Source organism: Streptomyces sp. NPDC002994 (genome assembly GCF_040611155.1).
In the GTDB taxonomy this organism is placed as follows: domain Bacteria; phylum Actinomycetota; class Actinomycetes; order Streptomycetales; family Streptomycetaceae; genus Streptomyces.
The window spans coordinates 1-57,671 of the sequence record NZ_JBEXNQ010000012.1 but is presented as its reverse complement, the minus strand read 5'-3'; the positions used below and the strand labels follow the sequence as shown (position 1 = coordinate 57,671).

46 protein-coding genes and 2 pseudogenes (1 of these 48 running past the window's edge) are annotated in these 57,671 nt (G+C 67.3%); 32 read left to right on the top strand and 16 right to left on the bottom strand.

The window, feature by feature from the left end:
- On the bottom strand, positions 1-1,220 hold the 5' portion of the coding sequence (locus ABZX79_RS17775; RefSeq protein WP_355257837.1) for an ABC transporter substrate-binding protein. Its footprint begins 628 nt before the window's first position; only the first 1,220 of its 1,848 coding nucleotides appear in the window; it begins with the start codon at positions 1,218-1,220; its stop codon lies beyond the left edge, outside the window.
- A gap of 312 nt (positions 1,221-1,532) precedes the next feature.
- Here ABZX79_RS17775 and ABZX79_RS17770 point away from each other — a divergent pair, with 312 nt between their 5' ends.
- Positions 1,533-2,147, top strand: coding sequence for a hypothetical protein (locus ABZX79_RS17770; protein ID WP_355257834.1), 615 nt, complete (start codon positions 1,533-1,535; stop codon positions 2,145-2,147).
- Between the two features lie 86 nt (positions 2,148-2,233).
- Here the strand turns inward: ABZX79_RS17770 and ABZX79_RS17765 are convergent, their stop codons facing one another.
- The 4 genes from ABZX79_RS17765 to eccE form a co-directional block, all read right to left on the bottom strand.
- Positions 2,234-2,467: a DUF397 domain-containing protein gene (locus ABZX79_RS17765; RefSeq protein ID WP_214968497.1), complete on the bottom strand. Its 234-nt coding sequence runs from the start codon at positions 2,465-2,467 to the stop codon at positions 2,234-2,236.
- Between the two features lie 134 nt (positions 2,468-2,601).
- Positions 2,602-5,385 (bottom strand): SCO5717 family growth-regulating ATPase, encoded by a 2,784-nt coding sequence (locus ABZX79_RS17760; protein ID WP_355257829.1) that lies wholly within the window; start codon positions 5,383-5,385, stop codon positions 2,602-2,604.
- 292 nt (positions 5,386-5,677) lie between these two features.
- The gene (locus ABZX79_RS17755) at positions 5,678-6,517 is read right to left on the bottom strand and encodes a hypothetical protein (RefSeq protein ID WP_355257826.1); all 840 of its coding nucleotides are present in this window, start codon (positions 6,515-6,517) and stop codon (positions 5,678-5,680) included.
- Positions 6,517-7,851 (bottom strand): type VII secretion protein EccE, encoded by a 1,335-nt coding sequence (gene eccE, locus ABZX79_RS17750; protein WP_355257824.1) that lies wholly within the window; start codon positions 7,849-7,851, stop codon positions 6,517-6,519. Before eccE ends, ABZX79_RS17755 begins: the two co-directional genes overlap by 1 nt.
- A gap of 298 nt (positions 7,852-8,149) precedes the next feature.
- Between eccE and eccB the strand changes: the two genes are divergently transcribed.
- The 10 genes from eccB (at position 8,150) to ABZX79_RS17700 (ending at position 17,696) form a co-directional block, all read left to right on the top strand.
- On the top strand, positions 8,150-9,736 hold the full coding sequence (eccB, locus tag ABZX79_RS17745) for a type VII secretion protein EccB (protein ID WP_355257821.1): 1,587 nt from the start codon (positions 8,150-8,152) through the stop codon (positions 9,734-9,736).
- A gap of 205 nt (positions 9,737-9,941) precedes the next feature.
- Positions 9,942-10,253 (top strand): WXG100 family type VII secretion target, encoded by a 312-nt coding sequence (locus ABZX79_RS17740; RefSeq protein ID WP_214968486.1) that lies wholly within the window; start codon positions 9,942-9,944, stop codon positions 10,251-10,253.
- A 46-nt stretch (positions 10,254-10,299) separates the two neighbouring features.
- On the top strand, positions 10,300-10,584 hold the full coding sequence (locus tag ABZX79_RS17735) for a WXG100 family type VII secretion target (RefSeq protein ID WP_214968483.1): 285 nt from the start codon (positions 10,300-10,302) through the stop codon (positions 10,582-10,584).
- A gap of 221 nt (positions 10,585-10,805) precedes the next feature.
- On the top strand, positions 10,806-11,996 hold the full coding sequence (gene mycP / locus ABZX79_RS17730) for a type VII secretion-associated serine protease mycosin (protein ID WP_355257813.1): 1,191 nt from the start codon (positions 10,806-10,808) through the stop codon (positions 11,994-11,996).
- Positions 11,997-12,036: 40 nt separating this feature from the next.
- The gene (locus tag ABZX79_RS17725; RefSeq protein ID WP_355257810.1) at positions 12,037-12,414 is read left to right on the top strand and encodes a hypothetical protein; all 378 of its coding nucleotides are present in this window, start codon (positions 12,037-12,039) and stop codon (positions 12,412-12,414) included.
- A 41-nt stretch (positions 12,415-12,455) separates the two neighbouring features.
- Complete coding sequence (locus tag ABZX79_RS17720) at positions 12,456-14,099, top strand: hypothetical protein (protein WP_355257807.1); 1,644 nt, start codon at positions 12,456-12,458, stop codon at positions 14,097-14,099.
- 87 nt (positions 14,100-14,186) lie between these two features.
- The gene (gene mycP / locus ABZX79_RS17715; protein WP_355257804.1) at positions 14,187-15,497 is read left to right on the top strand and encodes a type VII secretion-associated serine protease mycosin; all 1,311 of its coding nucleotides are present in this window, start codon (positions 14,187-14,189) and stop codon (positions 15,495-15,497) included.
- Between the two features lie 265 nt (positions 15,498-15,762).
- Positions 15,763-16,173 carry a hypothetical protein gene (locus tag ABZX79_RS17710; RefSeq protein WP_355257801.1) on the top strand — a complete coding sequence of 137 codons (411 nt, stop codon included), beginning with the start codon at positions 15,763-15,765 and terminating at the stop codon, positions 16,171-16,173.
- Between the two features lie 134 nt (positions 16,174-16,307).
- Entirely contained in the window at positions 16,308-17,408 is a 1,101-nt protein-coding gene (locus ABZX79_RS17705) for a hypothetical protein (RefSeq protein ID WP_355257798.1), read from the top strand.
- 15 nt (positions 17,409-17,423) lie between these two features.
- Positions 17,424-17,696 carry a hypothetical protein gene (locus tag ABZX79_RS17700; RefSeq protein WP_355257795.1) on the top strand — a complete coding sequence of 91 codons (273 nt, stop codon included), beginning with the start codon at positions 17,424-17,426 and terminating at the stop codon, positions 17,694-17,696.
- Between the two features lie 164 nt (positions 17,697-17,860).
- On the opposite strand, the pseudogene ABZX79_RS17695 reads toward ABZX79_RS17700, so the two are convergent.
- Positions 17,861-18,305 (bottom strand): annotated as a pseudogene (locus ABZX79_RS17695) (hypothetical protein).
- 772 nt (positions 18,306-19,077) lie between these two features.
- On the opposite strand from ABZX79_RS17695, the gene ABZX79_RS17690 reads away from it, so the two are divergent.
- From ABZX79_RS17690 to ABZX79_RS17635, 12 genes and pseudogenes are all read left to right on the top strand, one after another.
- Complete coding sequence (locus tag ABZX79_RS17690; protein ID WP_355257792.1) at positions 19,078-19,689, top strand: hypothetical protein; 612 nt, start codon at positions 19,078-19,080, stop codon at positions 19,687-19,689.
- Positions 19,689-20,837, top strand: a complete 1,149-nt coding sequence (locus ABZX79_RS17685) for a S8 family serine peptidase (protein ID WP_355257789.1) — start codon at positions 19,689-19,691, stop codon at positions 20,835-20,837. Before ABZX79_RS17690 ends, ABZX79_RS17685 begins: the two co-directional genes overlap by 1 nt.
- A 483-nt stretch (positions 20,838-21,320) precedes the next feature.
- Positions 21,321-21,860, top strand: a complete 540-nt coding sequence (locus tag ABZX79_RS17680) for a hypothetical protein (protein WP_355257786.1) — start codon at positions 21,321-21,323, stop codon at positions 21,858-21,860.
- 59 nt (positions 21,861-21,919) lie between these two features.
- Positions 21,920-22,461, top strand: a pseudogene (locus ABZX79_RS17675) (transposase family protein); the annotation flags it as partial.
- Positions 22,462-22,736: 275 nt separating this feature from the next.
- A complete protein-coding gene (locus ABZX79_RS17670; RefSeq protein WP_355257784.1) occupies positions 22,737-23,075 on the top strand; it encodes a hypothetical protein in 339 nt (112 codons plus the stop codon).
- Entirely contained in the window at positions 23,072-24,199 is a 1,128-nt protein-coding gene (locus tag ABZX79_RS17665) for a WXG100 family type VII secretion target (protein WP_355257782.1), read from the top strand. Before ABZX79_RS17670 ends, ABZX79_RS17665 begins: the two co-directional genes overlap by 4 nt.
- Positions 24,196-24,609, top strand: coding sequence for a hypothetical protein (locus tag ABZX79_RS17660; RefSeq protein ID WP_355257779.1), 414 nt, complete (start codon positions 24,196-24,198; stop codon positions 24,607-24,609). Before ABZX79_RS17665 ends, ABZX79_RS17660 begins: the two co-directional genes overlap by 4 nt.
- Before the next feature lie 702 nt (positions 24,610-25,311).
- Positions 25,312-25,638, top strand: coding sequence for a hypothetical protein (locus tag ABZX79_RS17655; protein ID WP_355257776.1), 327 nt, complete (start codon positions 25,312-25,314; stop codon positions 25,636-25,638).
- A complete protein-coding gene (locus tag ABZX79_RS17650) occupies positions 25,638-26,918 on the top strand; it encodes a putative T7SS-secreted protein (protein ID WP_355257773.1) in 1,281 nt (426 codons plus the stop codon). The genes ABZX79_RS17655 and ABZX79_RS17650 overlap by 1 nt, the downstream gene beginning before the upstream one ends.
- Before the next feature lie 37 nt (positions 26,919-26,955).
- The gene (locus ABZX79_RS17645; protein WP_355257770.1) at positions 26,956-27,663 is read left to right on the top strand and encodes a hypothetical protein; all 708 of its coding nucleotides are present in this window, start codon (positions 26,956-26,958) and stop codon (positions 27,661-27,663) included.
- Between the two features lie 38 nt (positions 27,664-27,701).
- Positions 27,702-28,367: a hypothetical protein gene (locus tag ABZX79_RS17640; protein WP_355257767.1), complete on the top strand. Its 666-nt coding sequence runs from the start codon at positions 27,702-27,704 to the stop codon at positions 28,365-28,367.
- 109 nt (positions 28,368-28,476) lie between these two features.
- Positions 28,477-28,905, top strand: a complete 429-nt coding sequence (locus tag ABZX79_RS17635) for a hypothetical protein (protein WP_355257764.1) — start codon at positions 28,477-28,479, stop codon at positions 28,903-28,905.
- 387 nt (positions 28,906-29,292) lie between these two features.
- Here the strand turns inward: ABZX79_RS17635 and ABZX79_RS17630 are convergent, their stop codons facing one another.
- From ABZX79_RS17630 to eccCa, 8 genes are all read right to left on the bottom strand, one after another.
- A complete protein-coding gene (locus ABZX79_RS17630) occupies positions 29,293-30,177 on the bottom strand; it encodes a hypothetical protein (RefSeq protein WP_355257762.1) in 885 nt (294 codons plus the stop codon).
- Positions 30,174-30,536, bottom strand: a complete 363-nt coding sequence (locus tag ABZX79_RS17625) for a hypothetical protein (RefSeq protein ID WP_355257760.1) — start codon at positions 30,534-30,536, stop codon at positions 30,174-30,176. Before ABZX79_RS17625 ends, ABZX79_RS17630 begins: the two co-directional genes overlap by 4 nt.
- Before the next feature lie 15 nt (positions 30,537-30,551).
- The gene (locus ABZX79_RS17620) at positions 30,552-31,877 is read right to left on the bottom strand and encodes an SUKH-4 family immunity protein (RefSeq protein WP_355257758.1); all 1,326 of its coding nucleotides are present in this window, start codon (positions 31,875-31,877) and stop codon (positions 30,552-30,554) included.
- A gap of 46 nt (positions 31,878-31,923) precedes the next feature.
- Positions 31,924-33,630, bottom strand: coding sequence for an ATP-binding protein (locus tag ABZX79_RS17615; RefSeq protein ID WP_355257755.1), 1,707 nt, complete (start codon positions 33,628-33,630; stop codon positions 31,924-31,926).
- 245 nt (positions 33,631-33,875) lie between these two features.
- A complete protein-coding gene (locus ABZX79_RS17610; RefSeq protein ID WP_355257752.1) occupies positions 33,876-36,047 on the bottom strand; it encodes an SUKH-4 family immunity protein in 2,172 nt (723 codons plus the stop codon).
- Positions 36,048-36,054: 7 nt separating this feature from the next.
- A complete protein-coding gene (locus ABZX79_RS17605) occupies positions 36,055-40,527 on the bottom strand; it encodes a toxin glutamine deamidase domain-containing protein (protein ID WP_355258281.1) in 4,473 nt (1,490 codons plus the stop codon).
- 257 nt (positions 40,528-40,784) lie between these two features.
- A complete protein-coding gene (locus ABZX79_RS17600) occupies positions 40,785-41,156 on the bottom strand; it encodes a hypothetical protein (RefSeq protein WP_355257750.1) in 372 nt (123 codons plus the stop codon).
- Between the two features lie 170 nt (positions 41,157-41,326).
- Positions 41,327-45,271 (bottom strand): type VII secretion protein EccCa, encoded by a 3,945-nt coding sequence (gene eccCa, locus ABZX79_RS17595; protein WP_355257747.1) that lies wholly within the window; start codon positions 45,269-45,271, stop codon positions 41,327-41,329.
- A gap of 255 nt (positions 45,272-45,526) precedes the next feature.
- Here eccCa and eccD point away from each other — a divergent pair, with 255 nt between their 5' ends.
- The 6 genes from eccD to ABZX79_RS17565 all read left to right on the top strand — a co-directional run bounded on the left by eccD (position 45,527) and on the right by ABZX79_RS17565 (position 52,611).
- Positions 45,527-46,984, top strand: a complete 1,458-nt coding sequence (gene eccD / locus ABZX79_RS17590; RefSeq protein WP_355257744.1) for a type VII secretion integral membrane protein EccD — start codon at positions 45,527-45,529, stop codon at positions 46,982-46,984.
- Positions 46,985-47,192: 208 nt separating this feature from the next.
- Complete coding sequence (gene rpsO / locus ABZX79_RS17585; RefSeq protein ID WP_215133174.1) at positions 47,193-47,483, top strand: 30S ribosomal protein S15; 291 nt, start codon at positions 47,193-47,195, stop codon at positions 47,481-47,483.
- A 285-nt stretch (positions 47,484-47,768) separates the two neighbouring features.
- Positions 47,769-49,991: a polyribonucleotide nucleotidyltransferase gene (locus tag ABZX79_RS17580; RefSeq protein ID WP_355257741.1), complete on the top strand. Its 2,223-nt coding sequence runs from the start codon at positions 47,769-47,771 to the stop codon at positions 49,989-49,991.
- Positions 49,988-51,367, top strand: a complete 1,380-nt coding sequence (locus ABZX79_RS17575) for a pitrilysin family protein (protein ID WP_355257739.1) — start codon at positions 49,988-49,990, stop codon at positions 51,365-51,367. The genes ABZX79_RS17580 and ABZX79_RS17575 overlap by 4 nt, the downstream gene beginning before the upstream one ends.
- Positions 51,368-51,401: 34 nt before the next feature.
- Positions 51,402-52,154, top strand: coding sequence for a 4-hydroxy-tetrahydrodipicolinate reductase (gene dapB, locus ABZX79_RS17570; protein ID WP_355257736.1), 753 nt, complete (start codon positions 51,402-51,404; stop codon positions 52,152-52,154).
- Positions 52,155-52,170: 16 nt separating this feature from the next.
- Positions 52,171-52,611: a hypothetical protein gene (locus tag ABZX79_RS17565; protein WP_214974703.1), complete on the top strand. Its 441-nt coding sequence runs from the start codon at positions 52,171-52,173 to the stop codon at positions 52,609-52,611.
- Between the two features lie 57 nt (positions 52,612-52,668).
- Here the strand turns inward: ABZX79_RS17565 and ABZX79_RS17560 are convergent, their stop codons facing one another.
- Together ABZX79_RS17560 and ABZX79_RS17555 are read right to left on the bottom strand one after the other, a co-directional pair.
- Positions 52,669-53,226 carry a hypothetical protein gene (locus tag ABZX79_RS17560; protein ID WP_355257732.1) on the bottom strand — a complete coding sequence of 186 codons (558 nt, stop codon included), beginning with the start codon at positions 53,224-53,226 and terminating at the stop codon, positions 52,669-52,671.
- A 95-nt stretch (positions 53,227-53,321) separates the two neighbouring features.
- On the bottom strand, positions 53,322-53,561 hold the full coding sequence (locus ABZX79_RS17555; RefSeq protein WP_355257729.1) for a hypothetical protein: 240 nt from the start codon (positions 53,559-53,561) through the stop codon (positions 53,322-53,324).
- Between the two features lie 194 nt (positions 53,562-53,755).
- Here ABZX79_RS17555 and thyX point away from each other — a divergent pair, with 194 nt between their 5' ends.
- The 3 genes from thyX to ABZX79_RS17540 all read left to right on the top strand — a co-directional run bounded on the left by thyX (position 53,756) and on the right by ABZX79_RS17540 (position 57,418).
- The gene (gene thyX, locus ABZX79_RS17550) at positions 53,756-54,508 is read left to right on the top strand and encodes an FAD-dependent thymidylate synthase (RefSeq protein WP_355257726.1); all 753 of its coding nucleotides are present in this window, start codon (positions 53,756-53,758) and stop codon (positions 54,506-54,508) included.
- A 207-nt stretch (positions 54,509-54,715) separates the two neighbouring features.
- Complete coding sequence (dapA, locus tag ABZX79_RS17545) at positions 54,716-55,615, top strand: 4-hydroxy-tetrahydrodipicolinate synthase (RefSeq protein ID WP_355257723.1); 900 nt, start codon at positions 54,716-54,718, stop codon at positions 55,613-55,615.
- A 117-nt stretch (positions 55,616-55,732) separates the two neighbouring features.
- The gene (locus ABZX79_RS17540; RefSeq protein WP_355257720.1) at positions 55,733-57,418 is read left to right on the top strand and encodes a ribonuclease J; all 1,686 of its coding nucleotides are present in this window, start codon (positions 55,733-55,735) and stop codon (positions 57,416-57,418) included.
- Positions 57,419-57,671: the final 253 nt, after the last annotated feature.

Here is a 57,671-nt window from a genome sequence, read left to right as displayed (position 1 = left end):
GCGTGGCACAGGATGCGGAAGTCGAGCGGCTTGCCGTCCTTGCCGACGCGCTTGCCCGCCTTGTTCTTCTTGTAGCCGGCCTCGTCGAGGAGCGTGGCCGCCTTGGCCGGGTCGTACGCGATCTTCTGATCGGCCGTCGGCTTCCAGTGGTACGCCGAGAAGCGCGGCGGGATGTAACCCTCGCCCTCTACGGCGTGGCCCTGGAACACCTTGTCGATGATGGTCTTGCGGTCGGTGGCGGCGAAGAGGGCCTGGCGCACCTTCGGGTTCAGCAGCGCGGGGTGGCCGTCACCGAACTTCTTGCCGTCCTTGGAGCGGGCGCCGGGGTTGGTGGCGAGCGCGTAGAAGCGGCGACCCGGGGCGTCGTTGACCTTGATGTTCTTGGCCTTCGCGAGGGACGCGGCCTGCGCGGGCGTGAGGTTGGACGCGAAGGACACCTCGCCCTTCTGGAGCGCGGCGACGGCCGCGTCACCGTCCTTGTAGTATTTCAGGACCAGTTCGTCGAACTTCGGGGCGCCGCGCCAGAACTTCTCGTTCGGCTTGAACTTGACGTACCGGTCGACCTTGTAGTCCGTGAGGATGAACGGGCCGTTGCCGACGATGGGGAACTTCTTGTCGTTGTTGAACTTCGAGAAGTCGCCGACCTTCTCCCACTCGTGCCTTGGGAGGATCGGCACGTCGAGCGCGGCCATGGTGGCCTGCGGCTTCTTCAGCTCGATGACCAGCTGGGTGGGACTGGGGGCGGTGACCTTCTTGAAGTTGGCGACGAAGCTGCCGTTGGCGGTGGCCGCGCCCTCGTCCTTCATCATCGTGTTGAACGTCCAGGCGGCGTCCTCGGCGGTGGCCTGTTTACCGTCGGACCAGTTCGAGTCCTCGCGGATGGTGTACGTCCACGTCAGCTTGTCCGGGGACGGCTCCCACTTGGTGGCGAGGCCCGGGATCGCGTGGTTGTCCTTGGGGGAGTAGTTCGTCAGGTTCTCGTAGATCAGCCGGTGGACGGTGGTGGAGACCAGGCGCTGAGCCAGGAACGGACTGAGGGAGTCGACGCTCTGCGAGACCGCCACAGTCAGCGTCCGCGAGCCGTCTGCTCGCGCCTCTTGTGGTGCGGGATTCAGCGGGGTCGCGGCTCCGGCGGTCAGGGCCAGGGCGGTGGCTCCGACGGCAAGCAGCGTTCGGATGGGGGTGGAGGGCCGGGTACTGCGCGGAACTCTGGTGTCCATGGGACTTGACCTCGCGTCATCACTCGCTCGGAGAAGGCGTGTTGATCACTGATGTCCTGCTGGTGAAGCGAAGGTCTACCAGCGCCGGTCCGGCCGCGTCAACGATGTCCGAAACCCCGTGTGTACTGCGGGAATGCCTGAGCGAACGTCACAAGGCGTGTCCCGTGTAGGTGGTATGCGCCCTCATTGGTCTATACCCTTGTTGCCCTGCTGGTGAGGATCTGGCGGAGGTTGAGATCGTCCGTAGGGGCGTGGGTGATCCGGTTTGGTAATTTGAGCGAATTCACCATCTGTTTCTCGGGGGACCCCTTCATGAGCCAGCCCTGGCAGCCGCAGTACAACCCGGGCAACCAGCCGCCCGTACCCCCACAGCCGCCGGCGCCCCCGCAGGGGTTCGGCGCCCCGCCGCCGGCCCCCGGGCAGTTCCCGATGCAGCCCGGGTACCCCTATCAGGCGCCAAACGGACAGCAGCCGCGCTCCGGCAACCCGGTCGGCGCGTTCTTCCTCGGGCTGCTCGTCTCGATCGTCGTCGCGGCGCTCTACAGCCTCGTCATCTACGGCACGTACGAAGACCTGACGAGGACCACGGCGATGACCCTGGACGTGGTCCACGCCCTGCTGAACGGAGCAGCCGTCGGTGCCGTGGTCGGCCTCGTGGGCCGCAGCAGGGTCGGTGCCCACATCAGCGGGGTCATTGTGGCCATGCTGGGAACCTTCTTCGGCTACACCAACGGCATCGTGCTCATCACCGCCGACAGCGGTGGGTTCTTCGCCTTCAAAGCCATGATGCGGGACGCGCCCTTCTTTCCCGCCGAGGCGTGGTGGGGCAGCGCGAACAACAGCGAATGGCACTCCCTGCTCGGCCTCCTGGCCGCCGCGGCCGCCGCCTGGGGTCTGGCTTTCCTCATCGGCAGAAGTCGCCGCTGACACCGCGGCTCGCAACGACTTCGCCCCGCCGGATTCATCCGGCGGGGCGAAGCGCTGTCACGGCAGGTCACGGCACGGCGCTCAGGTCAGGTCAGGTCGAACTCACCGTCGCGTGCCCCGAGTACGAACGCCCGCCACTCGGCTTCGGTGTACCGCAGCACGGTCTCCGGGTCCATGGACGACCTCATCGCGACGGCCCCGCCGGGCAGGTACGCGATCTCGACCCGCTCCTCGTTCTCGCTCGTGCCGGGGGCGCTGTGCCACTCGATGCCTGAGATATCGAGGGCGTACAGCTCTTCCTTCTCCTGTGCGCTCCCCATCAGTCAATCTCCCTCTTCGTAACGGCCGGACGACGACGCTTCGGGCATCTTAGGCCGACTCAATATGCCGTGCGTATAAGCACCTTGAAGGAACTCACCCATACGGGGGATGGACGACCAAGCCCAGGCGCTACTTACTGCTGCGTCCAGCCGGGGCCGGGCTGTTGCGGGTTCTGCGGCTGAGCAGGCGGCTGCTGCTGCCAGCCCTGGCCCTGCGGAGGCTGTTGCTGCGGGGCCGGCTGCTGCCAGCCCTGCCCCGGCGGGGGCGCGGCGCCGGGGTGCTGCTGCGGCGCGTACCCCTGCGGGGGCTGCTGGTGCGGCACCTGCTGCTGCGGGGGCTGCTGTTGCTGGGCGGCGAAGCCCTGGCCCTGCTGGGTGCGGGCGATGTCCTCGGCGACGAGGGCCGCGATGTGGAAGTACGCCTCGCGGGTCTTGGGTCGCATCATGTTCAGATCGACCTCGGCGCCGGCCGCGAGGTGTTCGTCGAAGGGTACGACCACGACGCCGCGGCAGCGGGTCTCGAAGTGCGCGACGATGTCGTCAACCTTGATCATCTTGCCGGTCTCGCGAACCCCGGAGATCACGGTGAGCGACCGCTGGACGAGGTCGGCGAAGCCGTTCGCCGAGAGCCAGTCGAGGGTCGTCGAGGCGCTGCTCGCGCCGTCCACGGACGGGGTCGAGATGATGATCAGCTGGTCGGCGAGGTCGAGGACTCCGCGCATCGCGCTGTAGAGCAGTCCGGTGCCCGAGTCGGTGAGGATGATCGGGTACTGCCTGCCCAGGACTTCGAGCGCGCTGCGGTAGTCCTGGTCGTTGAAGGTCGTGGAGACCGCCGGGTCCACGTCGTTGGCGATGATCTCAAGACCGGACGGGGCCTGCGAGGTGAAGCGGCGGATGTCCATGTAGCTGTTCAGCTGCGGGATCGCCTGCACCAGGTCGCGGATGGTCGCGCCGGTCTCGCGCCGTACGCGTCGGCCGAGGGTGCCGGCGTCCGGGTTGGCGTCGATCGCGAGGATCTTGTCCTGACGCTCGGACGCGAGCGTGGCGCCGAGCGACATGGTCGTCGTGGTCTTGCCGACGCCGCCCTTGAGGCTGATCACCGCGATCCGGTAGCACGACATCACCGGCGTACGGATCAGCGCCAGCTTGCGCTGCCGCTCTTCCTCTTCCTTCTTGGCGCCGAGCTTGAAGCGGGACGGACCCGAGTTGTTCTTACGGGCCTTGGGCTGGTTGCGCAGCAGCCGGTCGGAGGAGAGCTCGACGGCGGCGTTGTAACCGAGCGGCGTGCCGGGCGCGGCCTGCTGCTGCGGGGCACCGGCCTGCGGTCCTGCCGGGGCGGTCCAGCCCTGGTTGCCGTAGGTCGGCTGTGCGGTGGGTTGCTGCTGGGGCGCCTGTTGCGGTGCCTGCTGCTGCGGGGGCTGCTGGTACTGGGGCTGTTGGGGCTGCGGCTGCTGCTGCGGCGGCTGTGCCTGTTGCTGAGGCTGAGGCTGAGCGGCCTGCGGGTAGCCGTAACCAGCCTGCTGCGGCGGGTAGTTGTAGCCGGGCTGCTGCTGCGGCTGCTGCTGCGCGGCCTGCGGATGTACGGGCTGCTGCGGCTGCTGCATGGGCTGCGGCTGCGCGGCCTGCGGTGCCTGCTGTTGGGGCTGCTGGGGCTGCTGGGGGTAGCCGGGCGCGGGGTAGCCGGGGTGCTGCTGCGGGGCAGGCTGCTGCTGCGTCGGCGGCAGCGGCTGGGCCGCGCCGAACGTGCCCTGCGGAGGGGCCTGGTACTGCTGCGGCTGTGGCTGGGCGAAGGGCTGCGGGTATCCGTATCCGGCGGCCTGTTCGGCCGCGGCCTGCGGGTCCGGGTGTCCGGCCTGCTGCGGCGCACTCTGCACGGGCTGCTGCACGGGCGGCTGTGCGGGCTGGTAACCCTGCGGCAGCGGGGGAAGCTCCTGGGAAGCCTGCTGCGGGTGCTCACTCTGCGGCGGCTGAACCTGCGCGGCCGGCTGGGGTTCGGGTGCGCTGGGCGCTACTGCTGCGGCCGCGGCACCGGCTGCGCCGTCGCCATTGGTCTCAGCCTCAGCCTCCGCATCTGCCTGGGCCCCGGCATCCGTCGCCGAGTCGGAGTCGGAGCCGGCGTCGCCTTCGGTGCTGGACGCGGCCTCGGAGTCACCCGTCGCCGCCTCGTCGGTGTGCTCCTCCGCCGACTCGTCGTCATCGGAGCTGCCGAACAGCGCTGCCGCTTCGGCGTCGGCGGCGGCGTAGTTGGGCTCGGGGACCGCCGGCGCGGGGGCCTGCTGCTCGGGGACGTTCGCCTCCGGTGCGGCAGCCTGGGGCGCGTCGGTCTGCGCGCCGTCGTCGACCGGACGCAGTACGGGGAAACCGGGCGCCGGAGCCGGAGCCTGGGGCGCCGGAGCCTGGGGCGCCGCGGCCGGAGCCGGGGGCTGCTGGGCCGGCGTCTGCTGCTGCGGGTACCCGTAACCGCCGGACGTGTCCTGCGCCTGCTGGGGCGCGGCTGGCGCGGGCTGCTGGGGATAGCCGTAACCGCCCGGCGCCGCCTGCTGCGGATACCCGTACCCACCGGCCCCCTGAGGCGCGGCCTGCTGAGGCGCGCCGGGCCCCTGCTGCTGCGGAAACCCGTAACCCTGCGGAGCGCCCTGAGCGTACGGCTGCGCCTGTGCGGGGATCTGAGGTGCGTGCGGCGCCTGCGGAGCGGGTCCACCCTGCCCCAGCGGCGGTCCGGTCGGCGGCGGAGGAGGCGCGTACCCGGAGTCGCCCTGTCCGCCCTGTCCGCTCTGCGCGGCGCCACCCCGCGTGCTCTGGTCGTACCAGGCAGGAGGCTCGTAGACGATTTCGAACTCGCCGGTGAGATCCAGCTCGCGGTCGTCCCCGTCCGAGGACTGGCCGCCGCCGTCGTACTCGGACCGATCCCTGTTCACTGCTTTGCCTCCTGGTCAGCCACTGCTGCTGGCGTCGTCGCGGTCGGGCGGATGGGGTGGCGCGTTCCTACGCGGCTGCGACGTTCACCGCATCACCAGAAGACTAATCTTTCGCCCCACGGTACGGAAAAGCGCCCTTGCGTGCGGACCGGTCCCACTGTTCCCCCGGACCCGGCCCGCCCCCAGCCCGCGACGCTCGGCGCGGGACGCCAGGTCCTGTCGTCAAACTCCCGCCTGCCTCACGACGCCATACCCGCCCTCCAGGCGGACGACGGGAGTTTGACGACCGGACCTAGTCCAGGCGGCGGGCCATACCGAGCAGGCCCGTCTCCGCGTCCGTGGCCTCGGTCATGACGTACTTGCGATGCTTGCGTGTGCACCACAGCGCGACGTTGTCGGAGAGCGTCGGCAGCATCTCCAGGTGCTCCGCCGGGATGCCGAGGATCTCCCGTACGACCTCGGTCTCCTGCGGCGAGATGCGCTGGATCCCGACCAACTGCGCCTGCGCCAGCCAGCGCGGCGCGTGCTCGCCCACGAAGGGCAGCACGGTCACCACGGCCTGCCACGGCAGGGACGTCACGCGCCCACGCGGTGGACGTACGCCGCAGTCGCGGATCAGCACCACCGGGCTGGAGACGGAAGGACCCTGCGCGGGAACCCGCCCCACCGGATAGACCGTCATGCACTGCTGACCGCCGCCCGCCGCCTGGGCCAGCTGCTGCCAGGCCTGCGGGCGACCGGTCTCGACGGCCACGCGCGCGCCCGTCGCGGCCGAGCGCAGCGCCAGCACCTGGGCCATCCACAGGCCGCCCACGACGACGACGTCGAAGGCGGTGGGACGGGCCAGGCCGAGCACCGCCGGCTGAGAGGCGGTGTCGGTGCCGATGATCACGCCGTCGTCGCCGATGGGCATGCTGATCGCCGCGATTTCCTCGGCGGTGACGACATGACGGTTACGGCGCGGTCCGCGCAGGCCGAACCCCGGGCTGAAGATGCGCCGTTGCTGCGCAGCCGTTTCCGGCCGGATGATCGGGATCAGACCGGTGTCGGTGGGCGAGGCCACATGCGCGGGTGTGCGGGCGGGCTCCTGGCCGCGCTGCCCCGGGTTCATGGTCGGTGTGGGGTAGGACATCAGTAGGTACCTCCGAGCGGCAGGGTGGCGAGTGCTCCGGGGACCTGTTCCCGGTCGAGACGCACCAGGCCGACCTTGGACGCGCTCGCGGCGCGCTCCAAGTCCCGCCGTACCTGGCCGAGTTCGTTCTCGCCGCGCCCGGTGATGCGCACATGTCCGGTGACGGAGACGCCCCGGTTGCCGGCCTTGCTCAGGGTCATGCTGAACGTCGTCGCGAGGACGGGCAGCGAGGTGAACTGCGTGATGAGCCGCGGCAGCGCGACGCCGTTGTCCCCCAATTGCGGCCAGCGGGAGATCCAGTAGGTGGAGTGCCACCGGTCGTCGACGCGCCAGCTGCGCACCGATTCGACCGTACGCCGCTGAGCCGGGCGGCCGTCCTGACCGCGCTGCGCGTTGTTGGCCCGCGGGTTGAGGCAGCTCGACGTCGCCAGCGCCTGTACGAGTTCGTTCTCGTCGAGGATCGTCGCCTCGAAACCCGCTCCGGCCAGCCGGCTCGCCAGCTGGTCCGCCACGCGCAGCAGCGCGCGCTGGGTGCCGGGGACGCCGTCGCCGCGCGCCTCCACCGCTTCGGGGCACAGTTCCGGGTCGAGCTTGAGGGCGACCCAGGTGAGGCGGAGCGCGGGAGAGCCGGCCTGGGCCTGGAGAGGTCCGTACGACCGTGCTGCGACGGACTGCTGGGGCAGATGGGGCGCGGGCGCCGGCTGGGTGTGCTGTACGACCTGCGCGGAGGCGAGCTTGATGCCGTCGACCTCGAGGGCGTCCTGGATCAGCTGGAGCGGCAGTTGGCGCCCGGCGACTCCGGGGCGCAGCGGCTCGTCGCCCGGCTGCACGAACAGCACGGCGGTCAGGAAGGACCCGTCGCCGATCATGCCGATCGAGCGGTCGTCACGGGACACGAAGGTGTACGTCCGCAGGGCGGAGTCGCACTCCACGGTGGGGGCCAGCAGCGGGTCCGTACCGGGCGGGACGGGCAGCTTGGCCTCGCGCTGGCGGCGCTTGAGGGCGCGGGCCGTCTCGTACCACTCGGGCAGCGGCCGGTGATGCCGGCGCAGAACCGCGAGAAGCAGCAGGAGTGCGGCCACGGCGCCGGCCGGGGCGAGCAGCCAGCGCTCGGAGGTGACCCAGGCGGCCAGCATGATGGCCGCCGCGAGCTCCACCAGGATGAGCTGCTGCAGCCGCAACGGGCCCATGCCGCCGGGATGCGGAAGCGTGCGCGGCGCCGCGGAGGCGGTGGTCGTGGCGGCGGCGGGAGCCGGGGGCGGCGCGGCTCTGCGGCCACGGCCCGGTTGCTGCTGTGCGCGGCGTCCGCGCCGAGTGCTCGTAGCGCTGGTCATCCCCCGGGACATCCCTTTCGCGAAGTGGTGGCCGTCGTCGGTGCGGAACCCTCTGCCGGATCCCAGCGACGGGGCCTGGGGCCACAATTGCCCACGTCAGTTGTGCGAGTGGTCACGGTACCCGTTGATGAACACGGGGCGACACAGATGCCGGGGTACGAAATGGCACAGGCCTGTGAAGATGCGGCGGGGACCGCGCACCTGGTGGATCACGGTCGTGCGGCGCAGTGCATAGTAGGTGGCCTGTTCGGCCGCTGAAGCAGCCTTTACGCACGACCAAAACGGGAGAGCCAGGACCATGGCAACGCGTCGGGATGAGCTCGCCGCCTATACGTTCGCTCGCAAGCGCACTGTCGCAGCGTTCCTGGCACCGTCGCCGGGAGGCTCGGACGAAGGCGCGCCGCGTCCCATTCGCACTGTGATGCCCAGCTTGGCGGTGGGCGTTGTACTGGTGATCGGCTTCATCGCCTGGGGTGTGATCAAGCCGTCGGCGCCGAAGGGCTGGGACACTCCTGGCCAACACATCATCGTCGACAGCGATTCCACGACGCGCTACGTAGTGATCAACGACGAGGGCGAGGGCGACAAGAAGATTCCGACACTGCACCCCGTCCTCAACTACGCCTCCGCCAAACTCCTCCTGGACAAGGGCAAGGGCACCGTCATCGAGGTCCCCGGCAAGGACATCGACAAGAGCGGCATCCCGCACGGCGCGACGCTCGGCATCCCGTACGCCCCCGACCGGCTGCCCACCAAGGAGGACGCCGAGAAGGCGAAGACCTGGGCGGTCTGCGAGCGGCCGACCCGCGGCACGAACGCCTCCATCGACCGCGCCGTCTTCGTCCTCGACAGCGACGACGCGAAGTCGGTCAAGGACGCGGGCAAGGTCGACGCGCAGGAGGCGCTGTACGTCGTCGACAGCAAGACGAAGCTGCAATACCTGATCGACGGCAAGGGCAACGCCTTCCTGCTGGGCGGCACATCGGGTCTTGACGACACCGAGATGGAGCAGCTGAAGGCCGCGGTCATCGGCACGCCGAACGAGCCACAGCCGGTGAGCACGGAGTGGCTGCGGACCCTCGAACTGCGCGGCGCCATCGCGTTCCCGACCGTGCCGGACCTCGGGACGCAGACCACGGTCCAAGGGCTTCCCGAGGCGGCGGGGACGGTGGGCCGGGTGCTCAAGGCGCAGGAGGCGCAGGGGGATCGGTACTACGTCGTACTGAAGGACAAGGTCGCGGCCGTCTCGCCGTTCGTCGCCAACCTGCTCACGCACTCGCCGTCCGCCGAGGTGGCGTACGGAGAGGCCGATCCCGCCTACATCAAGGCCAGCACCTCGGACATCATCGCCGCCAACGGTGGCAAGGCGAGCGACTTCTACGGGGACAAGGGCTGGCCGCTGACCGTCCCGAAGCAGGCCAACCCGGTGGCGACGGCGGCCAGTGCGGCCCGGAACACCTCGTGCAGCGTCTACAGCGGCACCCTGGGGGCGGACATGAAGCCGAAGCTCGCCGCCTGGGCAGGGACGACGTACCCCAAGAAGGTCATCGCCGACTCGCTGAACGCCTACGTCTCTTCGGGCTCGGGGCTGCTCTTCCAGGAGGTCACCGGCACGGCGCAGGGCGGTGGCGCGACGTACCTGCTGACGGACACGGGCCTTCGCTACTCGCTGCCGTCGAACAACGACAGCGCGGCGGACAAGAAGGGCGCCGGCTCCTCGTCGGAGGGCTCGCAGGACGAGGCGAGCGAGACCGACAAGGCGCGCACACGACTGGGATACGAGAAGGTCGCCAACCCGGCGGTCGTGCCCCAGTCGTGGGCGGAGTTCATCCCGAAGGGGCCCACGCTCGACACCGGCAGCGCGGCGCAGCCGCAGGCCCAGTGACGCCAACAGGCTTGGTTGCGGCGAGACTTGGTGTTTTCGATCACATGATCGTCGCGCATGTGTGTGAACTCTGTAACTGATAACCGTCACATGTGGATGTGTGACGGACGGGCGATAGAGTGCTTGCAGCGCTCATTGATATGACGCTTATCCGGGGAGTGGCACAGGCTTCCCGGACCAACAACGACATGGGGGAAGGTTCACCATGGCCGGGCAGTTTCGGGTAACAGAAGATGAGCTGACCAGGCTCTCGGGCCAGATCACCACGGTGAATGGTCAGATCCAGGGCGAGATCCGCCGTCTCAGCGGAGTGATCGACCAGGTCGCGGGTGGCTGGCAGGGCCAGGCGGCCAAGTCGTACCACGAGCTCCAGAACCGGTGGAACGAGGACGCCAAGAAGATGAGCGACATCCTCAACGACATCAAGGAAGCCGTGGACTCCACGCGGAGCAACTACACCGCGTCGGAAGAGCAGCAGAACGCTGAAGTCAGCAAGATCATGTCTGACTTCGGCTGATCCGCTCTCACACTTCCCACATTCCTCTTCCTGAAAGGAAGCGACGATGTCGATTCTCGTCAATTACGCCACCATCACCAACGCGTCCACGGACGTGAAGAACACCGCCGGCCGCATCAAGCAGCAGCTCGACGACGTCGAGGCCGCTGTCCGGCGCGTCGCCACCACCTGGGAAGGTGAGGCGCAGGAGGGTTACCAGCGCAAGCAGCGCGACTGGGACAAGACCGCGGCCGCCCTGCACGCGACTCTGATGAAGATCGCTGCGGCGCTGCAGAACTCGGCCGAGAACTACCAGGCCACTGAGAAGAGCAACGCCAACACCTGGGGCTGAACCAACCCGAGGTGAAGACGAGATGGGCCGGCCCGGCCGACGCCATGGCGTCCGCTGGGCCGACCCACTTCCGTACAACAGCTAGAGCAGCTAAAGCTTCATCATCGAAGCAAGGAAGCCTGGGGAGCCTGAACATGGGGGTCCTGACACCCCGTCCGCGTACGCGCACGAGTGGAACCCGCGCACTGCAGCGGGCATTTGGCGTTCTCGCGGTCACCGGGGTGTGTCTCACGACCGCCCCGCCGACGGCCGCCGCTGCCACTCCGACGCGCCTCGCCGGCTCCGACACTCCGTCCTTCGGACTGTCCTCGAGCTCCGAGTGCACGTTCGGCGGCGATATCATAAAGTCCACGCCTTGGTCGCTCCAGCGCGTACTCCTGGACCAACTGCGCGCACAGGCGAAGGGCAAGAACGTCACGGTCGCCGTGATCGACACCGGCGTAGACGACTCGAATCCCCAACTGCGCGGCGCGATGGCCCCGGGCGGCAAGAACTACGTCGGCAAGGGCGACGGCACGGACGACCTCGAGGGCCACGGCACCCGGGTCGCGGGCATCATCGCGGCCCGCGTGATCCCGGACACCGGCTTCGCGGGCATAGCCCCGGAAGCCAAGATCCTTTCTCTGCGCTACACGGGCGGGGAGGAGAAGCAGGGCAACTCGAGGACCATGTCAGCGGCGATCCGTGACGCGGTCGCCAAGGGCGCGGACATCATCAACATCTCCTCGGACACGGCGAAGAAGCAGGACAACCCGGAGCTGCGAAACGCTGTGGCGTCGGCCGTGGAGAAGGGCGCCCTGATCGTCGCGGCATCCGGCAACGACGGCGCCAACGGCAAGTCCGCGAACACGTACCCGGCGTCGTACCCCGGGGTCCTGGCGGTGGCGGCCTCGGACCGTAACGACGAGCGCGCCTTCTTCTCACAAGCAGGCGACTTCGTGGACGTGGCGGCCCCCGGCGTCGGCATGGTCTCGACCGTTCCGAAGGGCGGCCAGTGCGCGGCGGACGGTACGAGCTTCGCGGCGCCGTACGTGGCGGGCGTAGCGGCGCTGCTGAAGGAAAAGCACCCGGACTGGTCGGCGGCCCAGATCACCACCCGCATCCAGGAATCCGCCAACCGCCCCGGCCGCGGCCCGAACCGCTACCTGGGCTGGGGCGTAGTAGACCCAGTAGCCGCCCTCTCGGACGACTCCACCCCCGGCACCCGCCCCCAACCGGACCCAAAGGTGGCAGCGGGCTCGGGCGCGGTCATCCCCATGGCGGTAACGATGGGCGAGACAGAAGCGGAACAGGAACGCCGGGTCGCTATGTACGTGGTGGGCGCAGGGCTGCTGCTGGTACTTCTGGCGAGCGGGAGCGGTGTAGCGGTACGGGACTGGCGGCGTAAGCAGTCGGCCGCAAGCCCGCAGTAGAGAACTTAAGCAACAGGAAACAGGGGAGAGGAACGGGGACATGGCCGACAGCAACGGGCTTCGGGTCGATCTGAGTGCTCTGGATGAGGTCATCGCGAAGCTGCGGCAGCTCATCACGGACATGGACAAGACGGGGGAGAAGGCCAAGTACAGCACGTCGATCCCATTGAGCGCTTTCGGCATGGCCGGCGGGACCGATGCCGATACGGGGGACGCTATTGACTTCGCAGAGGCCCGAGAGCTGCACAACGCTCACGAGGACATGAAGCTGAACCTGGAGCGGATCATCAAGAAGCTGAACTCCCTTATCGACAAGTTCGGGACCGATACCTCCAAGGTCAGGAACAAGTACGCAGATCAGGAGCACGCCGTTAAGCAGCACATGGGGGGCGGTTCCGGCAAGGGCGACATGGCCTAGGCGGAATACGTAGCGGTCACTGACGGGAGGAGAAATTCAGCATGGGCAGCGAAGCAGACGGCAAGGTTAACTACGAGGGTGGAACTGAAAAGGTTGAGTACAAAGGTGGTGAGAACCCGCATGTGGGCGACAACTGGTACTCGAGCGAAGACGAGGTGTTCATCTGGGGCGGTACGGACAAAGATGAACACGATCGCACCGTAGACGAGGACCACAAACCCCTTCTGAAGGGGGGGACGAATGAGGAGTCGGATCGACGTCCCAATGAGAGCGATCTGAAGAAATCCGACTTCATGAAGTACTCGATCAACGGCCTCAAGAAGATGGTCCAGGACGCAGACCCAGGGAAGATCGAAGAGGTTAGCCTCCATTGGCTGCAGGTCTACGAAATGCTCTCCGGCGGTGATGGCGACGGTGCGGCAAAGGGCGTAGACGCGATCTCCAGCAAGGACAGCATCGCCGGGATGCTGAAGACTGCGGTAGACAACGCTTGCGAGCACTGGGAAGGGCAGGCGGCAGCCGCATTCAGGCTGAAGGCCTCTGAAATCGCTGCGAGCATCCAGAACGGGGCTGCGCATGCCAAGCTGACTGCGGATCAGCTCATGCTGGTCAAGAAGGACTTGGCCGATGTAAAGAACCAAATCGCGGATATCGAACCGCCCGGGAAGATCAGTTCAGGCATAGACGTCATCTCGGATGGGTTTGAGCAGAACGACGAACAGGCCATGAAGGACCTCAAGAGCGGGGTCCGGGCCGATGTCGTAGCGAAGGCGAACGAGGGCTCTCTCTCAGCTGGCATGGAAGAGAAGCTGAAGGCGGTTGCTCTCATGGAGCAGCTGGGAATGAACTACGGGACTTACGCGAGGAACCTGAAGAGCAACGCCGGCAGCCGCAATGATAAGGAGGGAGTCGACAAGCCGAGTGGCAATGTCGAGGTCCCTCCCCCCATCTCTATGCCGTCTCCCTCCGGGAGCGGCCCGGGTGCGGCGGGTGCCGTTCCTAAGCCGTGGAGCGCTGGCGGAACCAGCAAGATTGGCACAGCTCCTCAGATCCCTCGCGCCAAGGGAATCACGGGAGGCTCGCAACTCCCGCCCACGACCGGAACGAATATTGACAGCATCAAGCCCGGACTGACAGGACCGGGCCTCGGCCCGGGGCCGATCAGCGGCGGTGGCGGCGGTGGCGGCGGCGGAGGAGCCACGCCCCCTGGCCTCATGGTCCCCGGCGGCTCCGGAGGAGGTCCTCGCCCGGCCGGTGCTCGCGGCGGAATCAGTCCCGTTCGTGGCGGTAGCGGGCGAGTCGGCGGCCCGACTGTCGCCGGAGGTACGGGCCGTAGCGCCGGAGGCCGCCCCGGCATGGGCGGCATGGGTGGTGGCGCCGGAGCTGGCGCGGCTGGCCGAGCTGGCGCCGGTACCGGTGGCCGTGGACCCCTCGCCAAGGCTCGCGGCGGCGTAGTCGGTGCGGCCAAGGGCATCACCGGCAAGGGAGCCGGCGGCGGCGCGGGCCTGCACGGCAGCCGCGGCGGCATGGCGGGTGGCATGGCTGGAGGCATGGGCGGTCGCAACGGCCGTCGCTCCGGAGAAGAGAATGAGGGGGGCGAACGTCCCGACTACCTTGTCGAGGACGAAGAGACCTGGATCTCGGAAGAGGACCGCAACCGGAACGTGCCGCGCAACATCGAGTAGGCACACGAGCGAGCCGCGCGGAGCCTCCGCGCGGCTCGCGTGTATGAAGGCTGGCGCAGTCAGTCGTAGTTGAGTGAGGAGCAAGGAATGGGTGTCAAGCGAGTCTGGTCCGCGACAGGAGTCGTGGCGCTAACAGGAGCCTTGCTCCTCACTTCAGCTCCTACCGCGTCGGCGGATTACATCCGAGACAAGCAGTGGGCGTTGGTCGGATTCGACGCTGAAACTGTCTGGGCTGAGTCACAGGGGGCGGGAGTCACTGTCGCCGTGGTCGACACAGGCGTAAACGGCAGCCACCCCGACCTGACCGGACAGGTGCTGAACGGGAAGGACTTCAGCAACGGTGGCACAGACCCCCAGCTCGATGCGACAGGGCACGGCACTCATGTGGCGAGCCTGATCGCAGGGCACGGGCATGGGGCCGACGGCTCCGCCGGCGTGATCGGCTTGGCACCGAAAGCAAAGATCCTGCCGGTACGAGCTGCTCATTCCGGCGACAACGGATACGAGGAAGAGCGCTGGGCCCGCGGAATTCGCTATGCAGTAGACCATGGCGCGAAGGTGATCAACCTCTCCTTCGGGACTTCTTCATCCCCAAGCTCTGATACTGCAAAGGCTGTCTCCTACGCGCAGGGTAAGGATGTTGTTGTCGTTGCAAGTGCAGGAAACGATGGCGTGGAGGACATCGAGTATCCAGCACGACTTCCAGGTGTGGTGGCTGTCGGCGCAATTGATGAATCCCGGAAGCGTTGGGAGGACTCAAACTATGGTCCCGGGCTCACCCTGATGGCTCCGGGAGCCAATATCGTTGGCGCAGACCACACCATTCCTAGCGGGTATTCAAATGGTTCTGGAACTTCAGATGCAACAGCTTATGTGTCCGCAGCAGCTGCCCTAGTCCGTTCCAAGTTCCCCGACCTGACAGCTGGGCAAGTAATCAACCGCTTGGTCAAGTCGGCCACCTTCCTTGACCATAAGGCCAAGAAAGGGGTTCCTGACGAGGAGTACGGGTACGGCATCATCCGCCCCAACAAGGCGCTGAGGATGGACATCCCGGCCGGTCCCAAGGCAGGCCCGCTTCCTCAAGCGCCATCCTCAACCTCGTCCTCAAGCTCCGACGGTGCCCCCAAGGGCAACGACGAGAAGTCAGAGTCACCGTCGGAAGAAGGCACCTCCTCCGGCACACTGATCACCATCGGCGCAGGCGTAGCAGCCGTAGTCGTCCTCGGCATCGTCATCGCAGTAATCCTCAACCGCCGCAACCGAGGTGGTGGCGGTCCGACCGGAAGCCCGGGCAGCGTCTCCAGCGGCCTCCCAACCCAGAACCCCAGCTACTCGCCGTATTCCCCCGCCCCAACACCGCACAATCCAGGTAACGCCAACCCTTACCAGCAACCGTAGAGGCCCCCGGCAACCAAATTGTGAAGTGGGCGCGGCTATGGATGGCAAGGCGCTGCGCACGTGTCCTGCAAAGGCCGCTGGAGCACCTGGAAACTGGAAACGGTGAGACGGGCTCAAGGATGGCCAAGGCACGCCGTCAGCTTCTCTCACGTTAACTGCACTTGCAGCCGCGCGAGCTGGAGTGGTCTTGCAATATCGATACATTACCGCAGCCGTGGCGTGTGGTGGAGCCGGCGCCGTTTCCCTGAGATAGAAGGAGAGTCCAATGAGCAGTGGGCAGCGTCAGGGAATGGACGAATCAGAGCTGTTGCAAATAGCCGGAGACGATCCGGCGCGGGCGCGCATTCTACGCAAATCACTTGAGCAACTCTCCAAGAGCGATTCTCAAGGTGCGCTCAAGGAAATGGCTCAGGAGGTGCTGTCAGGGCGCATTGGCCTCAGGCAAGCAACAACTATCGCGGCCTACGCGGAACCCATGATCGAAAAGATCCATGGATTTCGCAGGGATTGGGACTCCATGTCCGAGGAGGAGCGAGCCTCGCATAGTCGTGAGGGGGATCGGATTATCGAGGAGTATCGCGACGAGATCGACGAAGAGCGTCGTGGCCGACAGCGCGAACCAGGCCGCAGCAGTTCATCTGCGCGCCATGATGGTAAGGGCTGGTCTCTCTACTAGGAAATGTAACCAAAGTTATGTAGAGCTGACGCCATGCGGACACCGGGGGCATTATGAATTTCAAGGTTAGTCCAGGAGATCTTAAGGGTTTTTCTGGGCTCGTTCGGCGAGCATCCGATGACACTCGGGAGGCGGTGTCCTTCCTGAGCAACAAAGCTAATGCCGAAGCGATTGAATTTTCGGGCGGACTGTTTGGTGAACTATGGAACGATGCCTTCGGAAACCATGTCGACAGGGTCGAGGACGCCCGGGAAATCCTCGGGAAGATCGCAGCAATCCTGGAAGCCTCGAGCAAGGAACTAGCAAACTCCTCTCGTTATTACCAGACTGCCGATCACGGCGAGGCGGCGAAGCTCGATTCGACTTATCCCCAATCGAAAAGGCGCACACCAGAAGGCACTGAGTGGGACATGCCGGAGGAGAGGGGGGACTTCAAGGACATTGAGGATGCCCGAAGTGAACTCAAGATAATGGACGGCGATCCTGGTGCCTTCGATGTTGTTGGAAAAGTAAAGGATTACGGCGGGGGGCACGCGGACGAGTTTTCCTTCAATCCGGCATTTAAGGTGATGGGTACCGGCATGGACCTGATTAGCCCATCCGCCTTGGTTACCGAAGGCCTGAAGCTAGCATTCGATTTTGATCCTTTCAGTCAGGTCGGGGCGATGGTAGGCGGTAACTGGGAGGGCTATCTAAAGTATTCCGAAGTGTGGGCGAATCTCAATAAATTCTGCACGGCGGTTGCTGCTAATGTCTCGAGTGGTAATTATTCAATCAGGTATTCCTGGGAAGGTAATGCTGCAGACGCAGCGCAAGTGTATTTTGAAGAACTGTGCACACTCCTGACTGCGGCAGCCGAGACTTTTGAGTCCTTCCGTGCGAATTATGAGATGATTGCGCACTCGGTATTCGCCCTTACGGATACCGTCAAGTCTCTATTGATGTTTCTTTCGGACCTGGCTCTTGAGGCAATCATCATCTGGGCGGCCTCGACTTCGATGGCAACCACGGGGGTGGGGTTTCTCGGAACGCTTGCCGGTTACGCTCTCGTGGCTAAACGTATCCTCGATATGGTTGATCAGTATAAGATACTGATCAAAGCAATCGATGTTACGATTTTCACGGCAAGGGGCCTTTATGGTGCAGCGGCCGCAAGTGGCGCGAATACTTCTTCAAACGTGAAGAAATTTCCGACACCGGGGAGCGGGTATGATAATGCGGTGGTAGGAAACTAGCGGGGCTGGGGTGCGATGATGGTAGATGATAGTTCCCGACGTAACGAAGCTGTCGGTAAATGGCGGCTGCCCGTCTTGGCTTTTGGGGCGAGCTGGACCGCTTTCCTCATCATGCTCCTTATTACTCTCGTCGGTGGGTGGGATAACCCAAGGCATGTAGGGCTGGCGGGCATGTTTTTGGCGACCGCGGCAGTCTTCATCGTTGCTTGGCGAAAGCAGAGCATCAAAATTGCTTTTCTGGCGATTCCTGTTTTTCTTCTAGTTGCCCTGGTGCGCAGCTTGTTGTAATTCATGCGGTCCGTTGCGGGGAAATTGGCTCAAGGTGACCGGCTGCGGGTGCCGTCGGTTGCTATGCACGAACTTGCCCACCTGGCCGGGCTGGCCGCTGCCTGGACGCCGTCATCAGCGTCAGCGGCCCTCGAAATGACCGAAGAGTAGAGCGCCGGTAGTTTTCATTTGGTGAGTCGGCGTCGGCAGACGAGGCTGAGGTCCATGGCGACGAAGGCGCGTAGGTGCTCGGGCTTGCATCCGTAGCGGCGGTGCAGGCGTCGGCAGATCGTCAGACAGGGCACGGTCCTCTCGACCACTCAGCGGAGGCGCTCCAGCCAGGTGGACGACTCGATGCCCTTGCCTTCGATGTGGTGGGGGTTTCCACACTGGCGGAGCCATCGGCGCAGGCCGGTAGACGGCGGGCTAGACAGGGCGGGAACACTGGTGGCAGTTGCCACCAAGGTGCAGCTGGCGTAGCCACGAAGATGAGCTCGGCCAGGGCCTCGCGCTCAGCTGCCCGCCGCCGACCCCCGCCATGTAGGCGCTGCACCTTTGTAAGCGGCACCACCGCCGGAACAGGACCCACAACCCGTCCGGCACCAGCCGCTCCACCGGATGTGCAACCAGCGGTCAAATTCGTGGTGTTGCGCAGACGCGCCGTGGCGCGGTGTGCCAACCCGGCACGGGCGTCAGGGCGTCGCCCGCTTCCCGGTGCTGTTTTACCGCGGTCCGGTCCATGGCCTGGTTGGAGTTCTTGGCTGTCTGCGGCAAGTTCGCGAACGAGCCGGCCAAGGAGGCCTGCAAATGCCAAGTCCGCCCGACTACTGCGGCGCATGGACGACGACACAGGGCGGATGGCAGCTCGTCAAAGTGACTCTATATGATCGACGTTCGCCTGCACGGGGGCATGTGTCGGCTCAGTACTGCCGCTTTCCGCCTTGCATCGCTGTCTTTGCGCCTCCGTGCCTCGCGTCCGCTCACTTGACGCCAAATGATGAGGAGAGGGGCAATGTCCTACCCCAGGCCGCCCCAGAATCCAGGCAGTGCCGGAGCCTACGGGCAGCAGCCCCACCAGGCGCCATGGCCTCCCGGTCAGGTGCAACAGCCGGGCATGGCGCCGCAACCGGCCGTGCCGCCCCTGTCGCCACCGCCGCCCCAGGCCGCGCCGGGGTGGTACGGGGCGCCAGCCCCTGGCGGCGGTCCGGTGCCGCCGTACGGCAGCATGCCCGCACCGCAGCCTCCTGCCCCGGCCCCAGGGAGGAGCTTGGGGCGCGGCTGCCTCGCCGCCTTCCTCGGTGCCGTCGGTGCCCTCGCTCTGTTGGGAGGCGGGCTCCTGACAAACCACGCGTATTCGAACCACAGTCAGCGCATCCCCAACCGCGACGCCTACGGCCCGACCATGTGGCGCAATGAGCCGGTGGACAAGCTCTTCCCCGAAGGCTTGGCGCCGCGGTTGAACACCCAGTCGGAGTCCACCGACCCCTCGCGGGCAGCCTGGCACCGCGTCGGGATATCCGACGGCACCGACTGTGCGAAGGGGCTGAACGACGTCACCGCTGCCGCGGTGGAGAAGCTCGGCTGCGAGGCGGTGTTGCGCGCCACGTACGTGGACCCGACGGGCAACACCGTCGCGACGGTCGCGCTGGTGGTCCTGCCCAAGGGTGAGTCGGCGAAGACAAAGATGACTGAGTTCTTCGACGAGGACACGGACAAGCTCGACCCTGAGGTGGGCGCGAAGGCGTACGGCGTACCCGACACCATCGCGGCTGACTGGCGCGACGCGAGTAGTAACGGCGGAGCGGGAATCACGGTCACCGAACCGTCCCTGCCCTACGTCCTCATCGCCTCCACCGGCGCGGTCGACGGCCGGAAGGCGGGCAACCTGCCCGGCGAATGGGGCAGCCACAGCTGGGACGCGGGGGACGACCGCGCGCCGTGGCGCGGTGCGGCGAAAGGTCTCTGCGACGACATGAACCTCCACCTGACCGACCTGCTGCTGGAAGGATCCTGATGAGCGTGCGGCGCATCACCGTGGCCGTGACGGCGGCCCTGCTCGGCCTCGCGGTCCAGGGCACAGCGGTGGCGGTGCCCTTCGCGGCCGTAACCGTCCCGCAGAGCTGGGAGTACCAAGCGATGGGCCTGGGCGAGGCCCAGCAGACGGCGCAGGGCGAGGGCATCAAGGTCGCGGTCCTGGACAGCGGCGTCGAGGCGGACCACCCCGCGCTCCGCGGCAGGGTGACCACGGGCCCCGACTACCTGCAGGACGGCCTCCAAGCCGGCGACCCGGAATGGGGCGGCCACGGCACCGCCATGGCCTCGGACGTCCTCAAGGTCGCTCCGAAGGCCGAGATCCTCTCAGTCCGCGTGACCAACGACGATGAAGAGAAAATGGAGTTCGTCAAGGGCAGTCCGATCGCCCGGGGCATCGACTACGCGGTCGACCACGGCGCCGACGTGATCTCCATGTCGATCGGCGACGAACTCCTGGGCAGCAGCTACAACGGAGACGAGGCCGCCGCCCTGGCCCGCGCGGCGCAGAAGGGAGTTCCGGTCCTCGCCTCGGCGGGCAACGACGGCGATATGTTCAACGACGCTCAGTACCCAGCGGCGTACCCGGGGGTGATCGCGGTCGCTGCTCTCCAGCAGAACGGCAGCCGCGCCGATTTCTCCACTGTGCGTACCTACAACGCGGTGGCCGCGCCGGGCGTGGCCATCATGAGCGCGAAGAACACCGGCGGTTACGCGACGATCGACGGCACCTCGCCCGCGACGGCGCTCACCGCCGGCGTCGTGGCGCTGATGCTCTCCCACAACGACGAGGTGACTCCCGCACAGGTGCGGACGATCCTGACCAGCACGGCACGTCACCCGTCCGGAGGTCGCAACGCCCTGGTCGGATACGGGACGGTGGACGCGGCCGCCGCTGTTCGAGGCGCCGCGAAACCGCCCGCCGACGAAACCGCGCCTGTCGCGTATAAGGGGAAGCAGTTCCTCGCCACACCGGACGGCACCCCGAAGACCAAGAACGCCCCGCTGGACACGACCATGGTGGGGATAGGTCTCGGCGCGGCGGCCGTTGGGCTGCTCATGGTGATCGGTGGCGTGCTGATCAGCCGTGTGGGCCGCCGCCCCGCGAACGCGGTCGGTAGCTCCGGCTGAGTCTCATCCGGCCGCCACGCGGTGCCCGCCCACCTGTCCGATGACCTCGAAGCCCAATCATGTGGGGGCCTCGCCGTGCCGTCGTCTCCCGCCCGGTGTCAGGGCGGGAGACCTTCTGAAACACGGACGAGCAAGCCGGATTGGCGGCGCGGACGGCGCCGCGCGAGAGCGGTTCTGCTGCTGGGCGTGATTCCAAGGCCATGCGAGCAGTCAACCCCCTGCGGAGGACGCGCTGGACGGGGGCGACGGAGGACGGTGCCCGGATTGCCGGTGACCCTGAATTCGGTGGAGTTGTCACGGCGCCCGTGGGCAGGGACCTCATGACTCTGGAGCGGGACATCCGGACGCCCGTTGAGGCCTACCTGGAGTTCCCCCGCGACAAGGACCGCATGGCGCGAGCCAAGAGGGCCGGTATCGGAACCCTGAGTGGCGGAGCCCGCGCATGAGGAGGTCTGTTGAACCCAATGACGAGGAGTTGTACACGTGAAGTCCGGTCTCTCTGTTCCTCTCCCCTTGGCCAAGTGCGCCTTCGACGATCCCGCCACCAGGCAGGCGTATGAGAAGGCCCGACGCAGGGCTCGTGTCAGCCTTTTGATCAGGGTCGCTGTGTTCCTGGCGCTGCTCATCGTGGCGACGGCGTTCAAGGGAGAGGAGACACAGCTCGTCTCGGGCACCGCGTCCTTCCTGCTGATTCCCACTGCCTTCTTGTTGGCGGGTCCGGCAAAGACGCTGCATTGGCTGCGTGCCGTCGAGAGCGTTCTGAAGTCCAGCCCTTGGAGGTACTGCTCTGTGGTCCGCAGGCAGGACGCGAAAGTCGGTGCGAGCACTGCTGTACAACTCAGGCTCGGTGATGGGAACAGCGACGAGGGCTGGTCGCCGGTGCTCGCCGCGCGTACGTCGCGCCGGCGCACGCGCTGGTCGGGACAGTTCGAGCACGGGGCCTGGTTCGCGGGCAACTCTGACCGCGGCGGCGTCCTCGCCCTGCCGGGCGGTCAGAGGCTCATGACCCTGCATCGGCAGTAACAGCGAGATCGCAAAAATGTAACCCATCGGAAGCGCCGACCTATCGCGTCGCGGGGAAGGGGCCCGGCGGTGGTCGTCCGTGGTGCCTGCCGCTGCGGATCGGGTGCTGCTGGTGGCCGTGTACTACGGAACGAACCTGACGATGCGGAAGCTCGCGCCGGTGTTCGGCTGCTCGCCGGCAAGGTGTGTCGGGTCATTCAGCGACTGCGGCCATTTCTCGCCCTGGAGCCGGCCCGCGCCGCGCGGACAGCGCGGATCGGTTGTGGATCCTGGACGGCACCTTGATCGCGGTGCGTGACCGGAGGTCGGCACCTCAGGGGGCGACTGTGCTGGGCGACGGCGCCTGTATCAGCACCGAGCTCATCGTCCCGCACCGCAAACGGCCCGGCCGAGCGCTACTCCCGGGCGAGGAGGCGGACAACGCGGAGCATCGCCGGGTACTGCCCGCGTCGAGCACGCCTTCGCCCGGATGAAGCACTACAAGATCCTCCGCGACTGCCGGCAACGGGGCAGCGGCCTTCACCACGCAGTCCAGGCCGTCGCTCACCTGCACAACCTCGCCCTCGCTGCGTGGATAGATCGGACACGACCCCGGCCCTGACCTGCCGAAACCCCTGGGGGCGCGGACGACCAGGCGATCGTCCGCGTCCCCATCTTTTTTGGTGGAGACTCCCAACAGCCTTCCACCGCGACTCCGCTCCACGGTCGGTAGGACAAGACCATGTCCTGCGTAGTGGTTGATCGTTAAGTCGCTCGTAGGAGTCAGGGCCTGCGTGCCGGTGTCCCGCTCCCGCCCTGTCTCAGGGGACATGGTCGACAGGTGGTGCGCGCGCGTTCTCCGCTGGGCGCGCCCGCCTGTATCAATGAGGGGCTCAAGTGGCTGACGACGCACCGTTTTACGCACAGGACGCAGGCAGGAAACTCGCTCGCGAGTTTGAGCTGCAAGCATACGATTTACGGGCGCACCTCAAGAAATTCATCCAGCAAACCGGGGAAGAGGCCATCTCTGACGGCTTCGGCTTCCTGACGGAGTCGGACGAATTGAGGACCTCCTACGTCGAATACTCCACGGATGCCGCCGACGCTATGAAGCTGGCCCATCTCTATCTGGATGTCATCGCTGATGCCTTGAAGAAAGTAAACCGCAACACCGAGATTACGGACGAGGGTGTTGCGGTTCTCTTCGGTGACAAGCGTGACGGGGGCAAGAGGTGAGCGGCCACGAGTCTGTTGGTGAGGAACTCGTAGAACTCGGCATCGAATTAGTTAACCCGGGAGGCAGGCCCGAGGAGCTCCGGCAGGCAGCCAAGGCGTGGCGTCGGCTGCAGGCGGAGGTCGCGGGCGCCGAGGGGTTGCTCAAGGCGCTCGACAGGAAAGTCGAGGATGTGGTCGGGGACACCTGGCGTGGCCCTGCCGCCGAAGCGTTCGAACAGCATTGGCACGAGGTCAGCGCGGCGATCGCGAAGTCGACGGCACAGTACGACGAAGTTGCCAGGCAGCTCGACGAGGCCGCTGACACGATCGAGCAGGTCAACTCGGAGATCCACGACATCTACATCGAGATCGGCGTCTCGATCGGCGTTGGCGTAGCTCTGTCCTTCGTGACGCTCGGCCTCGGAAGCGCCGCCGCGGCGACAAACGTCGCCAGGCTGGCCGCTCAAGCCATCGGTCACGCCGAGCGCCTGGGTCGGCTGCTGACGCGCATCGCCGCTGCCATGCGCGCCTATCAACGGTCGACGAAGCTGACCAAGCTGCTGGTGGACTTGGGCATCAACTGGGCAGGGAACACCTCCACCACGCTTGCCAGTGCGGCGGCGACAGGCGAAGGAGTCGATGGCGCGGGCCTTCGCGAAGCCACCTGGCAGGGCGTCGTGGCGTCGCTCGTGGGTACGCCGTTGGGGATGGCCGGGGCGGCAGGGGCAACGGCCTTGCTGCGTAACCGTGGCGTGGGACAAGTAGGGATGCGTGTCTCGGAAAACGTAGTGGGTGGGGCAGTAGGAAATGTCGGGGGCGGAGTCGCCGTTGATGGAGTCACCAAGGCCACGGGGCGCGAGAAGCCGGAGTGGTTGAAGAACGCCGTTGTCAATGCCGCAGGCGGCGGTGTTGGCGGTGCAGGCGGAGTGGGCATCGGAGCCGCGGCGCACCATCGGTTCCAGGCGGCGGGCAGCCCGCCCGTACCCCGAGCGAATCCCGACGCAGCTGCAGCGAGGCCGCCCGGCGGCGGCCGCCAAGAAGGCGGCCCGCGCTCCGCTGCCGACGCGCGGTCGGGCGGGGCCGGCGAACCTCCCACGAGGGGGGCCTCACCTCGACAGCGTGACATCAGGGACGACTTCGGATGATGAGTGGCGATCTGCTCGCGGCGGGCGGTGACCAGCGCGCGATCGGCCACGGGTGTGCCGCTGAGGAAGCAGGCGGGGCGGCGGTCGGGTCGGCATTCGGCGACAAGCGGCAGCTGTTCGGTGAGGCAGTGCTGTGCCGGCGCGCCTACGGCACAGCCCGGTCGGCCGAGGGCCAGGACGCTCGCTCGGTGGTCCGAGCCATGCTGTGGCACCTGGCGGACTACACCGACCCGCGGCATCCGCTTGGCTGCCTGATCATCTCGGCTACCGCGAACTGCGGAACCTTGGTGAGTGAGGCGATGGATGTCGCCTCGTACCCGTGCGTCCAGAACTCCTCGAGCGCGGCCCCCCGCCCAAGTCCGCGCCGCCGCCGAACAGGCCGCCCCGGCCATACCGCCGGGCACCGGTGATCAGGTCGACCTGGTCCGCCGGGCCGACGTACGCGACGGGCTCGCTGCGACCAGCATCCCGACCCTCGTTGTCGTTACCACCGCCGACTCCTCATCCCCACCGCCCTGCAGCGCGAGCTGGCCTCCGGCATTCCTGGCGCGTAGATCGCCGAACTGCCCACCGGGCATCTCCCCTTCGCCGAGCAGCCCGAGGAATGGCTGGGGCTCATCACCGGCTTCCTCGGCCGACAGCAGTCATAGCGGGCGTAGCGGGCATGGTAGGCGCAGGTCCGGCGCTGAAGCCCCGACGCACCGCCGACCCAAGCCGCTCACTGTCCGTGTGTACGGCTCGACAGATCCGTGCTCATCACGCTCTCCTGATTGCTCGTTACGCCTCGTAAAGCAGCAACCGCGGTCACAAGTTCTCCACGGAACCCGTCGCGGGGGCTGCGGCCTTGCGATCGTGAAGGTCGTAAGGTGTTGTGTGACTTATGGGGAGGGTCTTGCGGGAGGGGCTGAGTTCCGCTTCGCCGGTCACTGGGGGCGAGCGCGGTCCGTACCGCATCCCCTGCAGGACCAGCTCCGGGAAGCGTCCGGGAAGCCTGCGCGCCGCCCAGCCCGCTGGGCCGGCCGTCGAGTGCGTTTCGCTGCAATCCTTCGGGTCTGCTCCGAGAGTCGCCTGTTTGTGATGAGTCGGTAGTCAATGAGGGAGAGCTCCGGTCCATGGGGGATCATTTCAAGGCAGACACGGATCAGTTGGGGGAGTTCCTCAAGACTCTCGAGGGCTGTGTCCGGGACCTCAATGAGGCGCGAGCCGCTCTCGATCACGTCCGCGCCGACGAGATCGGCACCAAGCGACTTGACGAAGCGTGTGACGGTTTCCAGGAGCGCTGGAAGTACGGGTCCGAGCAGACCAAGAAGATGATTGACGCCATCAGCGAGGGCGTGAAGTCCAACAAGAAGGGCTACGAAGAGGTCGAAAAGGCCTTGGAGAAGGCTTTCAACGACATGGCGAAGCAGTCCACCTCGGGTGGAAAGGGCGCGAAGTAATGGCCGTGAATCCCTATTCCAACCTCGGGTGGAACCCGGTCCCCGGCATACCGAGCGAAGTTAATGCCCTGAAGCAGAAGGTCACTACTGCGGCGACCGCGCTGCGTACGTGCCACACCCAGCTCCAGAAGCTCATCGGTGAGAGCAGCTACTGGGAAGGCGACGCGGCGAAGGCGTTCCGCGAGGCGATCGACGGCGAGTTGCCGACGTACATCAAGAATGCCGCGCGCTCCCTGGAGAAGGCGTCCGCACAGCTCGGCAACTGGGACGGCTATCTGACGGCCAACCGCGACCTGGCGCGGAAGTACGACGACGCGGCCGCCGAGAAGAAGTCCGCGGCCAACTCGGCCAAGGAGCGGCACGACAAGGCAGGCCGGCATCCCGACCTCAAGCTCGCCGGCCAGCAGTTCGAGACCCAGGAGCAGGCCGACGCGGCGACGGCGCGGCTGCGGGCGGCCGAGCGCAGCCTCAATGAGGCGACCACCGCGCTGAACCAGGCCAATGGCGCGTACGACGACGTCATCAGCAAGGCCCGGACGCTGGAGACCACGCACTCGGACAACGCCGAGACCGTCGCGAAGTCGCTCGACGACGCCACGGACAAGCTGGCGCCGAAGGAGCCGGGCTGGCTGAGCAAGGCGGTCGACGCCATCTGGGACGGCATCAAGGCCGTCGGGGCGTTCCTGTACGAGCACGCCGGAACGATCGGCGCCATTGCCGGTCTGCTGGCGCTCTTTCCTACGCCGCTGGCTCCGCTGTTCGCCGGTATCGCGGTGGTGGCGAGTGCGGCGTCCATGTCCAAGAACCTTTCCGACCCGAAATTCAGAAGCGATTTGTTCGGCGGCGGCAGTGGAATGGACATGTTCTCCGCATGGGCATCCATCGCCGGCGACACGGTCGGCATGATCCCGGGTGGCAAGGCGCTGGGCATGGCCGCGAAGGAGGTGGCCGACGGCGTGGGAATGGCCGGCCGGATGGGCGTAGCCGTATCGAACACGGAGAAAGCCGGAGCCTTCGTCAAGGAAATCGTCCCTGCCTTCTCGAAGAACGCCACGGACGAGGCCGCTGATGCGTGGCGTGTGGCCGGGGAATCAGCTGGGGGTTCGGCAAAGCTGATGGGTGAGATCACCGCCAACGGCGTCAATGTCGCCGCGAACGTCGTGTCTTCCCTGGAAAGCCTGGGAGTGGTCGACAAGGAAGGCGCCGAGCACAATGCCGCCGAGGGCACCAAGGCGGCTGCCACTGCGCACAGCATCGCGGGGCTTCTGGGATGGGTGTGAGGGAAATACCCGGGGCTACTGAAAGGCTGATTGCACAGTGACTGACATCCACGCGGAGGGGGCGAGCAAGCCGAAGCCGGCTTTCTGGTACGGACTGCCGCACGGATACCTGCAGTTGGATCTCGACCCGCCGTTCGAGCAGGTCGTGGCGCTGATCAAGCAGGTACTGAGCCTGCCGGACGAGCTCCGCGACCGCGCGGAAGAAGTCGTACGGTTCTACACCGGCGTCGTGGGACTGCTGAACGCCCAGCAGGTGCAGGGCTGCGCGATCGGTCTGCACCCGGACGAGGCCGGCGGAGTGGTGTCCTCCGTACTCACCGTCTCGACGGTCCCGGCATCCGGGGTCAACGCGAAGCTGGTACTGGCCAGCATGGCCAGCACCGCTGCCGACAACCCGGACGAAGGCATGCGCCCCCTGGAGCTGCCGTGCGGAATGGGCTTCATAGCCGAGAAGAAGCGCCGTACGGTCGAACCTGGCAGGCCGCCCGAGGGGAGCGACGAACCCCGCGAAGGGACCGTCTGGCAGGGCACGGTCGCCGTGACGGGCAGCGGCATGCCCGACATCGTCGTGGTGCAGCTGGTCACGGCCGCCGTCGATCTCGCCGACGACTACCGGAACGTACTGCTCGGCGTCGCGCACACCCTCACGTTCACCGATCCGTCACCTCGGGACGTGCCGGACGGTGGCGCCGGTACGGGCGGGGGTTCTGCCGCCACGAACGCCATCAGGAACGATTTCGGATAGCGGTCGCAGTGGCCGAGCCCAAAGGAGATGTAACGCCAATGCCGGAAACGCCGCACGCTGTGCAACCGCCGCCGCCCCATCCCGTGGACGCGGAGGAGATGCGTAAACGCCTGACCTCGCGCGTGCTCAGGAAGTTCTTCGGGTACGGCGCGACCTTCGCGCTCATGGCTGTCGGGCCGCCGCTGCTGGTGCAGTCGAAAGCCCTGGACGGCCAATGGCATTGGGTGGTGTACGTCACGGCGCCCTTCACGGGCGTCGGCATCATCGGTCTCCTTGCCGTACTTTTCAATCTCCTCCCGTCGGCCGTGGTTATCACGCGTGCGTGCAGGAAGGCGCTGCGCCAGTACGCGTTCGACGAATTCTGGCCGCAGGTCGAGAAGAAGAGTGGGAAGCGGTCCAAGAGGGGCCGCCCCACGCTCACGCTCAGAATGAAGAACACCGAGGGCGGCAGGTCACCGCTGATGCAGGTGATCGAAGTACCGAGTCGCGGTGTCTGGCGCGATCCCTGGCCCGAGGGCATCGAGAACGGCGTGTGGGTGGCGGGCGACCTGCCCTTCGGAGCCGTCGCCTTCGTACCGAGCAGCGGCGCACTGTTGCTCATGCGCCCGGAGAAGTGGGACAGGCTGGCCCCGGAACGCAAACTGGCCGGCGCCGACCGGAACGCGAGGGCTGAGCGGGCGGGGATCGCGCGGAGGGTGTTCTGACCGCGCCGCATCCTCTACCGCACCTCACGTCACCGCATCCGCACACGTGTCTGCATCGGCTTCGGGTGACGGGAGATACTTCCGGTGACGTGAAGTAAGGAGAAGCGAGATGGCCCAGCAACCACAGAACCCCCGTAACCCCCAGGGGTCTTCCTCTGACCGCGGAGTGTGGGACGAAGCGCTCGATCCCGAGCAGGTCGGCTCCCTGAACTCCGCGCTGCGCAAGCTCGCCGACGGTGGCGGCGCGAGCAAGGACCTGCAGGACGCGGCGAAGAACCTGCTGTCGGGCCGGGTCCCCCTCCGACAAGCTTTGGACGACCCGGCGACGGCTCGTGCCCTGGGTGGCGGGCTGGCATCGCTGCGTGGCCAGTGGGAGGCGCTGTCCGAGGAGGAGCGCGAACAGATCAGGCTGGGTGAGGCACCTCCGGACGGCGGGTCCTCGTCGGACCCGAACGAGCCCAGGCGCTCGGAGGGGGAGTCTTCCCCGCCACGCCAGAAGGGCCCGGCGCGGCACAGCGGCGGCTTCTCGCTGTACTGAGCACACGCGACGCCTGCGAAGCCCACGAGAAGCGGGGGCCGCGCCACCTGGCGCGGCCCCCGTCCACCGGAGACCGCGGGCATTTCCCATGGCTGCATGTCGTCATGGCGCATGTCCGTCGAGGGACGCGAAGTCCCATGTGCTGTCTGCGAAGTCACAGGTACGCAGAACGACGTCCCATACTTCGCTCTCTCCCCGGTCAGGGTGTCCGACGGAACGCGCCACCCAGAGGGTCGAAATCGGACACGCTCAGTGCCTGCACCGCGAGCGCTGCCGAGGAACCGTCTCGGAGCATCCCGCGCCCAGGACCGGCGCCGGGCCTCCGGGCAGTTGCAGGATTCTGTTCGGCCTGGGATCCGGATGCGTCGATTTGTCCGCACGTGCGGTTCACCCTGTACGTCGGCGGGGTTCGGGCGGCGGCCCGATCTCGTCGTCGTGCCATTCCAGGCCGAGGGCCCGTCCGGCATCGAGCAGTGCTTTCTGCGTTCGTGCCGCGATTTCGAGCTGGGGAAAATCGCTGTCGAACTCGCGGTGGGGGCTGCGGCTGTGGTCCACGTACACGATGGCGTCACGGGCGCCGTACAGCTTGGTGTGCTGAGCCATCTCGCGCCAGGGGAGGAATCCCATGGTGGGGAAGGCAGCCGCAACCCGTGCGACGGTGTCGGGGCGGATCGTCGGTTTGCCCGCGACCCAACCCAGCTTGCGTGGCAGGTGCATGGCGCTGAGCTGGAGGGCGAACTCCGAGATCGAGCGGCTCTGTTGGAACCATGCCGGCCCGTCGCCGTCCGGATCGTCGTCGACCAGGACCGCGGGATCGGGCCGGGACGCGTGTGAGGCTGGATAGGCCCAGTAGTTGCAGCCCTGCCCTTCGGCCAGGAAGACGTGGAGGAGCGCGTCGGCCGGTACGTCGTCGGCGTGGACCGGCGTCTCCGGTGTCAGCTCTGAGGGCGGCAACAGCCACTGGACGTCGAAGAGTTCAGGAGCTTGCGTGACGGCGTTGCACGGCGACTCCAGCCATTCGCGCAATGCGGCGGGCGTGGTCCCGACTGCCTCCCTGGATCCGGTCTGTCGCTGCGTTCCCAACGTCTCGCAGTGGCCCCACTCCCGCTGAAACTCCTCCAGGAGGCGCCATCGCGTGCGGCGCGGATCGTTCAGGCGTTTCGTGAAGCCGGAGTAGTCGACGATCACGGGCTGCCCGCTGTCGACGGGTGCCTGCGTGATGCCGTTCCGCAGTCGGCCCTCGGCGTCGGCGGGCAGCTCGGTTTCGTTCACTGGTTCTCCTCGGGGTCATGCCTCGCTGTCCGCTCGGTCGCTCGGTAGTGCCTTCTGAACACCTCGATGGCCAGCTCCGGCGGGAAGTTGGGTACGAGCGCGGTCTCGCCGTCGTCCTTAGCGACGACAACGTGGCTGCCGCCCGGCTCGGCGGGCCGCGGAACGCCGTTGACCGCAGTGGGCTGCGGGAAAACGGCGTACACGACGTAACCGATGTCGAACTCCTCGACCCGCATGGGGGCGGGGCTGCCGTCGGGCAGCCGGGGCTGCCCGAAGCGGCCCAGCACGAGCCGGAGGGCCTCTTCAGGAGTGCTCGGGGCGCGGCCCGGATCGGGCGTCGCAGGGCCCTGTGAACTCACCGGGTCCGCCACCACTCAGAACAGCCCGTGCCACATCTGCTCGACGATCAGCGACCACCAGGTGTCCGGGTTCCCCAGCGCCATCGCGTCAATGGCGACCAGCTGCTCCTGCAGCTCCGCCACCGCCGCACCCGCTGCCACCGGGTCGAGCCCCTGCATCTGCTCCCGGACGCTGGTGAGCAGGGCGAGGGAGCGGGCGTATACGCCGACCGAGATGTTCACGTAGCGGGCCGACGCGGTGACCGGGTCGATCGCCCAGACGGCGCCGAGGCCGTTGGGCTCCGTCGAGTCGGGCAGGCACTGTACGGCGAGCACGGCGACGCCGTCCCAGCCGATGCGGGTCAGGTGCGCGAGCGCGCCGATCTTCTCCTCGCCGGCCGGGCTGCGGCGCTCCCGCAGATTGGTGGCCACGTCGGTGAACAGGCCGCCTGCCGGGGGAGCGTCGGGCCGGTCCGCGGTGAAGAATAGGGGCACATCGACGGGGAGCCCGGCCCACGTAAGCAACGACTGTGCGCTCTCCGGGAGTTGGCTGGCCGCGAGGTCGTCGGCGTCGTAGCGGCGTACGCCGTCGGAGCCGAACACGTCGGTGAGGTGGCGGCCGAGGGCTACATCTCGCAGGGGCTCGGCGGGGGGCACGTTCGTGGGGACGGGGATGCGGTGGGGGCGGGGTGGGGGTTGCTGGCCGGCCACCTGGTGCATCATCTCGACGTGCTGGATCAGCGCGGCGATGCCCTCCGCGCGGGCCTCGGGACGGGCGCCGTACGTCTGGGTGCAGGAGAGCTCAGCGTTCCGGAAGGTATTGAGGAGCTCGGCCGTGTAGCCGCCGGGGAGCAGGCTGGGGCGCAGGTCGGTGTGGATCGCGAGGACGTTCTCGTTGGGTACGCCCATGCGCCGCAGCTCGGCCGCCGCCTGGTGCTCCGACGGCGGGAGGCCGGGGCCGGAGTTGCGGAAGAGGGTCGTTTCCTCGCCGGTGGCCGGGTCGGTGTAGGTGAAGACGCAGGTGTTGCCGGGACCAGTCACCGGACGGGCGTCCCTGGCCGACCCATCACCGGACGCGCTGCCGCCGTGCTTCTGCCGGTACATCCGTACGACCTCGTCGACCGGAACCGATGGCCAGACGGTCAGCTCACCGGAACGCCGGTCCACCACCCCGCACGCGTCACCGATCTCGGCCGGCGGCCGCCGCTCCCCGGTCTCGGGGTCGCGCTCCAGCGGCGCGGGCGCGGCCCACACGACCCAGCCCAGGTCGAACTCCCGCATCTTGACCTCGCGGCGGTCCCGCGTGCCTTCGGGGTTCAGCCAACGGTCGGCGGTGGCGAGCGCCTGCTCCTGGGTGGTCACGCGGGGCTCCTTCGAGGATCCTGAGGGGGTTACGGTGGTCTGCGGCTTACGAGGCTATCGCTGACGGTGATTTCCGGATTCGCAGGGCCTTCGCCCCACGCTCGGTCGCGATCAGGAGGATGCCGTCGGGGGAGAGATCTGCGGCCGTGAAAGGAACGTCGGAGATCATCGAAGCCACTACCTCCTCGCTGGCGCGGCTCCAGACCCGCAGGTAGTCGCCACCGCGGCTGAGCGCGAGAGGGGCTTCGGCCCGCTCTTCCTCTGAGGGCCGCACGATCTGATCAGGGTCGGCTTCACTGAGGGGGGACGGGTGTATGAGCCCGTGGATGAGGACTGCGGATGCCGCGTTCTCGCCGATCGGACGGGCGCCGGGGGTGTTTGCGGGGACAGCGAGAACCGCGACGGGAGTGCTCTGTCCGCCCTTGGGCGACGAAAGGCTGCCCACTGTCACTGCATGGACATCCCGCACGGGCAGGCTCCACAGGGTTTCCCACGGCAGGTCGACGTCCAGCCGGTGCACAGCGGCGGCATACTCCGGCAGGCCATCCTCGACGAACGCCGTTTCCAGCAGACCGGCACGCAGCCACGAGGGAGCATCGGTGCGGGTGAGTAGTGGAGAGGTACGCAGGTAGGTGAGTGCTGGCAGGCCCAGCGTGTCGGCAGGTACCGACTCGAGAGCTGAGCGGAGCACCACGGGGTTGGCATGGACGAACAGGCTCGGATCCGTGAGCAACTGGGGGAGCAGTCCCGCCTCGAGAGTGTGCCCCGCGATGTGATCCCGGACGTAGGCATCGGCCTTGCTCCAGTCCTGGTCCGGCACGGACTGGAGCAAGGCCATAGCGATCTGCGACTGTGTGGCGCGAACGTTCGGCAACCCTGCGCGGATCGCGTCACCTATGGCCGGGTGTAGCAGCCGGAGCAGCGTACGCCCGCTCTCCCCCTCGGATTCTGAGGGCTGCAGGAAGGGGCCTGCGAGGGGCATTCCGGTTGCCATGGCTTCGCTCATGTCACGCCCGGCAACTGCTTGTACGAGCCGTCCCCAGAGCTCGACCGGCAGGCCATCGCCCTCGGCCAGCGCGAGCGGTGCCAGTAGGACGCGGAGCGTGGCCGGATCGGTGCCGAGGCGCAGGGCGTGCAGGTCGATGGACTCAGCTACGGAGCTTGGCAGTTGCTGCTCATCGGTGGGGTCGAAGCCCTCAGGCGCCATGGCCATGCAGCGGGTCGTGAGCTGTACGACGAGCGGGCTGGTGCTTGCCCGGCGGCTGATCGCCTCGGCGACGCTGCGTCGGGCATCGGGGTCCAGAGCGAAGGGAAGAGCCGGGAAACCCAAGGCAGGGTCGAGCGCCGTCTCTGCCTGCAGCGCGAGGCCTTCGGGGTCGGCGTATTCCGGCTCGTCAAGGTCGATGACCTGCACCAGGCCCTGAGGCAGCCCTTCAGCGAGGGCAGGGATGAGCGGCCGTGGCAGCTCCACGAGGAGCCGTACGTTCGCCGTGGCGGCCAGGGGCCTGAGGAGGTCGTTCACCAGCCGACGGGATTCGCCGCCGCAGCGTACGGGCCCGGCCAGGTCCACATCGGGGACGACCACTGTGATGGTGTCATCGAGCGCGCCCAGCGCACGGAACACATCCGTGGTGTCTCCGGTACTCAGTGCGTGATGGTCGGCGAGCTGCCAGAGAACTTGCGCGGCGGTCATGCCCACGGGGTCGAGCACCGATGGGGATGGCAGATCGGGCGGCACCGTGCCCGGATCCATGCTCGACAGGGGAAGTTGCCTCCGGAAGTCAGGGGTGCAAAGGGTCAGGAAGCCAGTGAGCAGGCGGGATCGCCCACTGCCCGGGCTGCCGGTGAGCACTACTACGCGAGACGTTCCCGGCCACTCCATCCGCCAAGCTGCGAGAGCGCGCAGGGCGGAGGCCCGGCCGCCTATGTACGGATGCGGGGCGTAGCTGGTTGGTGTGCCGGTCATGGTCCTTGTCCTCCACCGCTGCGGATGGTGTGTCAGTCGTTGTGCAGTGGGTAGGTCCACGCATTGGAGTGGGAGCCCTCTGTATCGATCTCCCAGAGGGCATCCTCGATGTGCTGCCGGAGTAGGTGTCCTTCGTCCCTGTTCTCCAACGTCTCGAGAATGCGGCGCCCGGTGATCCACAGGGTGACCATGGCCAGGAAGCGGTCGAGGTCGGTGGCCACGAGGAGGCCTTCGAGTCCGCTCTCGTCGGCGTCGGGTGGCATGCGCAGGATGTGTCCGGAAGGGCCGTCGATGACGATCTCCGCGCCCATCCACAGGCCGATCTGGAAGAACGGACCGCTCTCCGTCGGCTGTTCGATGTCGTCCGGCCAGGTCAGTTCCCAGAGGAACCTCTCGTAGTCGGGCTCCAGCCGGATGCCGTTGTCGTCCATGGCGGGAAGGCCGATTTCAGTCAGCACGCGACGGGCGGTCTCATCGGTCAGACCGGTCGGCAGGCGTCCGGGTTCGGTGAGTACGACCGCCGTGCGGGGATACAGCCTTCCCAGGTCGTTCGCGCTTGGCGCGGTGGCTGCGATGGGTCTGGTGGGGCCGACGGCGGTTGGGTTGCCGAGCAGCGGTCCCGCTGCCAATGATTCGGGCATGATCTCGGCACCGGCTTCGCTGCCTTCCACGGCGAAGACACCGCCAGGGCCGGCGAAGACCCGCAGGTCGCCGAGGTGTAGCGAGACGGGAAGCAATTCCTCATCGAGCCCCGCTTCGCTCTCATCCTGGTCGAGGAGCTCGCTGCGGCTGGTAGGACCGGCCAGCCCGGTCTCCGGCGGCCACGCCAGTGCGTCGGCAGCTTCGCCAGGAAACTCCTCGCCGAACCACGGGCCCGCCACGAGCTCCGAAGTCTCGGCGTCCCATACACGCACCGCGCCGTCCTCGGCGCTCGCGGCCACCGCCGGCCGACCCCACCAGCGCACCGCGAACAGCTGGTAGACAGGCCCGGGTTGGACGTAGCTCAGGTCGTATCCACCTGGCGGGCGCCAGTGCGCCCACCGGGTCCTCCAGGGAAGGCTGACGCCGGACTGCTCGATCGCGGCGCACAGTTCGGAGTCCGCACGTGCCATGGCCGACAGATGCAGCCATGCGGCCCACTCGCCCTGATCGGCCGGAGCCACCCCGTGCATCCACAGGTACACCGCGTCGGCAGCCGGGTTCGAGCCGGGCAGGGAACCGTCGTGCGCGCAGTGCGCGGCATCGAGGAGGGCGCGCTGCGGAAGATTGGCCAGTACGCTCCCGTCCCCCAGCAGCTCGTCGAACTCACCGGCCTGTACCGCGTGCATGGCCAGTCCATGAGCGGCGTATCGGCCGAGCGGCCCGGCGGCGGACCAGCCCTCGGGGTGGCGCAGTCTGGGGGCGAGTCCTCGCAGCCATCGCACCATGTGGCGGTTGACGCGCGTGCTCAACTCCTCGGGCGTCCGGCGACGCAGCGCTTCGGCTACGGCCTCGTCGGTGAAAGCGACCTCCGCGTCGGTCACCGTGACGAGGTCTGCGAAGCGCTCGGCGAGCCCACGCAGTGATGCCTGGTCGGCTCCATTCGGACCGACGGCCCGGGCCAATTCGCCCCACACTTCCCATGGAACACGGCGCGGCTCGGACAGTGCGAGCGCGCACAGTTGTGGTGATTGGGCCGCTGCCGCGACAGCAGCCCCCAGTGCGCTCTGAGGGTTGTCGGGTGCCGTGTCGTCGAGCCGGAGCGCGGGCGCACCGTGTCGCGACGCCTCACTATCCGATGGTGGCGTATCGACCACGACGCTCGGACCCGCGAGGGAAAGCCGCACTGCTGCCTTGTCGCGCACCAGAGCCGGCTGGGCGGATCTGCGAGTGAGCCCTGCCCGGCCCGCATGCGTGATCAGAACCAGCTTGCCGCGGCCTTGCATGCGGGCGGCGGTGCGCCATAGGTAGGGGTGCTCCTTGTGCTCCGGTACTCCGATGAGCGCCAGAGCGTTTCGAAATACGTCTTCCGCAGCGGAACCAGTGGCATTGAGCAGCAGACTGCCGGGGATGTCCCGGTGCGCCTGTTCCAGCACGTCCGTTGCGCCAGTGAGGCTGACGACGTCCACGTGCTTCTTCTTTGGCCCGTCGTTCCACCAGGCACTCAGCCATGCGGCTGCCTGGGCCGGAGACAGGCGCTCAGCGTCAGAAGAGGGCTTGGACATGGGGCTCCTAACTCGGCTTTGGCATATGCAGCATAGCTTTCGCCCAAGCCGAGCCAATGGCCGAGAGGTGCTCATCCATCTCGGCGTCCATGTCCTGTTCCTTCTCGCTCCGCAGCTCCCCTACCTTGGTGCTGATTTGTTTGTTGGTTAGCTTCAGCTTCTTGAGTTTCTCTTCGCGTTCCGCGGGAGTTACGTCTCCCATCTTCTCGATGGCTTCATCCTGCTTCTTCTTCCACTTTTCGCGCTCCTCGTCCCGCATTGCCACGCCCTCCGGGTCAGTCCGGTAGGTGGTGCTGTAGTAGACGGGCAGCTTCCCATCCTTGAATGACGGGTGCCCGCGAACGCGGGTCGAGCAATCGGCGTGACCCTGCCCCTTGCCGCAAGGCTCACGTTCTGTGTAGAGGCCGGCCAGTCGGTATTTCTCGCCGTCCGGACCAGAGTTGGTTCTGTCGAACCAGTCGAGAAGATGTTTCTCCGAGTGCCGAGGAGAGACGCGACTGCCGTCCGTCGGCACCGATGAATCCACGACAAATGTACTGTTTCCGTCTTTGTCAACCACTTCGATGACGGCGTAATTCTTGCCGGAGAAGTCTGGCTTGTGGGGCCCCATGGCGTCGATGAGCCCATTGACGGCTTTGTCGGTCAGTGGAGATTTCTTCTTTCCCGTGACCTGTTGGTGCAGGTTTTCAAGATCCTTCTTGGTCTCCGGATCCTCGCGGTACTGCTTCGGGAACTTCGCTTTGGCATTGTCCCGACTCTCGGAGCTCACGCCGCGGTCCTTGTCGGCCGCCACGTCGTCCGAGCCGTCACGGCGCTTGGCGCCCGTATACGGCTTGCCATCCCGGTCGTGCTCGGGGTTGTGGCCCACTCCCTGGCTCTCGTGGTACCCGAGGCTCAGTCGGGCGAGGGAGGCGACGACGGCGTACCGCTGGCCGTCGTTCATCTGGCGGAAGTCGTCCCCCAGGGCGTCCTCCAACTCCTGCCGCGTGAACGCAGTGGGCGGCAGGTCGGTGTCGCCTTTCTCGCGGGCTTTGTTATATGCCTCCATCCGGTCTGCGGCGCTTTGCAGGAGGGGTGTCAGCCTGCCTTCAGCCGCCCAGCTCCGGAGGCTGTCATGGACGGGGTCGAGACCGATTCGGTGGACCTTCAGGCCGCGCTCGGCGTCCGGATCGTAGTCCTTGTGTTCGTGCTGGTCGTCGCTCTCGTAGTTACGCAACTCCTGCTGGGGCGAATCCGGAGGGAGATCCAGGTGCTCGTCCGTCCTGCCCTCAGGCTCGGGTAGCGACTCGTTGCGCTTTTCCCGGGTCGGATCGTCGGGCAGCTTCCCGTCATCCTTCGACGGGCTTTGCCCTGCCGGATCCTCCGGTGGGCGGCGGCTCTGCCCGGCAGAAGTAGCCGGGGTCTGGCGGGAGGTCCGATTCGTACCGTCGGGCCTTGAGCGGTCCCCCGTGGTTCCGCTGTCGGACGAAACCGGCTGCCGATTCGAGTCCAGCGGAATCGCGAAGACTCCATTGTTCCCGCTGTGCAACGGCTTCGAGCTCTGCTGCCCGGTCTGCGCATCGATGTACGTGATCTTGCCGTTGTGGTTGACGGCGTTCCACGCGTGCGCCCGCCCGTTGGCGTCCTGCGTGATGATCACGGCCTGTGAGCCGTGGCCGCTGTTGCGGAGAGTGTTTTCCAGGCGGTTGAAGGCGTCGCGTCCGTTGCCCATGTCGCTGAAGCGGGCGCCGAGGGTGTTCTCTATTCGGTCACGGCCGCCCTTTTCGCCGCGGTCGGAGGGGTTGCCGTCGGCGTCGTGGTCGGGGGTGCGTGCGCCCGCGGCGGTGGGGTTGCCGGCGAAAGTGTCGACCGTGGAGAGAGCCGTGTCGACACAGTTGTTGTTACGGCCGGGCGCATCGCGGCCCTCGCCGTTGATGCGCTCGACCCAGTCCCCGTCCTTCGGGTCCGGCGGCCGGGTCGGGTCGCCGTTCTCGTCTCGGGGGACCGAGTTGTCCAGGGCGTCCTGCTCGGCGCGGGTGGGGTCGGTGACCCCGCCGGGAGGTGTGGTGTTGCGGGTCGTGGCGGCCGGTGTGGGAGTGGTGGGCTTGGTGTTGTTGTCCTCCTGGCCCTGCTGCTGGGGCGGTGCGGTGGTATTGGCGTTCTGCGTGGTGGGCTGGGCGGTGTGACCACTGGGGGCTGGGGTCACGGTCTGGATGGGGACCGCCGTCACCTGTTGTTGCTGCTGTTGGTTCTGCGTGTTTGGCGTGTTTGGTGTGTTCGCCGGGCTGGGTTGGGTGTTCTGAGGTGTGTTGGGTTGCGAGCCCGGCTGTTGCGGCTTGTTGCCCGGGTTGGGGCTGGGGGTGGCTCCGGGCTGGTTCGGCGTGCTCGGACTGCTCGGGGTGCTGCTGTTCGGCGTTGAGGACCTGTCGGGCGTGCGGCCGGGAGCGTTGGAGTCCGAGGCGTTCGGACTCGGCGTCGCTGCTGGAGTGCCGGGGTGCGACTGTGTGGTCCTGGTCGGGGTTGGCTGCCTCGGGTCCTGGCTCGGGGTGGTTGATTCGGGGCGGCTCGTGTGGGGCGTGGTCGAGGCCGGGTTCGTGTTGGGCGTACGCGTACCTGCCGAGCCCGGTGTGCTGGTGCTGGGCGTGGTGGTCGCCCCAGGGGTCGGGGTAGGGGTGGATGTGGAGTTGGGCGGGCTGGGGTTTGATGTGCGGCCCGGTGTGGTCCCTGGTGCGGGTTGGTTCGGGTTCGGGGTACGGGTCTCCGGCGTCCCCGGAGTGCGGGCGTCCGTCGATGGTGTCGGCGTACTGCGTGGTGGTGTCGACGGTGTCGGGCTCGGGGTGGAGGCGGGGCCGGTTCCGGTGGGGTTGGGGGTGCCTGGGGTGGTGGAGGGGGTCCTGGGCGGGCCCTGGGATGGGTTGGGGCTGGTGGGGCTCGTGCCGGACGTGGAGCCGCCTGGGGTGGTGTTCGTGCCGGTACGGGCGCCTGCCGCGCCGTCCGCGGTGGAGGGCGGCGTGGGTGACGTCGGCATCGAGGAGTTGCCGTCCGGGCGCGGCGCCGCGGTGGAGGGGTCGGCTGTGGTTGGTGCGGGGGCGGCGTTGGACTGGGTAGGGATGCTGGCGGCGAGGCTGTCGATCGAGGTGCTGATCCCGCCGCCGCTGTTCGTGGAGGAGGGTGTCGCGCCGGCCGTCGGTGTGGGAGCCGATTGCGGGGAGGGTGAGGTGAGGCCGCCGGGGGAGGAGGAACCCCCGCGGGTGTCGCCGGCACTGGGTGTGTTGCTGCTGGTGTCCGGGGCGGGAGACGGGGACGGCGACGTATTGCTGGGTGCGGGGTCGTCGAAGTCCGACAGCGTCGGCCGGGAGGGCGAATTCGAGGAGGAAGGATTCTGCCCGGAGTCCGGGGCGCCGGGCGATGAGTCCGGGGTGCCGCTTCCCGTGTCGGTAGTCGGAAGACTTCCGAGGTCGGGGGCGCTGTAGCTCCCGGGGTCGTCGCCGTCCGCGGATATGTTGCCGCCGATATTCGTGTTACCCGTGTTGGCGTTCGAAGGTGAGGTCGTCGACGAGTCCGAGCTGGAGGAGTTCGACGAGTCCGACGAGGCTGACGAGTCCGAAGAGTCCGAGGAGTTCGAGCTGTTCGAGGAGCCGGTGTCCCCCGAACTGTCGTCGCCGTCCCCGCTGTTGCTGCTGGTGCCGTCCGTGCCGTCACCGCTGTTGTTGTCCGCTGTGGGGTTGGAGCGGTTGCGGTAGGCATCCATGCTGTTGTTGTAGCCGCTGTCGATGCCGTCGCGGACGCTGCTGCCGGCCTTCCTGCCCAGGCCGTCGCGCAGGCCCTCGGCGAACGTCTGCGGGCTTTGCTTGATGGCCTCCCAGCCGCCCTTGGCGCCGGCCGAGACGGTCTTGCTGAGGTCGAAGCCTTCCTGGGTGCCGAAGCCGACGTTGACGGACTGCGTGACCAGGTCGGTGACCATGGCCTGGACAGCCGATACGGCGGGTTCCTTCATCATCTCGATGATGGCCTGCATCAGCGCGTCTTTGAGGGCGTCGAGGATACGGCGCACGGCCACGCGGGTCAGTTGCGTGGCGGCCATGCCGGCCGCTGCGGAGAGGCCGAAGGTGACGATGGACGCGGCAGCGGCGGCGGCGATCTGGAAGGCCAGCGCGAAGAGTTGGACGATGACCGCGTACTTCGCGAACTCCACCAGAGTTGCTGCGGCTTCAAAGGTGGTCGCGATGATGTAGGCGGCTTCGGAGGCCTTGGCGAGGTAGCCGTCCGAGCCGCCGTCGGAGAACTTCTTGTAGTGGGTGATGAACTTGTCGATGGACTCGCCCGCGTTGTGCGCGATCACGGTCTGGGCGCTGGTGTTCGCCCGTATGTGCAGCTTCTGGGCGTCGTCACCGAACTGGCGCCACAGTGCGGCGGAGTCTCTGAGCAGGTCCTCGTTGGCAGTCGGCCACTTGTAGCCGAGCATCTCCAGGATCCACTCGACCTCGTCCGGCAACATCATCGCCACAGCGCGCCACACCCCCGATAGGCAACCGACGCACAACGCCCCCTCACCACAAGGGGAATCACACGAAGTGCAGCCGTACCCAGAGCTTACTGACCATCACCGGAGCAACTCGAGTGGGTTCCTGTCACAACCCTGTTGCAGGGGCGCGCTAAAAGCCGACAACGAGCCCTGACCAACAACAAGCCCACCGTGCTGAGTTCGGCGTTCGGCCGGTCGACGCTCGACTGCACGCGCGGGTCGGCGGTCCCCCGTTAGACCGACTTGAAGTTGTTCACCTTCGCGCCGCCCTCGGCATCGTGCTGCGCAGTGAGCGCCGCGTACTTCGCGTCCTCTTCGATCTCGTGCTGCTCGTGTCGCACGCCCATCGCGGTGAACTTCACGCCCATACCCGCGATCCGCTTCGCCAGGCTGGGCATCGAGTCCTTCATGCCGTCGCGCAGGCCTTCGTAGACGACGCCGAAGTGCTCGCCCAACTCGTCATCGCCCCACGGCGGAGTCTTGCCCGACTTGCCCTCGATGGCGTTCAGTCCCTCGAACAGTGCCTTCGCGGCCTTGGCGTAGTCCTGGCCCACCTCGAACATGTGGAAGCCCTCGCCCTTGAGCACCGACGCATCGGTCCTCATCGTGTCGTTCCCCGCCACAACTGCCCCCTGTAATCCCGCAGTCCTGCAAACCGCACCATCTGTCGCAGCGTCAGCCTAGCGCCCGCGCCACACCCCTTCCAGGCAAAACGCGAGAGGGGCGGCGCCCCACCGGGCGCCGCCCCTCACACACATGCGTACAGCCGAAGAAATCAGAACCTGGGCGGCAGCCAACCCGTCTGCACCATCTGCCCGCTCCTCCGCCGAGTGTGGAAGTACCCACGCCCCGGCGGCAGCTGCGACGGCGAGATGTTGCCGAGCAGCGCACCCTCCGACCGGTCGCCGGACATCACCAGACCCTGCGCCCCGAGCTCCCGCAGACGCTGCATCACCGGCTCGTACAGCGACCGGCTCGCGCCGCCCGCCGAGCGCGCGATGATTACGTGCAGGCCCACATCGCGGGCGTACGGCAGATACTCCACCAGTGGCGACAGCGGGTTCATGCCGGTCGCCACCAGGTCGTAGTCGTCGATGATGACGTACGCGTCCGGGCTGTTGTACCAGCTCCGGTTGCGAAGCTGCTCCGGCGTGACATCCGGCCCCGGCATACGGCGGCTGAGCGACCCTGCCAGGCCCTCCAGCGTCTCCGTCAGCGCCGGCGCCGACGCGCAGTAGCGCGACAGGTGCGAGTCCGGTACGGCCTCCAGGTGCGCACGCCGGTAGTCACCCATGACGATCTTCGCCTGGTCGGGCGTATACCGCTCGGTGATCTGCTTGATGAGCAGCCGCAGCACCGACGACTTCCCGGACTCGCTCTCACCGAACACGATGAAGTGCGGGTCCGTCTCGAAGTCGATGAAGACCGGCGCGAGCGCCGACTCGTCGATACCGAACGCGATACCGCGATCCGGGTGCTCGAATCCCTTCGGCAGCCGGTCCGCCTCCATGATCCTCGGCAGCAGCCGGACCGCCGGAGCCGGGTTGCCCTGCCAGTTCTCGTTGATGCCCCGGATGAGTACGGAAGTGGCCTCCGCCAGGTCCTCCGTCTCCGAAGAGCCGTCGACCCGCGGCAGCGCCGTCATGAAGTGCAGCTTGTCCGTGGTCAGACCACGACCCGGGACGGACGCGGGCACGTTCTGCGCCACCTTGCGGTCGATCTCCGACTCGGTCGGGTCGCCGAGCCGCAGCTCGATGCGGTTCTGCAACATGTCCTTGAGCGCGGGCCGCACCTCGGTGTAGCGGCTCGCCGTCAGGATCACGTGTACGCCGAAACCGAGACCGCGCATCGCCATGTCGGTGATGGACGCCTCGAGCATCTCGTAGTCCGTTTTGAAGGTCGCCCAACCGTCGATGACGAGGAAGACGTCACCCCACGGCTGGTCAGGCAGCTGCCCGGCCGCCCGCCGCTGCCGGTAGGTCTGGATCGAGTCGACGTTGTTCGCGCGGAAGTACTCCTCACGCGCGTTCAGAATCCCCTCGACCTCGCTGACCGTACGACGCACCTTCTCGCCGTCGAGCCGGTTCGCGACCCCGCCGACGTGCGCCAGGTCCTCCATCGCGATCAGACCGCCACCGCCGAAGTCCAGGCAGTAGAACTGCACTTCGCTCGGCGTATGAGTAAACGCGAACGACGAGATGAGCGTACGCAGCAGAGTCGACTTGCCGGACTGCGGACCACCGATGAACAGACCGTGGCCCGCACCGCCCGCGAAGTCCCGGTACAGCACGTCGCGCCGCTGCTCGAACGGCTTGTCCACCAGACCGACCGGCACATTGAGCCGCCCAAGGGCGGTGTACTCCGGCGCGGTCAGACCGCGCTCCGCCGTGACCGCCAGCGCCGGCAGCAGCTGCTCCAGCGAAGGCGCCTCCTCCAGCGGCGGCAGCCACACCTGGTGGGCGGGCGGTCCCTGGTTCTCCATCTTGGCGACGATGACGTCCAGGACGGTGTCGGCGAGCGCGTCGTCGATCCGGTTGTCGGCCTCCGGCTCCTCGATCACCGGCTGCGGCGGCAGCGCCACGTGCTGCGCCGTGAAGAGCGCGGGCCGCAGCTGAGTCGAGCGGTGCACCCGCGACGGACCCTCACCGTGGTACGCCCCCGACACGTACGCCGCCTTGAAGCGGACCATGGTGTCGGTGTCGTACCGCAGATACCCGGAGCCGGGAATCGACGGCAGATGGTACGCGTCCGGGACGCCGATCGCCGTACGCGACTCGGCGGCGGAGAACGTACGCAGACCGATCCGGTACGACAGATACGTGTCCAGCCCGCGCAGCTTGCCCTCCTCCAGGCGCTGCGAGGCGAGCAGCAGGTGCACACCCAGCGATCGGCCGATGCGGCCGATCTGGATGAACATGTCGATGAAGTCCGGCTTGGCGGTGAGCAGTTCGGAGAACTCGTCGAGCACGATCACCAGAGAGGCCAGCGGCTCCAGCGCGGCACCGGCCGCCCGCGCCTTCTCGTAGTCGTGGATGTTGGCGTAGTTGCCTGCCGTACGCAGCAGCTCCTGGCGGCGCTGCATCTCACCCATGATCGAGTCACGCATACGGTCGACGAGCGTGAGGTCGTCCGCCAGGTTGGTGATGACGGCCGCGGTGTGCGGCATGTCCACCATGCCGGCGAAGGTCGCACCGCCCTTGAAGTCCGCGAGGATGAAGTTCAGCGTCTCCGAGGAGTGCGTCACCGCGAGACCGAGCACGAGCGTACGCAGCACCTCGGACTTACCGGAACCGGTCGCTCCGACACACAGGCCGTGCGGGCCCATGCCCTCCTGCGAGGCCTCCTTGAGGTCGAGCATGACCGGCTCGCCGTTCTCCCCGACACCGATCGGTACGCGCAGCCGCTCGTGCAGCGTGCGCGGCCGCCAGGTGCGTGAGACGTCGACGGACCCGGCGTCGCCGATGCCCATCAGATCCGTGAAGTCCAGGTTCGACAGAAGAGGTTCGCCTTCCTCCGCCGTACCGACCCGGAAGGCGGCGAGCTGCCTCGCCAGCGAATCGGCCTGCTCCTGGCTCAGCACATCCGGCTTGCCGCTGTACGCCGACTCGTGTCCCACGAACAGCTGCATACGGCTCGGCTTCAGATACGCCGTGAGATTGCCCCGCAGCTCGTCCTCCAGCTCCCCGGGGGAGATCTCCAGGAAGGTGACGCCCTGAAGCCCTTCCGCGCCGGCGAGCCCGGAGTCCGGCGGTACGGTGCCGCCGTCCAGCACCACGATCAGGTGCGGCTGGTCGTAAACGGGGTTCGCGTCCCGGTTCCAGCGCGGCCGGTCGGCCAGCTGGTCCTCCAGCGCCTCCTCCAGCTCGCCGAGGTCGTCGAACAGGAGCCGGGCCGAGCCCGCTCCGTCCTTGGCCTTCGGATGCTGGCTGTGCGGCAGCCACTTGATCCAGTCCCAGTCCGCGGCGGCGGACGGGTGCGCGACCACGGCGACCATCAGGTCCTCGGGCGAGTGCAGCGTCGCCAGCTGGGCAATCGCCGCACGGGCGTTGCCGTAGACCGTGTCACTGTCCCCGGCCAGCGCCAGGTGGTAGAAGGCGCGCAGCGAAACCGACACCGGCAGATCGGCGAGACTTCCGTGCGCGTCGAGGAAGGCCTTCATGGCCGCGGCGGTCAGCGGCTCCAGCTCCTCCTTGGGAGCGGTCTCCGGTGCGGCCAGCGGAGTTGCCAGCTGCTGGCTGCCGAGCCCCATGCGTACGGAGGCGAAGTCCGCGTCGGTCGGGCGCCGTTCCCACAGCCGCTTGCCGTCCGCCGCCAGCGCCCAGAGCTGGTCCGGATCCGGGTGCTGGAAAAGCTGGGTACGCCGCTGGAGTTCGGCGGTTTTGTGCACGTCCTTGCGGACCTGCTCGAGATAGCGGAAGTAGTCACGCCGGTCCTGCGCCATCCCCGCGCCGCCGCCCTGGCGGGACTTGGCGAACTGGGCGATGCCCATGGCGAGGGTCGAGGCGAGCATCAGCCCGCCCACCACCCGCATATAAGACGGAAGGTTCGGCATGAAGAAGAAGCCGACAGAACCCAGCATGCCCATCATCGGCAACAGGCTCATCAGCACACCGTCGTCGCCCTCCCGCGGGATTTCGGGCGGCGTCTCCAGCTTCACCTCGCCGTCCGGGACAGCAGGCGGCATGATCCGCGGCTGCCGTTTGATGATGACGACGCTCACCGATGCACTCATCCTTCGCGATTGCTGTGTCTCTCCGGGTACAACCCCCGGACCCCCGGCCCAAAGAACGGGCACGCACAGCCGCTGATCCTACTGTCACGCATGAGACCGCCGGGAGGCAGGAGCGTGGAGATGCGGGGGAGTCCGAGGAGGAATGAGGGAGGCGGCACCTGTGGCCCCCCGAGTGGACGATAAGGTGGCGCTCCGCGTCGTACGAGCGGCGTAAAGAAGCTTGTCTACAGGGGGAACTACCAGGTGAGCACGGGCACATCGACGGGTTTCTGCCGAGTCACCGTCGCAGCTCCGGACAGTCGTATCGATGTGGCGCTGCCGGAGGACCTGCCGATCCAGGACATCTATCCGGAGATCATCAGGCTCTCGGGCATGGTCCAGTCCGACGGCAGCCTCGCCGGATACCACCTCGTACGCCGCGACGGCCATGTGCTCGACGCGAGCCGTTCGTTGCTGGAGCACCGGGTCAGGGACGGCGAGGTGCTGTTGCTGCGCACGTTCGCCGATTCGCTGCCGCCGGCCGTCCATGACGACGTGGTCGACGCGGTCGCCACCGCCGTCAAGCAGGACTTGCGCGGCTGGAACGACAACTTGATGCGGGTCGCGGGCCTCGTCTCCGGCGTACTGCTGCTGACGATGCTCGGCTTCGTGTTCTGGTTCGCGGACCCGGTCCGCCACGACATGCACGGCCTCCAGGGCATCGTCGCCGGAGTGGTCGCGCTGGCTCTGACGGCTCTCGCAGGTGTACGCGGCCGGGTGTACGAAGACCGGGCCTCCGCCGTCGCGCTGGGCATCGCCGCACTGCCGCACGCCCTCATCGCCGGTTCCGGTGTCATCCCGCAGGACGCGGGCGAGGGCCCCGGCAGGCTGCAGTTCCTGGTCGGCTGCGTAGCCGTACTGATCTTCTCCGTCGTACTGATCATGCTGCTGCCGCAGGGAGACGCCCCGTTCGTCGCCGCGGCGCTGGCGGCGGCCATCGGTACGTTCGCCGCGTTCGGTGGAGTGCTCACCGAGGCCCAGCCCCGCGAGATCGCCGCCGTCACCTCGGTCGTCGCGCTGGCGGTCGTCGGCTTCCTGCCGGGCTGGTCGGCCCGCTTCGCCAAGCTGCCGATCGGCTTCCGCAACCCGGAGGACCTGGCCAGGGCCCGCCGCGAGGGCCAGGAGGGCAACCTCGAGGCCGTCGACGTACAGCGCATCGTCGCCCAGACCAGCCGCGGTCACGAACTGCTGCTCGGCCTCGTCGGCGGCTGCGCCGTCGTCATCCTCGGCGCGGGCGGCGCGGTGCTCGGCTTCAGCGACAGTGGGTGGGCCCAGCTGATGGCCCTGGTCACCGCGCTGGCCGCGATGCTGCGGGCGCGCCTGTTCCGCTACACCGCGCAGGTCACCTGCCTGCTGGTGGCCGGCGTCCTCACGACGGGCCTGCTGATCCTCGGCCTCGCGATCTCGCCCCCGCTCGACATCCTCGCGGACCTGGCCACGGGCAACTCCGCGGGCATCGACGTACGGACCCTGTGGCTCGGCGCCTCGGTCGCGGCCGGCGCGATGCTCCTGATCGCGATCGCCTTGATCGTTCCGCAGAAGGGCCTGTCACCCTTCTGGGGCCGCATGCTGGACCTGGCGGATTCGCTGGTGCTGCTCTCCCTGATCCCGATCTGCCTGGCGGTCCTCGATGTGTACGCGAAGGTCAAGGGCGGCTTCTGATCCGGTGACGTACGCCGACGGGCGCCGTCACCCCTGATGACGGGGTGCTCGCATCTGCTGGTAAGCTGCATGACGGCCGCTTGTGTATGCGCCCCCGGAGCATCCGGAGGCTGCGCCCAGCGGATCCCCGCCTCCCGAGTAACGGAAGCTCCCCAGAGAATTCGACCTGGGGCACTCGATGGCAATACGAAGACCAAGAGGAGTACGCGTGCCGCTCGACGCCGCTACGAAGAAGCAGATCATGACCGAGTTCGCTCAGAAGGAAGGCGACACCGGCTCCCCCGAGGTCCAGGTCGCCATGCTTTCGCGCCGGATCTCGGACCTGACCGAGCACCTGAAGCTGCACAAGCACGACCACCACTCCCGTCGTGGTCTGCTGATCCTGGTCGGCCAGCGTCGCCGCCTGCTGCAGTACCTGGCCAAGAAGGACATCCAGCGCTTCCGTGCCCTGGTCGACCGCCTCGGCATCCGCCGTGGCGCGGCCGGCGGCGCCAAGTAAGACGGACGTCGTGAAGGGAGCGGTACCCCACTTCTAGGGGACCGCTCCCTTTGCTGTACGTGCGAGACGTACCGGACGCTCAGTAGTCTGGTCGTACAACGAAACACAGAACACGAGCGAGAAGCGGCTTCCCCGCCGCCGGTCCTCGGTAGTGGCCCCCGGAGCACAACGACCCCGGGGTCTTCGATCGAAGACCGGCCCCGCAGCAGAAGCGCTTCTCCGCCACCGTCCCTCCGCCACACGGGCGTATGGGACGAAAGACGAAAAGTATCGGAGATAACGCTAGTGGAGAACGAGACCCACTACGCCGAGGCCGTCATTGACAACGGTTCCTTCGGCACCCGCACCATCCGCTTCGAGACGGGCCGCCTGGCCAAGCAGGCCGCCGGCTCCGCCGTGGCGTACCTGGACGACGACACCATGGTGCTGTCGGCCACCACCGCTTCGAAGAAGCCCAAGGACCAGCTCGACTTCTTCCCCCTGACGGTGGACGTCGAGGAGCGGATGTACGCAGCCGGCAAGATCCCCGGCTCCTTCTTCCGTCGTGAGGGCCGGCCCTCCGAGGACGCGATCCTCACCTGCCGCCTGATCGACCGCCCGCTGCGCCCCTCCTTCAAGAAGGGCCTGCGCAACGAGATCCAGATCGTCGAGACGATCATGGCGCTCAACCCCGACCACCTGTACGACGTGGTCGCGATCAACGCCGCCTCCTGCTCCACGATCCTGGCGGGCCTGCCCTTCTCCGGCCCGATCGGCGCCACCCGTGTCGCCCTGATCAAGGGCCAGTGGGTCGCCTTCCCGACGCACACCGAGCTCGAGGACGCCGTCTTCGACATGGTGGTCGCCGGTCGCGTCCTGGAGGACGGCGACGTCGCGATCATGATGGTCGAGGCCGAGGCCACCGAGAAGACGATCCAGCTCGTCGCCGACGGCGCCGAGGCTCCGACCGAGGAGATCGTCGCCGCCGGTCTCGAGGCCGCGAAGCCGTTCGTCAAGGTCCTCTGCAAGGCCCAGTCGGACCTCGCCGCCAAGGCTGCCAAGCCCACCGGCGAGTTCCCGGTCTTCCTCGAGTACCAGGACGACGTGCTGGAGGCGCTGACCTCCGCCGTCAAGTCCGAGCTCACGCAGGCGCTCACCATCGTCGGCAAGCTCGACCGCGAGGCCGAGCTGGACCGCATCAAGGAGATCGCCGCCGAGAAGCTGCTCCCGGCCTTCGAGGGCCGCGAGAAGGAGATCTCGGGTGCGTACCGCGCGCTGACCAAGCACCTGGTCCGCGAGCGCGTCATCAAGGACAAGGTCCGCATCGACGGCCGTGGCGTCACGGACATCCGTACGCTCGCCGCCGAGGTCGAGGCCATCCCGCGCGTGCACGGCTCGGCGCTGTTCGAGCGTGGCGAGACCCAGATCCTGGGCGTCACCACCCTCAACATGCTCCGCATGGAGCAGCAGCTGGACACCCTTTCCCCGGTGACCCGCAAGCGCTACATGCACAACTACAACTTCCCGCCGTACTCCGTCGGTGAGACCGGCCGCGTGGGCTCGCCCAAGCGCCGCGAGATCGGCCACGGCGCGCTCGCCGAGCGCGCCATCGTGCCGGTGCTGCCGACGCGCGAGGAGTTCCCGTACGCGATCCGTCAGGTGTCCGAGGCTCTCGGCTCCAACGGCTCGACGTCCATGGGCTCGGTCTGCGCCTCCACCATGTCGCTGCTGAACGCCGGTGTGCCCCTCAAGGCCCCGGTCGCCGGTATCGCCATGGGCCTGATCTCGCAGGAGATCGACGGCAAGACCCACTACGTCGCCCTCACCGACATCCTCGGTGCCGAGGACGCGTTCGGTGACATGGACTTCAAGGTCGCCGGTACGAAGGAATTCGTCACCGCGCTCCAGCTCGACACCAAGCTGGACGGCATCCCGGCCTCCGTCCTGGCCGCGGCCCTCAAGCAGGCCCGCGACGCCCGCCTCCACATCCTCGACGTGATGATGGAAGCGATCGACACGCCGGACGAGATGTCCCCCAACGCCCCGCGGATCATCACCGTCAAGATCCCCGTGGACAAGATCGGTGAGGTCATCGGCCCCAAGGGCAAGATGATCAACCAGATCCAGGAGGACACCGGCGCGGACATCACGATCGAGGACGACGGCACCATCTACATCGGTGCCCAGGTCGGCTCGCAGGCCGAGGCGGCCCGCGCGACGATCAACGCGATCGCGAACCCGACCATGCCGGAGGTCGGCGAGCGCTACCTGGGTACGGTCGTCAAGACCACCACCTTCGGTGCCTTCGTCTCCCTGATGCCCGGCAAGGACGGTCTGCTGCACATCTCGCAGATCCGCAAGCTCGCCGGTGGCAAGCGCGTGGAGAACGTCGAGGACGTCCTCGGTGTGGGCCAGAAGGTCCAGGTCGAGATCGCCGAGATCGACTCCCGCGGCAAGCTCTCCCTCGTCCCCGTGATCGAGGGCGAAGAGGGCACCGACGCCGACCAGAAGGCCGACGCCGACCAGTGACATCCCGTAGTTCCGTGACGACGGCCCGCACCTCTTCGGAGGGGCGGGCCGTCGCCCGTACCCAAACACTGCTCAAGGGCCAGAACGGCATCGGCACCGTCCGCAGGACCACCCTCCCCGGCGGCCTGCGGATCGTCACCGAGACCCTGCCCTCCGTACGCTCCGCCACCTTCGGCATCTGGGCGCATGTCGGCTCCCGCGACGAGACGCCCACCCTTAACGGCGCCACGCATTACCTGGAGCACCTCCTCTTCAAGGGCACCGAGAAGCGCAGTGCCCTCGACATCTCCTCCGCGATCGACGCGGTCGGCGGCGAGATGAACGCCTTCACGGCGAAGGAGTACACGTGCTACTACGCACGTGTACTGGACACCAACCTCCCCCTCGCGATCGACATCGTCTGCGACATGCTGACGGGGTCCCTGATCAAGGCGGAGGACGTCGACGCCGAGCGCGGAGTCATCCTCGAAGAGATCGCGATGACCGAGGACGACCCGGGCGATGTCGTCCACGACCTGTTCGCCAAGACGATGTTCGGCGACACCCCGCTGGGCCGCCCGGTCCTCGGCACCGTCGACACCGTCGAGGCGCTGTCCGCGGACCGCATCCGCCGCTTCTACAAGAAGCACTACGACCCGACGCACCTGGTCGTCGCTGCCGCGGGCAACGTCGATCACGCCACCGTCGTACGCCAGGTCCGCAAGGCCTTCGAGCGCGCCGGCGCCCTGTCCCGTACGGACGCGGTCCCGCTCGACCCGCGCGACGGCTCCCGCGTCATCCGCACCGCGGGCCGCGTCGAGCACCTGAACCGCAAGACCGAGCAGGCACACGTCGTCCTCGGCATGCCGGGCCTGTCCCGCACCGACGACCGCCGCTGGGCCATGGGCGTACTCAACACGGCTCTCGGCGGCGGCATGTCGTCCCGCCTCTTCCAGGAGGTACGGGAGAAGCGCGGCCTGGCCTACAGCGTGTACTCGTACACCTCCAGCTTCGCCGACTGCGGCCTCTTCGGCGTGTACGCCGGCTGCCGGCCCGCCCAGGTCCACGACGTACTCAAGATCTGCCGCGACGAGCTGGAGAAGGTCGCCGCAGACGGTCTGCCCGACGAGGAGATCGACCGCGCGGTCGGCCAGCTCTCCGGCTCCACGGTCCTCGGCCTGGAGGACACCGGCGCGCTCATGAACCGCATCGGTAAGAGCGAGCTGGCCTGGGGCGACCACATCTCGGTCGACGACATGCTCGCCCGGATGGCGGCAGTGACGCCCGACGACGTACGGGAGGTGGCCGCCGAAGTCCTGGGCCACCGTCCCTCGCTGTCGGTCATCGGCCCGCTGAAGGACAAGCAGGCCGACCGCCTGCACGAATCAGTCGCCTAGAGCCCCAGAGACGTCAGACAGAAAGAAGCAAGCAATGAGCAAGCTGCGCGTGGCCGTTCTCGGTGCCAAGGGCCGTATCGGCTCCGAGGCCGTACGGGCCATTGAGGCCGCGGACGACTTGGAGCTGGTCGCGGCGCTGAGCCGGGGCGACAAGCTCGAAGCCCTCGTCGAAGCCGACGCCCAGGTCGTGGTCGAGCTGACCACCCCCGCGTCGGTGATGGGCAACCTCGACTTCTGCGTACGCCACGGCATCCACGCGGTCGTCGGCACCACCGGCTGGTCCGACGAACGCCTCGCGCAGCTGCGCTCCTGGCTCGACACCTCCCCGGAGACGGGCGTGCTCATCGCGCCGAACTTCTCCATCGGCGCCGTCCTCACCATGAAGTTCGCCCAGCAGGCGGCCCCGTACTTCGAATCCGTCGAGGTCGTCGAGCTGCACCACCCGAACAAGGCAGACGCCCCTTCCGGTACGGCCACCCGCACCGCCCAGCTCATCGCGGCGGCCCGCGCCGAGGCCGGCAGCGCCCCCCAGCCCGACGCCACAACCACGGCGCTGGACGGCGCGCGCGGCGCGAACGTGGACGGCGTACCCGTACACGCCATCCGCCTGCGCGGCCTCCTCGCCCACCAGGAAGTCCTCCTGGGCGGCGAGGGCGAGACCCTGACGATCCGTCACGACTCCCTGCACCACAGCAGCTTCATGCCGGGCATCCTGCTCGGCGCGCGCCGCGTGGTGACCACTCCCGGCCTCACCTTCGGCCTGGAAAACTTCCTCGACCTGAACTGACGGCAGAGCAACAGCCATGCGCGCAAAGATCACGTACTTCGTCCTCGCCGCCGTCCTGGTCGTCTACTTCGTCCTGGCCGGCAGCCGCGGCTACTTCCTCATCCGGGAAGGGACCGTCCTCACCGTCACCTTCGGCGTCGCGGTGCTGATCCTCCCGGCCATCGGCGTCTGGTTCCTCTGGCACACCACGCAGTTCGCCCGCAAGGCGGACGCGCTGTCGGCGAAGCTGGAGGCCGAGGGCGGCCTGCCCGTGGACGAGCTGGTACGTACGCCCGCCGGACGCATCGACCGCGACTCCGCCGACGAGGTCTTCGCCCGGCGCCGCGCGGAGACCGAGGACGCCCCGGACGACTGGCGCTCCTGGTTCCGTCTCGCGATCGCCTATCACGACGCGCGGGACACCCCCCGCGCCCGCAAGGCGATGCAGCGGGCGATCGCGCTGCACGAGGGAAAGTAGACCCACGCGAAAGGGGGCGTCCGACCGGACGCCCCCTTTCACATGTGCTGCCGAGTCTCAGACGGGCCGGTACTCGTCGCCCCACGCCTCGACCGTGTCAGCAGCCCGGTCAAAGGCCTCCACACGCGACAGGAAGTCGGCGTTGTGGTCGGTGAGCAGCTGAAGCCGCTCACCGTTCTGGTGCACAAGTACGAGCGCCTGGCCCTGCACCGTGCGCGGCAGCCCGAGCCACCGCACCGGCTGCTGAACCGTGCGTACGTCCGTGGCCCGGCCCCACGGCACCGTGGTCGTCGAGAAGAAGCCCACGCGCCGCAGGCCGTGCCGGCTGACCCACGCACCGACGCGCAGCAGGCGAAGCGCGCAGGCGATCAAGACCACGCCGAGGCCCAGACAGATCCCGGCTCCCGGCATCGCACCGGCAAAGGCGATGACCATCGCCGCCAGCAGAAGGAAGGACGCCATGAGCAGCAGCAGGGCTGCCGCTCCCACGCGCCAGGGCCCGGGACGGTAGGGCCTGCGCCATTGATCGTGGTCGTCGAAGGGCAGCGCGACATCGTCGGACGTCTCACCGGCCACTTCGAAAGCACGGTCGGCAGTCAGGAAAGGCAGGGGCACGACTGATCCTCACTCACCAGCACGCTCGATTGGGCTGTGCCCGGTGAGGCTACCGAGGAGGTCTTCGCCGGGCCACCTCAGGGGGCCCGGACGAGTCAGCGACCGTCAGCGGCTTCGGACTTCTGTGTCGCACCCGGGCCCTGTGCGGGATCGAGGGCGGGAACGCCGAAGAGCAGCGATCCCACAAGCCCGGCGACGACGGTGAGACCGATGAGCATACGACCCACGATCTGGGACGCGCTCGGACGTTCGGGGGGCGGAGGGGTGACGTTACTGCGGAATCGGTCGGCCTCGGCAACGAATGCGAAGGGGACGGACTCTCGCCGGCGCAACATGGGGCGGTACTCCTTTGATTTATTTGATCTGGTACCAGTGCTTCTACAGGGACAGACGAAAAAAGCTGTCGCTTGGTGCCCGATTTCCCTGAATCGGCCGAACAATGTCCCCCGACCGCCGACGGGCCGAGACTGTCACCCCCGGCCCGTAGAGTGTGGGGCGCCCGAGCGATGTACATGGAAGGACCCCGCCGGTGACTGTTACCCCTGATGGCACCCCCACAGAGACCCCGAAGCCCAGCTTCCGCAGCGAAGTGACCGTCGAACTGGTGAAGCACACCGCCAGCGACTCCGACGTCCTGTGGGCCGCCCGTGTCTCGACCGCCGGCGAGCAGTCCCTGGAGGAGCTGAGCAAGGACCCGGAGCGCTCAAAGGGTCTGATCAACTACCTGATGCGCGACCGCCACGGCAGCCCCTTCGAGCACAACTCGATGACGTTCTTCATCAGCGCCCCGATCTTCGTCTTCCGCGAGTTCATGCGCCACCGCGTCGGATGGTCGTACAACGAGGAATCGGGCCGTTACAGGGAGCTGGAGCCGGTCTTCTACGTCCCCGGTGAGTCCCGCAAGCTCGTCCAGCAGGGCCGCCCCGGCAAGTACGAGTTTGTCGCGGGCACCCCGGAGCAGCAGGAGCTCACGACCCGCGCGATGGAGGACTCCTACCGCCAGGCGTATGACGCCTACCAGGAGATGCTCGCCGCCGGAGTGGCCCGTGAGGTCGCCCGAGCGGTGCTCCCCGTAGGCCTGTACTCCTCGATGTACGCGACGTGCAATGCCCGCTCCCTCATGCACTTCCTCGGCCTGCGTACGCAGCACGAGCTCGCGAAGGTGCCGTCCTTCCCGCAGCGCGAGATCGAGATGGTCGGGGAGCAGATGGAGGCCCACTGGGCCAAGCTCATGCCCCTCACCTACGCGGCCTTCAACAACAACGGACGCGTCGCACCGTAAGGCCCGAATACCGGCCTGAGTACAGATGTACGGATCGACCGTCCGAAGTGTCCGTATTGCCGCAGTTCGAGAATTTCATCTAGGCTGATCAAACGGACCCGGCACTGCTTGAACCCCCGAGCAGGCAGTGTCGGGTTCTACTCTTCCTGTACGTCTGACCTCCCCCGAGGGGACACCACGCGTTGAGCAGCGAGTAGCGTGTTACCCATGGCTCCGATCTCCACTCCGCAGACCCCCTTCGGGCGGGTCCTCACCGCCATGGTCACGCCGTTCACGGCGGACGGCGCACTCGACCTCGACGGCGCCCAGCGTCTTGCCGCCCACCTGGTGGACGCCGGCAACGACGGCCTGATCGTCAACGGGACCACCGGCGAGTCCCCGACCACCAGCGACGCGGAGAAAAACGACCTGGTACGGGCGGTCCTCGAAGCCGTCGGAGACCGGGCGCACGTAGTGGCAGGAGTCGGCACCAACGACACCCGCCACAGCCTGGAGCTGGCCCGCACCGCCGAGCAGACCGGCGCCCACGGCCTCCTCGCGGTGACGCCGTACTACAACAAGCCCCCGCAAGAGGGCCTGCTCCGGCACTTCACGGCCATCGCCGACGCCACCGAGCTCCCCGTGATGCTCTACGACATCCCGGGCCGCAGCGGTGTGCCGATCAACACCGAAACGCTGGTCCGGCTCGCCGAGCACCCGCGGATCGTCGCCAACAAGGACGCCAAGGGCGACCTCGGCCGCGCCAGCTGGGCCATCGCCCAGAGCGGCCTCGCCTGGTACTCCGGCGACGACATGCTGAACCTTCCCCTCCTGTCCGTCGGCGCGGTCGGCTTCGTCTCGGTCGTCGGCCACGTGGTCACCCCCGAGCTGCGCGCCCTCCTGGAGGCCCACCTCGCCGGCGACGTACGCAAGGCGACCGAGATCCACCAGCGGCTCCTGCCGGTCTACACCGGCATGTTCCGCACCCAGGGCGTCATCACCACCAAGGCCGCCCTCACCCTCCAGGGCCTGCCCGCAGGCCCGCTGCGCCTCCCCATGGTCGAGCTCACGCTGGACGAAGAGGCACAGCTCAAGCGGGACCTGGCAGCCGGCGGAGTCCAGCTCTAGCCGGCCACAGACTTCACAACTGAATAAGCAGGAATCCCACAGACAACAGCAAGTGCACGAATGTCATGCGCGCCACGTGCCTCAGCGGTACGTGGCGTGTGTGGTGAGGAGAGTCTTTTGAGTCATCCGCATCCTGAACTCGGTACGCCGCCGAAGCTCCCGAAGGGCGGCCTGCGCGTAACCCCGCTCGGCGGTCTCGGCGAGATCGGCCGCAACATGACGGTCTTCGAGTACGGCGGCCGCCTGCTCATCGTCGACTGCGGCGTGCTCTTCCCCGAGGAGGAGCAGCCCGGCATCGACCTGATCCTGCCGGACTTCACGTCCATCAAGGACCGCCTCGACGACATCGAAGGCATCGTGCTCACGCACGGCCACGAGGACCACATCGGTGGCGTCCCCTTCCTGCTCCGCCTGAAGCAGGACATCCCGCTGATCGGCTCCAAGCTGACCCTCGCCCTGATCGAGGCGAAGCTCCAGGAGCACCGCATCCGCCCGTACACCCTCGAGGTCACGGAAGGCCACCGCGAGCGCGTCGGCCCCTTCGACTGCGAGTTCATCGCGGTCAACCACTCCATCCCGGACGCGCTGGCCGTCGCCATCCGCACCCCGGCGGGCATGGTCGTCCACACCGGCGACTTCAAGATGGACCAGCTCCCGCTGGACCGCCGCCTCACCGACCTCCCGAAGTTCGCCAAGCTCGGCGAGGAGGGCATCGACCTCCTCCTCTCCGACTCGACGAACGCCGAGGTCCCGGGCTTCGTCCCGCCCGAGCGCGACATCTCGAATGTCCTGCGTACGGTCTTCGCGAACGCCCAGAAGCGCATCATCGTGGCGAGCTTCGCCAGCCACGTGCACCGCATCCAGCAGATCCTCGACGCGGCCCACGAGTACGGGCGCCGCGTCGCCTTCGTGGGCCGCTCGATGGTCAGGAACATGGGCATCGCCCGCGACCTGGGCTACCTCAGGGTCCCGGCCGGCCTGGTCGTCGACGTGAAGACCCTCGACGACCTCCCCGACCACGAGGTGGTCCTCGTCTGCACCGGCTCCCAGGGCGAGCCGATGGCAGCGCTCTCCCGCATGGCCAACCGCGACCACCAGATCCGCATCGTCCCGGGCGACACGGTCATCCTGGCCTCGTCCCTGATCCCGGGTAACGAGAACGCGGTCTACCGGGTGATCAACGGTCTGACCCGCTGGGGCGCCAACGTCATCCACAAGGGCAACGCCAAGGTCCACGTCTCGGGCCACGCCTCGGCCGGCGAGTTGCTGTATTTCTACAACATCTGCAAGCCGAAGAACCTGATGCCGGTCCACGGCGAATGGCGCCACCTGCGCGCCAACGCCGAGCTCGGCGCCCTGACGGGTGTTCCCAAGGACCACATCGTCATCGCCGAGGACGGCGTGGTGGTCGACCTGATCGACGGCCGCGCGAAGATCGTCGGCAAGGTCCAGGCGGGCTATGTGTACGTCGACGGCCTCTCGGTCGGCGATGTCACCGAAACCCACCTCAAGGACCGCCGGATCCTCGGCGAGGAGGGCTTCATCTCGGTCTTCGTCGTGGTCGACACCGCCACCGGCAAGATCGTGGGCGGCCCGAACATCCACGCACGAGGCTCCGGCATCGAGGACTCGGCCTTCTCGGCCGTCGTCCCGCGCATGGAGGAAGCCATCGCCAAATCGGCCTCCGACGGCGTCCTGGAGACACACCAGATCCAGCAGCTCATCCGCCGTACGGTCGGCAAGTGGGTCTCCGACACCTACCGCCGCCGTCCGATGATCCTGCCGGTCGTCGTCGAGGTCTGACGGGCCAACTGGGAGCGGGGCGCCTCGATTTGCATCGAGGCGCCCCGCTCCAGTACGTTTACGACTCCTCCTGAACGGGAAGCCCGGCGCACTGGTGCGCCTGGGGCCAACCGAACGGGGCGGGAATTCCGACTCAGAACTTCTGATAAAGTCGGAATCGCCGGAAAGGGAAACGCGAAAGCGAAGAACTGGAAAGCACCGAGGAAGTCGGACACGAAAGAGTCTGATAGAGTCGGAAACACGAAATACCGAA

Excerpts from the sequence above, each read along its gene's own strand:
- ABZX79_RS17770 (WP_355257834.1), top strand. The coding sequence starts at position 1,533 with ATGAGCCAGCCCTGGCAGCCGCAGTACAACCCGGGCAACCAGCCGCCC.
- ABZX79_RS17765 (WP_214968497.1), bottom strand. The coding sequence starts at position 2,467 with ATGGGGAGCGCACAGGAGAAGGAAGAGCTGTACGCCCTCGATATCTCA.
- ABZX79_RS17755 (WP_355257826.1), bottom strand. The coding sequence starts at position 6,517 with ATGTCCTACCCCACACCGACCATGAACCCGGGGCAGCGCGGCCAGGAG.
- eccE (WP_355257824.1), bottom strand. The coding sequence starts at position 7,851 with ATGACCAGCGCTACGAGCACTCGGCGCGGACGCCGCGCACAGCAGCAA.
- eccB (WP_355257821.1), top strand. The coding sequence starts at position 8,150 with ATGGCAACGCGTCGGGATGAGCTCGCCGCCTATACGTTCGCTCGCAAG.
- ABZX79_RS17740 (WP_214968486.1), top strand. The coding sequence starts at position 9,942 with ATGGCCGGGCAGTTTCGGGTAACAGAAGATGAGCTGACCAGGCTCTCG.
- ABZX79_RS17735 (WP_214968483.1), top strand. The coding sequence starts at position 10,300 with ATGTCGATTCTCGTCAATTACGCCACCATCACCAACGCGTCCACGGAC.
- ABZX79_RS17725 (WP_355257810.1), top strand. The coding sequence starts at position 12,037 with ATGGCCGACAGCAACGGGCTTCGGGTCGATCTGAGTGCTCTGGATGAG.
- ABZX79_RS17720 (WP_355257807.1), top strand. The coding sequence starts at position 12,456 with ATGGGCAGCGAAGCAGACGGCAAGGTTAACTACGAGGGTGGAACTGAA.
- mycP (WP_355257804.1), top strand. The coding sequence starts at position 14,187 with ATGGGTGTCAAGCGAGTCTGGTCCGCGACAGGAGTCGTGGCGCTAACA.
- ABZX79_RS17710 (WP_355257801.1), top strand. The coding sequence starts at position 15,763 with ATGAGCAGTGGGCAGCGTCAGGGAATGGACGAATCAGAGCTGTTGCAA.
- ABZX79_RS17700 (WP_355257795.1), top strand. The coding sequence starts at position 17,424 with ATGATGGTAGATGATAGTTCCCGACGTAACGAAGCTGTCGGTAAATGG.
- ABZX79_RS17690 (WP_355257792.1), top strand. The coding sequence starts at position 19,078 with ATGTGGCGCAATGAGCCGGTGGACAAGCTCTTCCCCGAAGGCTTGGCG.
- ABZX79_RS17685 (WP_355257789.1), top strand. The coding sequence starts at position 19,689 with ATGAGCGTGCGGCGCATCACCGTGGCCGTGACGGCGGCCCTGCTCGGC.
- ABZX79_RS17660 (WP_355257779.1), top strand. The coding sequence starts at position 24,196 with ATGATGAGTGGCGATCTGCTCGCGGCGGGCGGTGACCAGCGCGCGATC.
- ABZX79_RS17655 (WP_355257776.1), top strand. The coding sequence starts at position 25,312 with ATGGGGGATCATTTCAAGGCAGACACGGATCAGTTGGGGGAGTTCCTC.
- ABZX79_RS17650 (WP_355257773.1), top strand. The coding sequence starts at position 25,638 with ATGGCCGTGAATCCCTATTCCAACCTCGGGTGGAACCCGGTCCCCGGC.
- ABZX79_RS17640 (WP_355257767.1), top strand. The coding sequence starts at position 27,702 with ATGCCGGAAACGCCGCACGCTGTGCAACCGCCGCCGCCCCATCCCGTG.
- ABZX79_RS17635 (WP_355257764.1), top strand. The coding sequence starts at position 28,477 with ATGGCCCAGCAACCACAGAACCCCCGTAACCCCCAGGGGTCTTCCTCT.
- ABZX79_RS17615 (WP_355257755.1), bottom strand. The coding sequence starts at position 33,630 with ATGGATCCGGGCACGGTGCCGCCCGATCTGCCATCCCCATCGGTGCTC.
- ABZX79_RS17610 (WP_355257752.1), bottom strand. The coding sequence starts at position 36,047 with ATGTCCAAGCCCTCTTCTGACGCTGAGCGCCTGTCTCCGGCCCAGGCA.
- ABZX79_RS17605 (WP_355258281.1), bottom strand. The coding sequence starts at position 40,527 with ATGATGTTGCCGGACGAGGTCGAGTGGATCCTGGAGATGCTCGGCTAC.
- ABZX79_RS17600 (WP_355257750.1), bottom strand. The coding sequence starts at position 41,156 with ATGAGGACCGATGCGTCGGTGCTCAAGGGCGAGGGCTTCCACATGTTC.
- dapB (WP_355257736.1), top strand. The coding sequence starts at position 51,402 with ATGAGCAAGCTGCGCGTGGCCGTTCTCGGTGCCAAGGGCCGTATCGGC.
- ABZX79_RS17565 (WP_214974703.1), top strand. The coding sequence starts at position 52,171 with ATGCGCGCAAAGATCACGTACTTCGTCCTCGCCGCCGTCCTGGTCGTC.
- ABZX79_RS17555 (WP_355257729.1), bottom strand. The coding sequence starts at position 53,561 with ATGTTGCGCCGGCGAGAGTCCGTCCCCTTCGCATTCGTTGCCGAGGCC.
- dapA (WP_355257723.1), top strand. The coding sequence starts at position 54,716 with ATGGCTCCGATCTCCACTCCGCAGACCCCCTTCGGGCGGGTCCTCACC.